Origin of the sequence: Actinomadura terrae, assembly GCF_022751215.1 — a bacterium.
Taxonomy (GTDB): domain Bacteria; phylum Actinomycetota; class Actinomycetes; order Streptosporangiales; family Streptosporangiaceae; genus Spirillospora; species Spirillospora terrae.
On the sequence record NZ_JAICDG010000001.1, the window covers coordinates 2,233,863 to 2,290,401 of the forward strand.

50 protein-coding genes (2 of these 50 only partly in view) are annotated in these 56,539 nt (G+C 71.3%); 18 read left to right on the forward strand and 32 right to left on the reverse strand.

All coding sequences use genetic code 11. The annotated features are described in order from the left end of the window. The 10 genes from K2F47_RS09845 to K2F47_RS09890 all read right to left on the reverse strand — a co-directional run. Positions 1-113, reverse strand: the 5' end (the start) of a protein-coding gene (locus K2F47_RS09845) for a flavin-containing monooxygenase (RefSeq protein WP_242902458.1). 1,384 nt of this gene lie to the left of the window's left edge; 113 of the gene's 1,497 nt are visible here — the first part of the coding sequence; its start codon is at positions 111-113; its stop codon lies beyond the left edge, outside the window. A 24-nt stretch (positions 114-137) separates the two neighbouring features. After that, a complete protein-coding gene (locus tag K2F47_RS09850; RefSeq protein WP_242902459.1) occupies positions 138-1,415 on the reverse strand; it encodes an SDR family oxidoreductase in 1,278 nt (425 codons plus the stop codon). 69 nt (positions 1,416-1,484) lie between these two features. Further along, positions 1,485-2,822, reverse strand: coding sequence for a beta-ketoacyl-[acyl-carrier-protein] synthase family protein (locus tag K2F47_RS09855; RefSeq protein WP_242902460.1), 1,338 nt, complete (start codon positions 2,820-2,822; stop codon positions 1,485-1,487). A gap of 220 nt (positions 2,823-3,042) precedes the next feature. Further along, positions 3,043-3,798, reverse strand: a complete 756-nt coding sequence (locus K2F47_RS09860) for an SDR family oxidoreductase (RefSeq protein ID WP_242902461.1) — start codon at positions 3,796-3,798, stop codon at positions 3,043-3,045. A gap of 259 nt (positions 3,799-4,057) precedes the next feature. Further along, positions 4,058-4,867, reverse strand: a complete 810-nt coding sequence (locus K2F47_RS09865) for an SDR family NAD(P)-dependent oxidoreductase (protein ID WP_242902462.1) — start codon at positions 4,865-4,867, stop codon at positions 4,058-4,060. A gap of 148 nt (positions 4,868-5,015) precedes the next feature. Further along, positions 5,016-5,276, reverse strand: coding sequence for an acyl carrier protein (locus tag K2F47_RS09870; RefSeq protein ID WP_242902463.1), 261 nt, complete (start codon positions 5,274-5,276; stop codon positions 5,016-5,018). Between the two features lie 108 nt (positions 5,277-5,384). Continuing rightward, complete coding sequence (locus tag K2F47_RS09875) at positions 5,385-6,350, reverse strand: ACP S-malonyltransferase (protein ID WP_272496465.1); 966 nt, start codon at positions 6,348-6,350, stop codon at positions 5,385-5,387. Between the two features lie 277 nt (positions 6,351-6,627). After that, the gene (locus K2F47_RS09880; RefSeq protein WP_242902465.1) at positions 6,628-6,855 is read right to left on the reverse strand and encodes a hypothetical protein; all 228 of its coding nucleotides are present in this window, start codon (positions 6,853-6,855) and stop codon (positions 6,628-6,630) included. Between the two features lie 438 nt (positions 6,856-7,293). Next, positions 7,294-8,583, reverse strand: coding sequence for an NsdA family TPR-like regulatory protein (locus K2F47_RS09885; RefSeq protein WP_242902466.1), 1,290 nt, complete (start codon positions 8,581-8,583; stop codon positions 7,294-7,296). A 403-nt stretch (positions 8,584-8,986) separates the two neighbouring features. Next, the gene (locus K2F47_RS09890; protein WP_242902467.1) at positions 8,987-9,943 is read right to left on the reverse strand and encodes a hypothetical protein; all 957 of its coding nucleotides are present in this window, start codon (positions 9,941-9,943) and stop codon (positions 8,987-8,989) included. Positions 9,944-10,131: 188 nt separating this feature from the next. Here K2F47_RS09890 and aac(6') point away from each other — a divergent pair, with 188 nt between their 5' ends. Then, complete coding sequence (gene aac(6') / locus K2F47_RS09895; RefSeq protein WP_242902468.1) at positions 10,132-10,608, forward strand: aminoglycoside 6'-N-acetyltransferase; 477 nt, start codon at positions 10,132-10,134, stop codon at positions 10,606-10,608. A gap of 262 nt (positions 10,609-10,870) precedes the next feature. Continuing rightward, on the forward strand, positions 10,871-11,083 hold the full coding sequence (locus tag K2F47_RS09900; protein ID WP_242902469.1) for a helix-turn-helix domain-containing protein: 213 nt from the start codon (positions 10,871-10,873) through the stop codon (positions 11,081-11,083). A 71-nt stretch (positions 11,084-11,154) separates the two neighbouring features. On the opposite strand, the gene K2F47_RS09905 is transcribed toward K2F47_RS09900, so the two are convergent. From K2F47_RS09905 to K2F47_RS09920, 4 genes are all read right to left on the reverse strand, one after another. Beyond that, positions 11,155-12,486: a DUF2786 domain-containing protein gene (locus tag K2F47_RS09905; protein WP_242902470.1), complete on the reverse strand. Its 1,332-nt coding sequence runs from the start codon at positions 12,484-12,486 to the stop codon at positions 11,155-11,157. A gap of 179 nt (positions 12,487-12,665) precedes the next feature. Continuing rightward, complete coding sequence (locus tag K2F47_RS09910; RefSeq protein ID WP_242902471.1) at positions 12,666-12,938, reverse strand: hypothetical protein; 273 nt, start codon at positions 12,936-12,938, stop codon at positions 12,666-12,668. Positions 12,939-13,233: 295 nt separating this feature from the next. Then, entirely contained in the window at positions 13,234-14,331 is a 1,098-nt protein-coding gene (locus K2F47_RS09915) for a winged helix DNA-binding domain-containing protein (protein WP_242902472.1), read from the reverse strand. Positions 14,332-14,610: 279 nt separating this feature from the next. Next, positions 14,611-15,537: a LysR family transcriptional regulator gene (locus tag K2F47_RS09920; RefSeq protein WP_242902473.1), complete on the reverse strand. Its 927-nt coding sequence runs from the start codon at positions 15,535-15,537 to the stop codon at positions 14,611-14,613. A 153-nt stretch (positions 15,538-15,690) separates the two neighbouring features. On the opposite strand from K2F47_RS09920, the gene K2F47_RS09925 reads away from it, so the two are divergent. The 4 genes from K2F47_RS09925 (at position 15,691) to K2F47_RS09940 (ending at position 22,373) form a co-directional block, all read left to right on the forward strand. Further along, a complete protein-coding gene (locus K2F47_RS09925; RefSeq protein WP_242902474.1) occupies positions 15,691-17,205 on the forward strand; it encodes an MFS transporter in 1,515 nt (504 codons plus the stop codon). 146 nt (positions 17,206-17,351) lie between these two features. Next, on the forward strand, positions 17,352-18,116 hold the full coding sequence (locus K2F47_RS09930; protein ID WP_242902475.1) for a siderophore-interacting protein: 765 nt from the start codon (positions 17,352-17,354) through the stop codon (positions 18,114-18,116). A gap of 136 nt (positions 18,117-18,252) precedes the next feature. Next, positions 18,253-18,702 (forward strand): hypothetical protein, encoded by a 450-nt coding sequence (locus K2F47_RS09935; protein ID WP_242902476.1) that lies wholly within the window; start codon positions 18,253-18,255, stop codon positions 18,700-18,702. Between the two features lie 3,044 nt (positions 18,703-21,746). Beyond that, positions 21,747-22,373, forward strand: coding sequence for an RlpA-like double-psi beta-barrel domain-containing protein (locus tag K2F47_RS09940; RefSeq protein WP_242902477.1), 627 nt, complete (start codon positions 21,747-21,749; stop codon positions 22,371-22,373). A gap of 85 nt (positions 22,374-22,458) precedes the next feature. Here K2F47_RS09940 and K2F47_RS09945 read toward each other — a convergent pair whose 3' ends face one another. From K2F47_RS09945 to K2F47_RS09955, 3 genes are all read right to left on the reverse strand, one after another. After that, positions 22,459-23,256, reverse strand: a complete 798-nt coding sequence (locus tag K2F47_RS09945) for an IclR family transcriptional regulator (RefSeq protein WP_242902478.1) — start codon at positions 23,254-23,256, stop codon at positions 22,459-22,461. Positions 23,257-23,318: 62 nt separating this feature from the next. Next, complete coding sequence (locus K2F47_RS09950) at positions 23,319-24,956, reverse strand: thiamine pyrophosphate-binding protein (protein ID WP_242902479.1); 1,638 nt, start codon at positions 24,954-24,956, stop codon at positions 23,319-23,321. A gap of 127 nt (positions 24,957-25,083) precedes the next feature. Beyond that, entirely contained in the window at positions 25,084-25,839 is a 756-nt protein-coding gene (locus K2F47_RS09955; RefSeq protein ID WP_242902480.1) for an SDR family NAD(P)-dependent oxidoreductase, read from the reverse strand. Between the two features lie 104 nt (positions 25,840-25,943). Between K2F47_RS09955 and K2F47_RS09960 the strand changes: the two genes are divergently transcribed. From K2F47_RS09960 to K2F47_RS09970, 3 genes are read left to right on the forward strand one after another with little or no spacing between them, the layout of a single operon-like run. After that, on the forward strand, positions 25,944-27,044 hold the full coding sequence (locus tag K2F47_RS09960; RefSeq protein ID WP_242902481.1) for an ABC transporter permease: 1,101 nt from the start codon (positions 25,944-25,946) through the stop codon (positions 27,042-27,044). Further along, complete coding sequence (locus tag K2F47_RS09965; protein WP_242902482.1) at positions 27,041-28,114, forward strand: sugar ABC transporter substrate-binding protein; 1,074 nt, start codon at positions 27,041-27,043, stop codon at positions 28,112-28,114. The genes K2F47_RS09960 and K2F47_RS09965 overlap by 4 nt, the downstream gene beginning before the upstream one ends. A gap of 1 nt (position 28,115) precedes the next feature. Further along, positions 28,116-29,606, forward strand: a complete 1,491-nt coding sequence (locus tag K2F47_RS09970) for a sugar ABC transporter ATP-binding protein (protein ID WP_242902483.1) — start codon at positions 28,116-28,118, stop codon at positions 29,604-29,606. Between the two features lie 168 nt (positions 29,607-29,774). Here K2F47_RS09970 and K2F47_RS09975 read toward each other — a convergent pair whose 3' ends face one another. Beyond that, positions 29,775-30,737 (reverse strand): TIGR03621 family F420-dependent LLM class oxidoreductase, encoded by a 963-nt coding sequence (locus K2F47_RS09975; RefSeq protein ID WP_242902484.1) that lies wholly within the window; start codon positions 30,735-30,737, stop codon positions 29,775-29,777. Between the two features lie 173 nt (positions 30,738-30,910). Here K2F47_RS09975 and K2F47_RS09980 point away from each other — a divergent pair, with 173 nt between their 5' ends. Both K2F47_RS09980 and mctP read left to right on the forward strand, forming a co-directional pair. Beyond that, positions 30,911-31,141: a DUF3311 domain-containing protein gene (locus tag K2F47_RS09980; protein ID WP_242902485.1), complete on the forward strand. Its 231-nt coding sequence runs from the start codon at positions 30,911-30,913 to the stop codon at positions 31,139-31,141. Then, entirely contained in the window at positions 31,138-32,772 is a 1,635-nt protein-coding gene (mctP, locus tag K2F47_RS09985; protein WP_242902486.1) for a monocarboxylate uptake permease MctP, read from the forward strand. Before K2F47_RS09980 ends, mctP begins: the two co-directional genes overlap by 4 nt. A 117-nt stretch (positions 32,773-32,889) precedes the next feature. On the opposite strand, the gene K2F47_RS09990 is transcribed toward mctP, so the two are convergent. The 8 genes from K2F47_RS09990 to K2F47_RS10025 form a co-directional block, all read right to left on the reverse strand. Continuing rightward, positions 32,890-33,522: a LysE family translocator gene (locus K2F47_RS09990; RefSeq protein ID WP_242902487.1), complete on the reverse strand. Its 633-nt coding sequence runs from the start codon at positions 33,520-33,522 to the stop codon at positions 32,890-32,892. After that, positions 33,519-34,838, reverse strand: coding sequence for an ATP-grasp domain-containing protein (locus tag K2F47_RS09995; RefSeq protein WP_242902488.1), 1,320 nt, complete (start codon positions 34,836-34,838; stop codon positions 33,519-33,521). Before K2F47_RS09995 ends, K2F47_RS09990 begins: the two co-directional genes overlap by 4 nt. Continuing rightward, positions 34,825-37,107, reverse strand: a complete 2,283-nt coding sequence (locus tag K2F47_RS10000) for an MFS transporter (protein WP_242902489.1) — start codon at positions 37,105-37,107, stop codon at positions 34,825-34,827. Before K2F47_RS10000 ends, K2F47_RS09995 begins: the two co-directional genes overlap by 14 nt. After that, the gene (locus K2F47_RS10005) at positions 37,104-37,469 is read right to left on the reverse strand and encodes a Rieske 2Fe-2S domain-containing protein (protein ID WP_242902490.1); all 366 of its coding nucleotides are present in this window, start codon (positions 37,467-37,469) and stop codon (positions 37,104-37,106) included. The genes K2F47_RS10000 and K2F47_RS10005 overlap by 4 nt, the downstream gene beginning before the upstream one ends. Beyond that, positions 37,457-38,875, reverse strand: a complete 1,419-nt coding sequence (locus K2F47_RS10010) for an iron-containing redox enzyme family protein (RefSeq protein ID WP_242902491.1) — start codon at positions 38,873-38,875, stop codon at positions 37,457-37,459. The genes K2F47_RS10005 and K2F47_RS10010 overlap by 13 nt, the downstream gene beginning before the upstream one ends. Further along, on the reverse strand, positions 38,872-39,873 hold the full coding sequence (locus K2F47_RS10015; RefSeq protein ID WP_242902492.1) for a class I SAM-dependent methyltransferase: 1,002 nt from the start codon (positions 39,871-39,873) through the stop codon (positions 38,872-38,874). The genes K2F47_RS10010 and K2F47_RS10015 overlap by 4 nt, the downstream gene beginning before the upstream one ends. A 444-nt stretch (positions 39,874-40,317) precedes the next feature. Further along, positions 40,318-40,824 (reverse strand): GNAT family N-acetyltransferase, encoded by a 507-nt coding sequence (locus tag K2F47_RS10020; protein WP_242902493.1) that lies wholly within the window; start codon positions 40,822-40,824, stop codon positions 40,318-40,320. A gap of 85 nt (positions 40,825-40,909) precedes the next feature. After that, complete coding sequence (locus K2F47_RS10025; protein ID WP_308198387.1) at positions 40,910-41,971, reverse strand: phosphotransferase family protein; 1,062 nt, start codon at positions 41,969-41,971, stop codon at positions 40,910-40,912. 199 nt (positions 41,972-42,170) lie between these two features. Here K2F47_RS10025 and K2F47_RS10030 point away from each other — a divergent pair, with 199 nt between their 5' ends. From K2F47_RS10030 to K2F47_RS10040, 3 genes are all read left to right on the forward strand, one after another. After that, positions 42,171-42,533, forward strand: a complete 363-nt coding sequence (locus K2F47_RS10030; protein ID WP_242902494.1) for a VOC family protein — start codon at positions 42,171-42,173, stop codon at positions 42,531-42,533. 181 nt (positions 42,534-42,714) lie between these two features. Further along, positions 42,715-44,151, forward strand: coding sequence for a hypothetical protein (locus K2F47_RS10035; protein WP_242902495.1), 1,437 nt, complete (start codon positions 42,715-42,717; stop codon positions 44,149-44,151). Continuing rightward, positions 44,148-45,308, forward strand: a complete 1,161-nt coding sequence (locus tag K2F47_RS10040; protein WP_242902496.1) for an ARPP-2 domain-containing protein — start codon at positions 44,148-44,150, stop codon at positions 45,306-45,308. Before K2F47_RS10035 ends, K2F47_RS10040 begins: the two co-directional genes overlap by 4 nt. Here the strand turns inward: K2F47_RS10040 and K2F47_RS10045 are convergent. Together K2F47_RS10045 and K2F47_RS10050 are read right to left on the reverse strand one after the other, a co-directional pair. After that, positions 45,301-46,113 (reverse strand): PIG-L family deacetylase, encoded by an 813-nt coding sequence (locus K2F47_RS10045; protein ID WP_242902497.1) that lies wholly within the window; start codon positions 46,111-46,113, stop codon positions 45,301-45,303. The two genes, K2F47_RS10040 and K2F47_RS10045, sit on opposite strands and share 8 nt — an antisense overlap. Before the next feature lie 63 nt (positions 46,114-46,176). After that, positions 46,177-47,040 carry a class II glutamine amidotransferase gene (locus tag K2F47_RS10050; RefSeq protein WP_242902498.1) on the reverse strand — a complete coding sequence of 288 codons (864 nt, stop codon included), beginning with the start codon at positions 47,038-47,040 and terminating at the stop codon, positions 46,177-46,179. 96 nt (positions 47,041-47,136) lie between these two features. On the opposite strand from K2F47_RS10050, the gene K2F47_RS10055 reads away from it, so the two are divergent. After that, on the forward strand, positions 47,137-47,637 hold the full coding sequence (locus K2F47_RS10055; protein WP_242902499.1) for an HAD domain-containing protein: 501 nt from the start codon (positions 47,137-47,139) through the stop codon (positions 47,635-47,637). Positions 47,638-47,667: 30 nt separating this feature from the next. Here K2F47_RS10055 and K2F47_RS10060 read toward each other — a convergent pair whose 3' ends face one another. Beyond that, positions 47,668-48,306 carry an HNH endonuclease family protein gene (locus K2F47_RS10060; RefSeq protein WP_242902500.1) on the reverse strand — a complete coding sequence of 213 codons (639 nt, stop codon included), beginning with the start codon at positions 48,304-48,306 and terminating at the stop codon, positions 47,668-47,670. 185 nt (positions 48,307-48,491) lie between these two features. Between K2F47_RS10060 and K2F47_RS10065 the strand changes: the two genes are divergently transcribed. From K2F47_RS10065 to gltX, 3 genes are all read left to right on the forward strand, one after another. Further along, complete coding sequence (locus K2F47_RS10065) at positions 48,492-49,556, forward strand: methyltransferase (protein ID WP_242902501.1); 1,065 nt, start codon at positions 48,492-48,494, stop codon at positions 49,554-49,556. A 14-nt stretch (positions 49,557-49,570) separates the two neighbouring features. Beyond that, positions 49,571-50,149 carry a TIGR03086 family metal-binding protein gene (locus tag K2F47_RS10070; protein WP_242902502.1) on the forward strand — a complete coding sequence of 193 codons (579 nt, stop codon included), beginning with the start codon at positions 49,571-49,573 and terminating at the stop codon, positions 50,147-50,149. An 86-nt stretch (positions 50,150-50,235) separates the two neighbouring features. Then, complete coding sequence (gene gltX, locus K2F47_RS10075; RefSeq protein WP_272496466.1) at positions 50,236-51,633, forward strand: glutamate--tRNA ligase; 1,398 nt, start codon at positions 50,236-50,238, stop codon at positions 51,631-51,633. Here the strand turns inward: gltX and K2F47_RS10080 are convergent. The 3 genes from K2F47_RS10080 to K2F47_RS10090 form a co-directional block, all read right to left on the reverse strand. Then, the gene (locus K2F47_RS10080; protein ID WP_242902503.1) at positions 51,630-52,472 is read right to left on the reverse strand and encodes an urease accessory protein UreH domain-containing protein; all 843 of its coding nucleotides are present in this window, start codon (positions 52,470-52,472) and stop codon (positions 51,630-51,632) included. The two genes, gltX and K2F47_RS10080, sit on opposite strands and share 4 nt — an antisense overlap. A gap of 442 nt (positions 52,473-52,914) precedes the next feature. After that, positions 52,915-53,580 carry a response regulator gene (locus K2F47_RS10085; RefSeq protein WP_242902504.1) on the reverse strand — a complete coding sequence of 222 codons (666 nt, stop codon included), beginning with the start codon at positions 53,578-53,580 and terminating at the stop codon, positions 52,915-52,917. Positions 53,581-53,663: 83 nt separating this feature from the next. Beyond that, a protein-coding gene (locus K2F47_RS10090; protein WP_242902505.1) for a hybrid sensor histidine kinase/response regulator crosses the window boundary here: on the reverse strand, positions 53,664-56,539 show its 3' portion. 1,363 nt of this gene lie beyond the right edge of the window; only the last 2,876 of its 4,239 coding nucleotides appear in the window; its start codon lies beyond the right edge, outside the window; its stop codon occupies positions 53,664-53,666.

The following is a 56,539-nucleotide window of genomic DNA, read 5'->3' on the forward strand; positions in this document are numbered from 1 at the left end:
GCCATACAGATGCCGGATATGCCGGCACCGATGATCAGCACCGAGGGCATTCTCCGGCGGCGGGTTTCGTCGACCGTCTCGCGCATGTGCGGTCGGGTCGTGTGTGTCGGCATGGGCGGCCTCCTCGGGCCGTGAAATCATGATTGGTCGCGTGACTTCTCGGAAATCTGCTCGGTGGAGCAGACGGCTCCGGTGCGGCGTCGGCCGTGCAATTCCTTCGGATTCGACTGGGATGTTTCGCTGCCGAGGGTGTCGTGCGTGATTCTGGTAAGGGTGTCGTGGTCCAGGCTGGTGGGAGCGACTCCGGCCGCGGCCAGTCGCTGGAGCCCGCCGACGTGGATGGGCGGGAAGAAGGCGCCGGTCAGCAGTGGCCAAATGTCGGGCATGGCGGCCAGCCTGCGTGCGGGCCCGCGGGAGCGGTGAGCCGCGAGGCGCTCCAGCCATTGCTCGGGCGCGAGGCTGGCGATGGGATGGCCCGTGGATCTGAGCGCGCGTGCGAGATCTTCTAGGGCAAGCGGGCTCGGGTCGATGACGTGGTGGACTGACGGTGCGGCCGCAAATGGCTCTGCCGGCAGCTGAACCGACAATTCGGTGATGGCCCTGCTGGCGTACCCGACGGTGCAGCCGACCATTTCGCCGCCCTCCGGGACGGCGCCCACCTGTGTGAGCGCGCGCACGTAGGTCGCGAACAGTTGGGCCGCCGCCGACGGCGGCACGGGGGAATCGGGGTCGGGCGCCAAGACCGCGACGCGGTAGATGGCGGTGGGCAGCCCCCGTTCGGCCGCCTGGTAGAGGAGGTGTTCGGCGACCGACTTGCTTCTGGCGTAGCCGCCGGGACCGGCATAGGCGATGGCCGGTCTCGTCGTCTCGTCGATGGCCTGGACACCGCATCCGGCAGCGGCGACGAAGATCGCGAACGAGGACGTGTGGTGGAGGAATTTGAGGCGTCGGTGGGTTGCGAAGCGGAGCATTTGAGTTACTCCGACCACGTTCGGAACGCGGATGACGCGGTACGGGTCGCCCAGATCGATCGATGCGCCGCAGTGGTAGACGGATTCGACGCGTGAGGCGAGTTCGTCGTAGACGTCCGGGTCCAGTCCGAGGCGTTGTCGTGTGAAGTCGCCGGGCACCGTGACCAGCCGGGAAATGTCGAGGTCCGGGCCTTGAGGATCGTGGGCTGCTTCGAGGCGCTCCACGAGTCGGGCATGTGGACGGGCGCCTCGGACGAGGCAGTAGACCGTGGCGGACGTGCGTTCCAGAAGCGTCCTGCACATTCGGCCGCCGAGATAGCCGGTGGCCCCGGTCAACAGCACTTCTTGGGGGACACGCGGGGTGGGAGGGGGGGCGGTGGAGTCCGGGACCCGGATCTCCTCGTCGAGGACCATGTCGTGCGCCAACAGGTCATCACTGTTCATGACTGTTCCTCAGTGGTCGTCTGCCATCTCCGCCGAGGACCACAGCCGGATCGGCGGGATCGACTGCGGCTAGTCCTGGGGCGGCGGGGCGAGGACGATGCTGGCGTTCTGCCCGCCCAGGCCGAAGGAGTTGGACAGCGCCGGCCCCGGGGCGACGCGGCGCGGCTCACCGGCGACGACGTCGATCCCGTGGCAGTCCGCGCCGAGCCGTTCGTGACCGGCGGTGGGGGGGACGAGGCCGTCGCGGGCCGAGAGCGCGGCGACGGCGGCCTCGGCCGCTCCCGAGGCCGCGACCAGGTGCCCGAACACGCCCTTGCACGAGGTGACCGGTGGCTGCCGGTCCGCGAAGACCGCCCGCAGCGCGGCCGCTTCGGCGGCGTCCCCGAGCGGGGTGCCGGTCGCATGGCAGTTGACCTGTCGGATGTCGTCGGGGACGAGCCCGGCGTCGCTGATCGCCGCCATCATGAGTTGTGAGGTCCAGCGCCCCTGCGGTTGCGGAGCCGTGATGTGGTGGGCGTCGCATCCGCTGGCGTAGCCGATCACCTCGCCGTACATGTGGGCGCCGCGGGCGAGCGCCCGGTCCCTCTCCTCCAGGACGAGGTACGCGGCCCCTTCGCCCATGATGTAGCCGTCGCGGTCGGCGTCGAAGGGACGGCAGGCGTGCGCGGGGTCGTCATTGCGTGTGGACAGACCGCCCGAGTGTCCGAACGCCCCGATGATCACGAGGGTGACGCCGCCGGAGTCGCAGGCGCCGGCGAGGATCACATCGGCCGTGCCGTCCTGGACGTAGCGGGCCCCCATGCCGATCGCGTCGCTTCCCGAGGCGCACGCGGTGGCTATCGTGATGTTGGGCCCCCGCCAGGCCAGTTCCTGGGAAATGAGGGCACCGGGCGCGTTGAAGAGGATCTTCGGAACGCTCATCGGTGAGATCGCGGCTCCGCCCTTGGTGTGCGCGACCAGGGCCTGGTCGCAGATCGACTGCATTCCCCCCAGTGCCACGCCCGAGACGATCCCGGCACGGCCGTGGTCGGCGGAGGGCTGCCCGGCGTCGGCGACGGCGTCCATCGCGGCGGCGAAACCGAGCTGTGCGGTCCGGTCGGTGCGCCGCAGTTCCTTGCCGGACATGTAGCGGCCGGGATCGAAGTCGTCCACCTGGCAAGCGATCTTGCTGGGCAGACCCGTGGTGTCGAATCGGGTCGCCGGTGCGGCGGTCGGCATGCCGGCGAAGATCGTCTTGGTGAAGGTCTTCAGGTCGCAACCGGCAGGTGTCTTCACACCGAGCCCGGTGATGACCACGCGGCGGCGCCGGTCCGCCCGGCCCGGCTCGGAGGCTCCCCTCTCGCTGGACGTCCGCTCGTGGTCTGAGGCGTGGTTCCGGTTGTCCTGCATGCTCTCTTTGTCGGTCATGGCTCTCGGTCTCCTGAGTCCGACCCCGGTTCGCCGCCTGGAGTTGCTGGTGCGATCGGGATCTGCTGGCTGTCAGGCATTGATGTCGGTAGCGCCTCGTCCACCGGTGTGATCGGCCGCGTGAGCGACCGGACCCGAGCCGACGTCGGCGCTGAGGGCGCGGGCTGTGCGGCCGGCGTTGAACGACAGGTCGATCCCCCTTTCGTCGGTGGGCCTCGGATCACGTCCGGGCGGACAACCCCGCGTCGACGCCGATCGTGGTTCCGGTGACATAGGAGGCGGCTTCCGAGGCCAGGAACGTGATCAGCGCCGCGACCTCACCCGGGCTGCCGAACCTGCGCAAGAGCGTGCTGTCGGCCAATCGGGCGCGCTGCCGCTCCGTCAGATGGGCGATGATCTCGGTGTCGACCGGACCGGGAGTGATCAGATTGCAGGTGGCCCCGTGCGTTCCGAGCTCGGCCGCCGCCGCCCTGACCAGTCCGACCAGGCCGGACTTGGAGGCGGCGTAGTTGGCCTGGCCGGGCACGGCAGCGGTGGCGCCTGCGGAACCCGCCACGATGATCCGGCCCCACCGGGCCTGGATCATCGGGCGCGCCGCTCGGCGGATGCAGTGGAAGACGCCGCTCAGATTGACCGAAAGGCAGGCGTGCCAATCCGCGTCGGTCATCTCCACCAGCAGGCGATCGCGCAGCACCCCCGCGCAACACACCAGAATCTGCGCGGGCCCCAGTTGTTGTTCCACGCGCTCGAAGAGCGTGTCGACCTGAGACGGGTCGGCGACGTCGCAGCGGATCGTGATGCACCGCGCGGACGGCGTGCCCGAGGCATCGACCGCCTCGGCGGTCTCGGCCGCCGCCGCGTCGTCGGCGTGGTAGCAGATCGCCACGTCGTTCCCAGCGGCGGCGAGATCGACGGCGGTGCGCGCGCCGATGCCCTTCGACCCGCCGGTGATCACCGCGACTTTGCGCTGCCGCATCACAGCACCTCCACTCCGTTGGTGAGCGGGACATGGTCGTGGGCCCCAGGTGGCCTCCTGACGCACGTCGCGATCTTGGAATCGGATCCCGGCATCGCATGCGGCACAAGCGTCCGCTCCACGGATCGCCGAGCCGACGCGGCAGTCCCAAGCGGGACTCCCTGCCGATAGGACACACCGCCTTCGCTGGCAGTCCCCCTGACCTGGCCGGTACCAGTGGCGTCGCCTCGGGGCGGGGATTGGGGGACAATTCGGGCGCTCACGGTTGCACCGGCTGTTGCCGAGGCTGGAGATGAAAGGGGATGCCCGGGGCCGCGATCGTCAGGCCGCCGTCAGCCAGGACGGTCTGCCCATTGATCCAACTGGCCTCCGGCGAGGCCAGGAACATCACCAGGTTGGCGATCTCGGCCGGGCCGCCCAACCGTCCGAGCGGGGTGCAGGCGATGACCGCCGACGCGAGCTGGTCGAAGCCGGGCAGGCCGCGGACGGCCTCGGAGTCGATCGGTCCCATGGAGGCCGCGTTGACTCGGATGCCGAGCTCACTGAAGTCCACCGCGAGGTAGCGGGTCAGGGATTCCACCGCGGCCTTGATCGGGCCGACCGCCGAGTACCACGGCAGCGCGAACATCGCGCCGAACGAAGAAAGGTTCACGATCGCACTGCCGGGGGGCATGAGACGGGCCGCCTCCTGAGAACACCTCAGCGGTCCCAAGAGATTGGTGCCGATCACCCGGTTCATTTGCTTGTCCTTGACGGTGCCCATGGCGGTCACGACACCGGTGGCGGCATTGTTGACCAGGATGTCCAGCCGTCCATGGCGCTCCCGGACGGCCTCGAACATGTCGGTGACCGCCTGCGGATGGGAGACGTTCGCACGAATCCGCTCGGCCGAACCGCCGTCGGCGATGATCTGCTTGCACGTCGCCTGGGCGCGCGCTGTGTCGCGGCAGTAGTTGACGACGACGTGGGCGCCGCTGGCACCCAGATCAGCTGCGATATATGCGCCGACGCCGTGACCGCCGCCCGTCACCAGAGCGACCTTTTCTGTGAAGTCGTAGGCAATGCTCATGGTTGACCACACCCATCATCGGATCGAAGCGACGCGGGGACGGCGAGACCGGCGGGAGGGCGAGTCGTCACACCCGCCTCGCTGCCGGTCATCGGCAGGCGTCCTGCGTGGTTGCAATTGCTGCGGAAGCGCACTGGTCCGATTTCCGTCATGTCGCGCCCTCGGCGTTCTTGGCGGCCAGGTCGGTGACGTCGCCGACGGTGCTGACCTCCTTGAGATCGGCCTTGTCGACGCCCATGCCGTGCTCGCTCAACGCGCTCGCCATCTCGGCGAAGTCCAACGAGTCGGCCCCCAGGTCCTTCAACCGGGTGGATTCGGTGACCTGCTCTGCTGGAACCGACAATGTCGTCGCCACGATCGTGCACACCGTGCGGTGAACCTCGGATCGCCGCGTGTTCTCAGTACTCATGACGCTCCCTTCTCATATCTTCGGTGGCCGGTTTTCCAGCCGCTGACAGACCGGCCCTCCCGTCATGTCGATCAGCGCCCGCACGCGCGAGTACCGCGCTTGGGCTCATTACCGCCCCGCCCGGGTCAGCTCGCCGGAATCGACCAGGTGGGTGACCTCGGCCAGGTCCTCAGGGCAACCCATGTTCAGCAGCCTGATACCGGAAAGAGTGCGCTTGGCAAGGCCGGTCAGCGTCCTGCCGTATCCGACCTCGACAAGGGCGGAGATGTCGTGGTCCGCCAAACGGAACTGGTTTTGCCGCCATCGCACCGGCCGTACCAGGTCATTGGCCACCAGGCTCGACCATGGCGCCCTCGTTCCGGCCGGATAGCTCACGGCGTTGTGCACCACTGCCAACCGCTGCGGAGCGAACACCACGGTGCCCAGCAGATCAGCGAAATCATCGACCGCTCCCCGCATCAGCGGACTGTGGAACGCTCCGTCGATCTCCAGGGGGATGACGTCGCGAGCACCCAGGTCGAGCGCGGTGGACATCGCGGATTCCAGTCCTTCCGGTGTTCCGGAAATGACCGTCTGTTGGGGGGTGTTGTCGTTGACCATCCAGCACCGGTGATCGGCGCAAGCGGCCTCGGCCGTCTCCGCCGGTGCGAGCACCGCGGCCATTCTTCCCGGAATAGCACTGGCCTCACGTGCGGTCACCGTGGCCCGGAACGCGGTCACCCGGATCGCGTCGGCCGCGGAGAGCACGTCTGCGGCATGCAGCGCCGACAGCAGCCCCAGCGAGTGACCGGCGACGACCGCGGGAGTGACACACGGTCGCAGAGCCGACCATGCCATCATCGAGGTCAGCACGACCGCCAGATGATTCTCGACGACCCCGTCGGGCGGGGTGTCGGGATCGAGCAGCATCGGCGACAACTCCCGGTGGAGGCTGTCTTCCGCTTCCTCGACCAAAGACCATGCGGGGTGTCTCCGCCAGGGCACTCCCATGGAGGGCCCCTGTGAGCCCTGCCCCGGGAAGACCGCAGCTATCGGGCATCGCGATCGTTTCGCGGTGGAATCAGGTGTTGTCATGTCAGGCCTACCATCAAGGTTGTCATCATTGAGGAGGTGAAAGGGCCCTCGCGCTGGGGCGTGCGCAGCTCAACGGCGAGCCGCGCGGCTGAAACGAGCGAGAGAAGCCTGGCCGTGCTGCCGACCGCCGATCAAAGAGGACGCGCGGGGCCATGCCCTTGGCAGGGCAAATTCCCGATCCCCAAGTCCCTGGCCAGGCTCACAGTCGTACATGGCAGTCGGCGTCGATATTTCAAACCGAACTAGTAGGTAATTCGGTCCGCTCTCGCGTCTCTGATCAATGGTCACGGGTCTCGGCCGCGCGAGCCTCCGCGCCGGTGATGCCGACGTATCCGATGTCGTCGCCCACGATCCGGCCGACGAACTCCTTCCGCCGGCAGCAATCGGTGCCAGTGGTGCAGTGCTCGTCCAGCAGAGCACAGCCCCTCCGGTCGGCTGCCCGTCCGGAGGTGCGGTGCGTCCTGCCCCGCCATGTCAGATTTTTTCTGCCAACGATCTTTCGCATGACGCTTCTCCTGTCGCATCGGATGAAACAACTTCGCCTGGGCTCTTGCCGGTAGTCCGGCAGCCAATCCGGTCCATGCGCACGCGACCGCTAAATCTCTAGATGATCTTTATGTCTCTCATAAAAGGGCAGGTCGGGACGGGAGCCCTCACCTTCGGAGGGCGAACCTGGACTTGGCGATAGACTGGACGACCTGGTTCGCGTCCTCGTGCCTGATCCCGGCATGCCCCCAAGACGGCCGAGAGGTGTCGATCTTCTACGCTGCAATGGCTCAAGCCGGCCGCCCGACATCACCTGTGCGACAGTTCTGCAAACTAACTTTCTTGTTGTAGAGGGCGACCCGACTGCGCAGGTGTGATCCACGCCCGACCAGTCCTCCCTGTCGGATGCGGAATGGCCCTGTTCAGGCGGCGGGGAGATCCCTGTGCGCTCGGCGGATCACTGGAGTGTGCGGGCGACCGCAGCCCTATGGAGCAGGGGTCCGACCACCGGATCCCTTGCATAGGGGCGCAGGCGTGAGTGCAGGTTGTGCAGGGCGGTGCGGGCCCGGCCGCTGTGGAGCATCGGATACAGGTCGAGGAACCTGTTCCAGGTGGCAGAGGCCTCTTCCAGGTGGCCTTCGCGGAGTTGGAGTTCGGCGATGCTGGCCAGCGCGAGAGCGCGGGTGCGTCTTTCGCCTCCGGGGCAGTTGCGCACCGACCTCTGCAAGGCAGCGATCGCGGCCCTGCGGTCGCCAAGATGGCTGTGCACGACTGCCTGATGGTGAGCGAGTGCAGCCGAATGATAGGTGCCGATCGCGCGGGGGACCGTCGGGGAGCGGTTGAGGAGCCTCTCGGCCCTGCCGAGCAGTTCCACCGCCTCGCGCCGGTTCCCCGCGGCTGCGTGGGCGACCGCGGCCTGACCGAGCACGAAGGCTCGGGTGACCTGCGGCAGACGCCGCGTCGCGACGGCGGCCTCGGCCAGGTGCAGGGCAGGTGGGTAGTGACCCAGCAGGTGGGCCTGGGCGCTCATCGCCCGCAGCGCGAGGGCATAGTCCTCGGCGTGGTTGTTCTCAGCCGCGAGGACGAGAGCGGCCCGGTAGTAGCGCTGGGCTGGCCCGTGCAGTTCGTCGTCGAAGTTCAAGAACCCGCACAGATAGGCGATCCGGCAGGCCAGCGACAGCAGATCGCGTCGTGGGCGGCCCCGGGTGGCCGCCTGCAACCAGGGCAGGATGATACGAGCGAAGTACGCCGCCGCGGCCGGGCGTATGGCGGAAGCGCCGTAGGCATTGTCGATCATCGCGAACGTCACCAGCGCCGAATTGGCGGTCACGGTGTCCTGCTGGGTCACCGATAATTGCAACGCGGCGGGACCTGGCGGCGGGAGGGTGCGGATGTCCTCGGAGGCCGGGATCTCCAGAGCGGTCAGGTTGTAGACACGAAGAGCGAGCGCCGCTTCGCGATTCGGGGGCAGCGGAGCGAGCAGGCTCAGCTGTGCTGCGGCGTGCAGGTCCCACCAGCTGGTGGTGGGCCTTTCCTTGTAGCCCAGGTCGCGGACAGTGATCAGTCGCCCGAGCCGACGCGACAGGGCTTCGGCCATCAGTTCGGGCACGGGTGCCTGAGGCCTGGTGCCCGCACACCACTGTGACACCGAGGCGCTTGTGTAATGCAGAGTGATTCCGGCCTCGGCGCCGACCTTGTTGACAGCCGAGGCGAACGCCTTGCCGCTCCACCCCGCCTCGGCGATCAAGGAACGAAGACGGTCGCGGCCCTTCTGCTGCCGCTGCCCGCCCATAGCCCTGCCGCTCGATCCGAATTGGGGACCTCATGGTGAAGGGAACATGTCTCCGTGTCAATGCTTCGATAGAAGCCGCTCGTAGCCCGGCGAGTTGACCCCGCATGTCCACGTCCCGCAACGCCACATGGACCACTTCGCCCCGACCATGTCCCTACACCACATCGCCCGCCACGACGAGCAAGCCCGAACAAGCGCCCCAGGCAACCCAGAAGTTCGCCGGGCGCCCTGGGCGGCGGGCTGCATCAGGGGGGCGGCAGGTGGTGAGGGGATCGCGAGCCTGTGCCGTCTGAGAGTGATTGGAGCGTTGTCGCAAGAGTCCTACTCGGTCAGAGCGGTTTCGTGTGTTGTGGGTGCGTCAGGCGGCTTGGGCGAACGGGGGGTCTGCGGGGGAGCCCAGGACGTTGTGCAGGCTTGACGGGAGGGTGGAGCCCCATAACCAGTCGTTGATGGAGCCGTCGAAGGCCGGTGGTGGGGCGACGGAGAACAGGCGAGGGGTGAGCGGGGTCAGGTGGGCCTGGAAGGGGTTGTGGTGTGGGTGGGGTTCGCGGCGGCTGGAGCCCCAGAAGTCGTTGAAGTCGCTTTCGGTGAGGTGGCGGACGGCACTGATGGTGCGGGTCTGGTCGGCGGGGCCGGTCGCCGGCCAGCCCCAGTGGTCGGTCAGCAGGTGGCGGGCCGTGGTGCGGAGGACGTTGAGGGCGACCAGGTCGTGGGGGCAGGCGACGCCGGTCATCTGGAGTTCGGGGAGGCCGAAGCGGCGGAGGCCGCGGGTGCGCAGGCGGACGCAGGAGCAGGCGTTCACCCCTTCGGGGCCGTGGGCGGGTTCGGGGGCTGTGCAGCGGCCGTTGGCGCGGAACGGGGGCAGGGCGTCGCCGAGCCACTGGTCGGCCAGGACGAAACTCGTCCGCTCGTTGGCGGGTGTCAGGACGTGGCCGGTGACCAGGTCGGCTACCACTCCGCGGGTGGCGTCGGCGAGGGCGTACGCGGCGGCTCGGGCGACCTGGACGCCGCGGGGCTGGTCGGTGACCGGTGCGGCCGAGGTGACGACCGCGAACTCCGTCGCCCGGGGGAACGCCCACTGCGTTCGTCGCTGAGCGGGATGGGCGGCCGTGATCCGCGCGGGGTCCCAGCGGAGGTCCGCGAGGGTTTCGCGGTGGAGGGCCGGCTGCGGGGAGCCGAGCCGTCCGGCCAGGTGGGGACGGAAGGCCACGCTACGGCTGAGGGCGGCGTCGGTGAGGTCGTGCGGAATGTGGTCGGCCGCCACGGCGAAGCGGGACGTCGTGGTCGAGGGGACGGGGAACGTGATGCTGGCCATCGCTGATCCTTCCGTGGCAGGTCTGCGGCAAGCATGCGTCCCCGGGCGGCGGCGTGACACTAGAACGGCATTCTGTGGATAACTCGGCCCGAGCGATGGGGCGGATCGGGAGGTGACGGGCGGGACACCGGGGGAGTCGGCGGAAAATGCTGTGCGCGGTTCAAGGGGCGGCGGCCAGACTTGAGTGCATGAAGATCGAAGGTGAGCGGGTCGTCCTGCGAGCGGTGCAGGACGAGGATGTCGGGGTGCTGGAGGAGATCCTCCGGGAGCCGGAGGTGGCGGCATGGTGGACCCCGGTCGATGAATTCGACGAGATGCTGGCGATCGTGCTGGACGGCCAGGTCGTGGGTGCCATCCAGTACGACGAGGAGGACGACGAGGACTACCGGCACGCGAGCATCGACATCTTCCTGAGCGCCCGGCACCACGGACGTGGCCTGGGCACGGATTCCGTGCGCGCGCTGGCGCGCTGGCTGATCCGGGTTCGCGGACATCACCGGATCACCATCGACCCGGCGGTCGCCAACACGGTGGCGATCCGCTGCTACGCCAAGGTGGGGTTCAAGCCGGTCGGGACCATGCGCGAGTACGAGCGCGACCCCGTGTCGGGGGAGTGGCGTGACGGGCTGCTGATGGACCTTCTGGCGCGTGAGCTCGTCGACTGAGTCCAGATCGCATGGAGGCGAGGGCTTGGTAACGCTCTGGCATCGCCGGGAGCGCCCGGAGGGACCACGCCGAGGGGGCTCGGAGGCCTCCAGTCTAGCTGCGACACGCCGTTGACCACGGAAAAGACCAGCTTCGGCCGAATTCGCGGCGATTCGCACGGCATCGAGAGCGGATTCAGGGGGAATGTGTACGTTGGGTAGATCAATGCAGCTGTGAGCTGCGGGGACGGCCCCGCCGCCCAGCTCGGAACAGGAGGTCTCCGTGACCCGAACGCTGTCGAGGGGCACCCGCGTCACCGGTGCCGAGCGGACGCGGCTCGCCGCGGAGCTCGCCCCGCGCTACGCGGCTGGTGAGAGCATCCGCGATCTGGCCGCCGAGACCGGCCGCTCGTACGGATTCATCTACAACGTCCTGAAGGAAGCGGGTATCCCGTTGCGCGGTCGGGGTGGCAACACCCGCCGCAAGAAGGACTGACCGCTCCCGAGAGAAGAGAAAGCAAGCACATGGCCGGATGTCCCCCTCGCCCCCCGGGGGGACCCCGTGCGCTAGGAACGGCGGAAGGCTCCGGTGACCTCGGAGCGGCCGTTCAGGCTGGCGAGGTCGGCGGCGGCCCGTCCCGCCACCCATCCTTCGTAGTTGGAGACCGAACCCGCCCGGCTCCTGGCCAGGTTGGGGAACATCCTCCCGACGGCCAGTTCGACGGCCTGGTCACGTGCGGCCAGGACGGGAAGCAGATCCTCTCCGTCCGTGCTCGCCGCCGCCCGGCTCGTCGCCTCGTCGGCCGCCTCACGCAGCCGCTCCCCGATGCGGGCCGCATAGGCGTTGAGGAACGCGTGACGGAACGAACGGGTTCGTGACCGCCCGCGCGCGTCCCGCCTGGGGCCCGCGTGGACCATGGCCGCCGTCGCCTGGACCAGCAGTGACGTGAACAGCATCTCCACTGCGGCGAGATCGGCCGGAAAGCCCAGCACGGTCGAGAAACCCAGCTCCCTGTGCCAGACCGCCCGGCATCTGTTGGCGTCCGCCACCACTGTGAGCAGGACGGCCTTGGGCGCGTCGTAGGGATTGTCCACGGCGACGCGCCGTCCGGCGGGCCCGCCCAGGTCGCCGGTCTCCGCAGCCAGCAACGCGTGGTCGATGCTGTGCCGCGCTATGAGCTTCTGGGCGCGGGCGCTGAGTGCCTCCGCCTCCTCTGGGAACTCCGTGGATTCGGCCTTGGCGAGCAGGGCCCGTACCTTGGCGAGCATCCGCTGGTCGACGTCGCGGACACGGTCCCGTATGGGCGCGTCCTGTTGGGGCGTCCCCGGCGGTGGGCCGATGCTCGCGAGGCGGGGCAAGCCCTCCAGCAGGTGGACGAGCTCGACGGCGCAGGTGACGAAGGCCGTGCGGTCCACGCCCTCGCGTGCGCACCAGGCCTCGGGGTGCACGTCGTCGTGCTCCCACCACACCTCGGCGCCGAGGACGGCGAGCTGTTCGCGCCACTGCTCGCCCACCGTCGTGGCGGCGTAGGAGCGCATCTCGGCGGCGATCGCGTCGGTCGCCAGGCGCGCGTGGCGGGCCGTGCGGCGACGCGCGACGTAGCGGACCACGTCGGCCGGCTGCCAGCCCCGCTCCCACGCGGTGGCGACCGACCGCAGCAGGCGCGCGGTCAGGCAGCGGTTGGCGACGCGCGGCCAGTCGGACGGGGCCGCGCGGCCGGCGAGCTCCTCGACGAGGTCGCCGAACATGCTCTCGTCGGCGTGGGGGAGGGCCCGCAGCGCCTCGGCCACCAGCTCCCCGGCCTCCTCGGCGGGGGACGGCGGGTCGCCCTCGAAGCCCGCGGCGTCCCGGAGATCAGCCGCATCATCGGATCGTGGCTTCCACCACGCCTTCCGCACCCGGCACTCCCGTCTTCTCGTGGCTCGTCAGTCGGCCACGACGATCCTGCCACGCGGAGTCCACCGGCGCCGCCGGAGGCGGGAACTCCTGGGCGCGCCCTCGTGGACGGTCCCGGGAATGACGGCGCCCCCGGCCAGGCGGCCGGGGGCGATCTGGTGACGGGCCCTGCGGGCGGGGTCTACTCGGCGTGGTGCCTCTGTTCGCGCATCTCCTCGACGACCACGCTCTGGTAGGCGCGGGAGGTGTCCGGAACGTAGCTGAGCCGTGCCAGGGGTTTGCCGTCCTGGCCCCGGATCTCGAAGTGGTAGCCCTCTCCCGTCTCTCCGACGTGCGCGACGGCCTGGTCGTGCCTGAGCCTGCACATCGTGTCCACTTTCTCGAGCGCGACCTCCAGGCTGCCCGCGTCGCTGATGAGCCGCGCCGGCTCACTCGTCTCCCAGATCTCGAACATCGTCATGTCCTGTCGGCGGTCGGTCGGAGGAACGGGCGGGGCATTCCCTGCGTCGGAGCAAGCTTGCGCCGGTTCGGTGGATCTTTCAATCAGCATAGATATCGGATTGATCACTATTCGAGGTTTTGTGTGTCCGCAGCATCATAACGGTGTGTGACGGGACGGAATCCCGGCCTGGTCAGGATAGGGGGGCGGCCGTGAAGGAGCGAAATCGAGAGTTGCACGGACTGGCGCGGAGATGGTCCTGTGGACCACGCCCGGAACTCGCGGAAACGGAGGACCGCCATGGGTGGGGTCAGTCTTCCGCCACCCTCACCACGGTTTCCGTGGCATCGGGTTCGGCGAAGCGGAGCAGTGAGTGCCCTTCGGTTGCCAGACTCTCGACGGCCTCAGAAGGAAGAGGTTCGAACGGGCGCAGTGTCATTGTGGCGACCTTGCGCTTATACACCATCTCCCAGATACCGCGTGCGAAGCCGTCCCAGAGGAACACGGATCGGACACGGAGGTTCTTGGAGGTGAGAGACGGGCGGTCCGCGTCGGAGATCACCCGCCTGCGGTCGGCGTGCGCGAGAACGAGATTGTCGAACTCCGGCAGGAAGCGTACCGGGGCCGGGACGTCCTCAAGTGGACGCGGGGCATCGGGGAGGTCGAACAGTTCCCGGCCCTTGTCATCAGCGAAGACGCGGAGGCTGGGGCGGAGGCGTTCGAACACCTCACCGAGCGCGGGGAGCCCGGACCAGGCCTGGGCGTCCGCCACCGAGGCCGGGCCGAACGCCGCCAGATACCGCAGCATCAGCTCATCGGTGCCGGGCGCGTCGGTCGGCGGCGCGCCCAGCCAGGCGTCGGCCAGAGCGAATTCCGATGCGCGGGGGAAGGCCCACCTGTCCTGTGTCGGAACCATCACCAGCGGTACGCACATCCGGACCGCATAGCCGAGCGCACGGTCATTGACGTCAGGGAATTCGGCTTGGAGCAGCGCACGCACGTCGTTGAAGGTGCGCGGCTGCTTTTCGAGGAGCGCTCGGGCGGCTGGGACGACCTGCTCCAGATCGAGCCCTTTCGCCCGTTCGCCCAGGACGCGCATGGCCCCGTCCAGCATCGGCTGCATCGCCTTGCGGAACGCTGTGTAATCGGCTGCTGTCACCAAGTGCAGCGTGGCGCGCATCATGGTCGCTCGGACAAGTGTCCGTTCGTGTAGTGCGGCATGCAGGTCGGCCGTCTGGAAGTCGCTTACGCGAGTCCACAGGCCGATGAAAGGCGGCTTGGGTTCCTGCGCCTGCATTCCGCACAGCCGCGCCACCGCCTCGGCGGCCGGCACGGATTCGCGCGCGAGCAGGAGCTGCCGCGCGAGCGTGGCCCGGTTCAACGCCCGGACGCTCAGAGTCTCCGCCATCGTGACCGTCCTCCCGCAGGCCCGGACGTCGCCGGGACACCTCGTTGGCTGCCCGACCCTATCCGCGCCGACCGACGTCGACCCGGGAGCACGACGCCGTGACCCGCGTTGTTGACCAGCGCGTATGCGTTGTGCATGCGGAGTTGCCGGCAACTGTCGGGTGGTTGGGCCACAGCCGGGGGAACTTGCCGTGCCCGCGCCGCAAGGCATCAGACGTATGCACTCGCCGTAGGGGCACTCCTAGATGGCCATGCGATGTCAGCTGTATCGAGTGTCGCCCTATGACGGCGGTGGCATGCCGGGGCCGTCGGCGATGCCCTGCGACACTTCGCGGACGCAGCGCCGCAGCCACGCGTGCGCGGGATCGGCGTCGTACCGCGCGTGCCATCCCATGGCGAGGTGCAGGGGTGGCAGGTCGAAGGGGACGGGCACCCGCACGAGCCCGAGGCGGTCCACCAGGCGCCGGTGCAGGCGCTCCGCAGCGAAACCCATGAGGTCCGTTTCCTGGACGATGAACAGGGCCGTGCTCACCGTGGGGACGGCCCCCGCCAGATGCCGCGCCCGGCCCATGTCCGCTAGCAGTTCGTCCATCGGGCCTTGGAGGCGTCCACGCCGGGTGTTGGTGAGCTGGGGTACGGCGGCCCATTCGTCCAACGTCACCTCACGGCCCAAGAGGGGATGCCCAGGCCGTACCACCGATATGAAGCGATCCTCCAGGAGCGGCTCCGTTCGCGTCTCCGCCGCTCCGGTGATGACCCCGATCTCCAGGTCGACGGTGTCACGCCTGAGGTCGTGGGTGTCGCGCGGGCCTTCCCCCAGGAACCGCAGTGTGAGCCCCGGGGCCTCACGTCCGACCCGCTCCAGCAAGGGGCCCGCCAGGACGGCGACGGTGCCCTCCTCCGCCTGGAGGCTGAAGCTGCCGGAGAGTCCTGCCGGATCGAGGTCCGCGTCCGCCGAGAAGAGCGTCTGCGCGCGCTGGACGAGTTCGTGGACCTCGCCTCGGATGGCGAGCGCGCGCGGCGTCGGCGCCATCGCCCGGCCCGCCCGGACGAGTACGGGATCGCCCAGGGCCTTCCGTATGCGCCCGAGCGTCCGGCTCATCGCCGGGCCCGAACGGTGGAGCCGTTCGGCCGCGCCGTTGACGCTGCCCTCTTCCAGCAGGGCGTCCAGCGCCACAAGCAGGTTCAGGTCCAGTCTGGATTGCACGGGACGCATTCCTCATCTGCAAAAGATGCATTTGAAAGCAAGTCAGTCCGACCTTACGTTGGAGGCACGGAGGCGGCGCGCGCGGCCTGGATATCCCCTCCGCCCCCGTGGATGCGGGTTCCTGCGTCCTCCGAACGACCTCCAAGGAAACCTATGACACTCGATGCTGCCCGCATCACCTCGCCACCTGGACGTGTCCAGGCCTCCGCGCGCGGGATGACGTCCCTGATGTCCGCGTGCGTCGTCCTGGTCGTGGCCACGGTCGCCGCCATCAACCTGGCCATCCCCAAGCTCTCGGCCAGTTCCCTCGCGCCCACGTCCACCGGCCTTCTGTGGGTCGTCGACTCCTACGTCCTGGTGTTCGGCTGCCTGCTGATCCCCGCCGGGGCCCTCGGCGACCGGTACGGGCGCAAGGGCGTCCTGCTCGCGGGCCTCGGCGTCTTCACCGCCGGATGCCTGCTGTCGGCCGCCGCGCCCGGCGTCGGTGTCCTGGTGGCCGGACGGCTCGTCACCGGCGTGGGCGCCGCCCTGATCATGCCTGCGACCCTGTCCCTGCTCCTGCAAGTGACGGAACCTTCACGCAGGCCCCAGGCCATCGCCGCATGGACGGCGGCCACGGGGATCGCGGGGGCCGTGGGGAACCTCGGCGGGGGAGCGGTCCTCCAGTGGCTTCCCTGGCAGGCGCTGTTCCTGTCCAGTGCCCCGCTCGCGGCCGTCCTCGGCGCCCTCGTCGCACGGCTCGGCCCGCGCGGCGACAGGCACCCGGCCGACCTCGACCTGGTCGGCACCGTGCTCCTCACCGCCGCCCTGTTCACGCTGCTGTTCGGGATCATCGAGGGGCCCGAACGCGGCTGGACGTCCGCGCCGGTGCTCGGGGGCTTCTGCTGCGCCGCCGTCCTGCTCGCGGGGTTCACCCTGCATGCGCTGCGCGCCGAACATCCCCTGCTCGACCCCCGTGTGTTCGCGATCGCGCCCCTGCGCAGTGGCGTACTCGGAATCGCCCTGGCGTTCTTCGGGCTCTTCGCGCTGTTCTTCGTCAACGCCCAGTACCTGCAATACGCGAAGGGCTACTCCCCGCTGGTCACCGGTGTGGCGATCGCGCCCCTCGTCGTGGGGATGATCGTGATGTCCAGGCGGAGCGTCGGCCTGGCCCGGCGGTTCGGAGCGCGTCCCGTGGTGACGCTCGGACTGCTGATCCTGGCGGCCGGGCTGGGACTGCTCTCCATGGCGGACGCCTCCACCCCCTACGTGCTCTACGCATCGGACCTGGTCGTCATGTCCCTCGGTATGGGCCTGTGCGTGCCCTCCCTGTCGGTGGGCGTGATGGGGGCGCTCCCGTCGAGCCGGGCGGGGCTCGGTTCCGGCCTGAACGGGGCGGCGCGGGAGATCGGCAGCGCGCTCGGTGTCGCCGTCCTCGGGACGGTCCTCGCCGGCCGGTTCGCGGACGGCCTGCCGCCCGCCCTGTCCGGACACGCGCACTCGGCGGGCGAGGCGCTCGCGGCCGCCGACGCGATGGATGCCGGACCGTCCACGCACGCGCGGGTCGTCGATGCCTTCACCGACGCCATGTCGATGGGGTACCGGCTGGTCGCGGTGGTCGTGTGCGTCGCCGCCGTGATGGTCGCCCTGGGCACGCCGCGCCGCGAACGGCAGCCTCGAACGCCCTGAGGGACGGGCGCCCGAGCGGGCTTTATCCACAGAATCTCGTTCTAGTGCGCCGCCGTGGCCGGGCGCTCGACCATGGGCGGTGACGGGAGGGCGGCCGCCAACCGGAGAACGTGAGTTCAAGATATGTCGCGATCGAGGGAGTGTGCATGAGCGTCGAAACGAGGCCGACCAGGCGCGGCGTCCGCGGGCGGCTGCTCGACCTGATGTTCGTGCGTGGGCGGGTGAGGGAGGTGCGGCGAGCCGAGGGCCGGGGGCGGTGGATCGGCATCCGGATCGGCGATGTGCCGAGCCTGGACTGGACGCCCGGCCAGCAGGTCCGGGTACATGTGGCGGACATCACCACCACCCGCACCTGGCTCAGCGGTGCCGTCCGCCACGCGCTGCGCACCTATTCGGTGTGGGACTACGACGCCTCGGCCGCGGAGCTGGAGCTCTACGTCCTCGACCACGAGGGGGACGGGCCGGGCGCGCGCTGGGCGAGGGCCCTCGAGCCCGGCCAGGCCGTCGTGTTCGGCAAGCCCGAGGGCAGGTTCACCCTGCGGCCCGCCGCCTACCACCTGTTCGTGGGCGAGGAGACCGCCTCCGTCCCGTTCGGGGCCATGCTGCGCGCCGCCCGCGACCCCGTCCACGGCGTGATCGAGGTCGCGCGGCCCGGGGATCGGCTTCCTCTGCCAGAGGCCGAGAGGCTGACGTGGCGGTACCGGGGAGACGCTTCAGCGGCCTCGTCGGCGAGTCTGGTGGCGGCCGTGCGCGGGCTGGAACTGCCCGCCGAACCGGGGATCGCCTACGTGGCGGGAGAGGCGCGCACGGTGCAGAGCGTCCGTGCCCACCTGGTCGACGAGCGGGGCTGGCCGCGCCGATCCGTGCTGGTCAAGCCGTTCTGGACGCCCGGCAAGCGAGGGATGGAGTGATCGTTAACGAGCGTCGATGACGGGGGTTACGGCAAGATTATTCATGGAAATGCACGTGCATCAGCTCTTGCACCTGCACGGCATTCCTAGCAGGATTGCCCCGGACCCCCCGCACGTGAACTCCCCGGAGATCGCGATGACCGCACACTTGAACGACAGCGACCGACAGGCGCTGCGGCTGGCCCAGGATCTCCGCGAGGAGATGAGGGCGGCCCTGCCGCAACAGGCAACCGCGCCTTCGGTCTCCCCCTTCGTCGACCAGGCCGGGACGCCCAGCGTCCTGCTCCGGATGGACGCCGACACCGCCCGCGCGCTCATGGCCGTCCTGGCCGAGCGGCGCGTCGAGCGGGCCGCCGCGCCCCCCGTGGAGCCGCGCCGCGCCGACGGCTCCCACGTGCCGCCCCCGCCGCACCCACAGTCGCCGCCGACGGCCCAGGCCGCCGGTGCGACAGGGCCGATGGTGGCCGCGGTCTCCCCGTTCGGAGCACCGGCGTACGCGGAACCGCCGTTCGCGGAGCCGCCTCCCAGCGGCCCGACGTTCACCGGCCCCACCCCCTTGGTGCCGTCGGTATACCCGACCTACTAACCGGTCCGGGGCCTCGTGGCCTCGATCGCCCCGTACCTGTGTTGAGCGGTATGCCCGACCTATGGATCGTGCGGGTGGTGGTCTTCGCGGCCGTGGTCGTCCAGCGCGTTCGTTGAGCGGTGTGCGAGATTTGCTGGCGGGTCCGGTGCGGTCCTCGTGACCTCGGGCGTCCTGCACCTGTGTTCGGTGCATGCCCGCCCTGCTGATAAGTCGGGCGTGGTCCTAGTGGCCTTAGCGTGCTGTGTTTGCCTGGGTGGTATGCCCGGCTTGCTAGTCGGTGCAGGTGCTGGTTTTCGTGACGGTTGTCGTCGAGCGCTTGCGTTGAGCGGTATGCCCGGTCTGGTGCGGTCTCGCGGCCTCGGGCGTCCCGGGCCTGCGTTCGGTGGCATGCCCGGGTCTACTGATGGGTCCGGAGGCGTGGTCGTAGTGGCCTTGGACGCCTTGTGTGGGCGTGGAGCGGTGTGCCTGACCTTCCGGCGGTCTGGTGCGCTCCTGGGGCCTTACGCGTCCTGTGTTTGCCTTGGGCGGTATGCCCGGCCTGCTGGTCGGTGCGGGTGGTGGTCTTCGTGACCGTGGTCGTCCAGCGCTTGCGTGGGCGGTAAGCGCGATCTGCTGGCGGGTCCGGTGCGTTTCTCGTGATCTCAACCGTCCTGGCCTGGGGTCGGTGGCATGCCCGTCCTGCTGGTGGGGCGGGGAGCCTGGTGGCCTCAGGCGGTTGTGCTGACGTTGAGCGGTATGCCTGGCCTGCTGGCGGTCCGGTGCCGTCCTCGTGACTCTGGTCGTCCTGTGCCTGCGTTGAGCGGTACGCCTGGCTTGCTGATGGGTCCGGGTGTGGTCCTTGGTCGTTCTGCGCTTGCGTTCGGTGGTGGGCTCGACCTACTGGCCGGCCCGGGTTGTTGGGTAAAGCTGCCCGCAGGACACACCTGGGGCGGATGAAGGCCAGGAACTGCGCGGACGACGGGACCATGAGGCCGGTTGCGGGTCCATTCTTTGTTGACGCTGGCGGTCAGGCGCCCACCGCGTTGTTGACCGGTGGCGATGGGACCTCGGGGGCGGTCCTCGCGCCGCTGTGCCGTCCAACAGCGCGAGCCCGTTCACTGGCGGCGCTCACGACCTGACCTTGGAGTCGGCCGTTGCGCGGCTGTGCGCGTGAAGCGTGCCCTCCTGCTCCCAGTCCCAGCGCTAGCGAAGCTTGCTCAATGCGACCGTTCGAGGTGTTCAGGGGCGGGAGGTGGGTCGTGAAGTCGGCCGCTACTGGCCCGTATGTCCTGGGGATTGATGCAGTGTGATCGGTTCCTGCGCGTGCCTGTGCGCGGCTGAACATCTGGCACGCGGGCGGGGCCGGTGCCTCGTCCCGATGCGTAGTGGGACGGGTTTCGTGCGTGGGTGGGTGGCTGCGCGGGGCCTCTTGGACTGAGCGTTGCGGATCAGGGCGCCCGGCGGGTGGGCTTGGTGGGTGGTGCCCGGGCTTCTCGGCCAGGTTGCGGGGCGGGAAGGCTCCGGCGGAGGGGGTGAGGTGGGGATCGCATAGCGGTGGCTCTTGGCCAGGTGTTGCGGAGCGGGGCGTTCTGGGCGGATCGGCGTGGTGGGCGGTGGTGCGGGCGGTTCGAAACCGGTAAGGCGTTGCCCGTGGGAGCTGTGTGGCGGATGGATGTGGGGAGCGGGCCGCTGCCTCTTGCGAGTTGGGATGTTCCGGTGGACGGGTCTCGTACCTGACTGTCCATGTGATGCCACACCGCCCCGGCGACACACTGACGACCTTCTAGCCTCGTCCTGCCTGGATAGGCGTGAACGCCCCTGAGCAGGTGAATGTTCCTCCTGCGGCCTGCTCGTCACACCCTGTGAGACAGCGCCTGGCGGGCGATCAATGAGCCTCGATGGCGCAGGGGGCTGGGGGACTTCAACCATGATCAGCTGGGCGATCCCCGTTCCTGAGGACCGTGCCCTCCGTCACATGGATGCGTGGCCCACAGGGGTGGCGCTCTGTAGGCCAGCCGGAGGTGGGCGGTCGGGCGGCAACGGTGATCTCGGCCTGCGCGGCCGTCACCGTGGTTAGCGCGAGAGGGAAGGTCAGGCGCGGGGCGAGGGCGGGCCGGATGCTATGTGCCGTGGAGCCGTCCAACCCTTGATCAGGGCACTGGTCCGCGTGGCTGGGCGGGTGGGTGTGACGCGTGCTGTGATCACTACCGGTGTGTGTCTGGGGTGCGAAGCCCTGTTTGGACGGCCACGCGCCGACTTCAGGGGGATACGGGGCGGATGGGTCTCTGGGGGGCGCCGGGGCGTGCTTGCGGCCAGATCGATGGTCGAGCGCCGGAATGGCTGTGGGGTGGGAGTTTCGCGTACTGGGGGCGGGGCGCGGTGGCCTGCTTGGTGGTGGGGCGGACGTTGGCGCTGGGCTGTGGGTGGGGGCTAGGTGGTGTCGGTGTTGCTTGTGGTGCGGGTGTTGCTAGTGGTGGGAGGCCGGGGTGGTGGGCGGGCGTTGGCTTTGGTCCGGTCGGGTGGGGGCCGCGTTGGGCTGGAACGCCTATGGGAAAGGCGGTTCGGGCGGTTCGCGAACAAATGATCTACCTTTCCAAAGGTAAAGAAATCGCCCGTTGGTAGAAATCTCGGTAATGCCGTATATAGTCGACGCCAGGTCAGGGTCATGAACCGTTGACCTGGCCAAACGCATAACCGTCGCTTCCCGCCCGCCAGGCGGGATCACTTCGCCGAACCGCGGCCGCACCATGCACGGCCGCATCCGTGTGGGGCCCATGAGCCCCCGGTCGGCATTCTTCCCGCTTCATTCGAAGCCCGCGCCAGCGCGCACGCCCAAGGACGGGGTACGCGCCGTTCTCCGCGCACGCCCAAGGACGGGCGCGTGCCCTTAGGCGCGGGTGCGGTCCGCCATGCCCGCGGACCGTTCACCGCAGATCTTTCTGCGGGCGGGTTCTTCGCGACGGCATCTCCCGAGTCCCGAGTCTCGGACCCGTTCCCCTGCCCGGACCAGCCCCTGTGCTCCGGCGTGCGGAACGGCAGCCCTGTACCCCGAACGAAGGATCTTCATGCAGCAGCGAGCGATCAACGTCGTCCTTACCGGCATCACCGGCGCGGCCATGGCCGGAATGCTGGTGGCCGGCGTGGCAGCAGCCAGCGACGACTCCGCTCCCAGCGGCGACAAGCGTCTGCTGTCGCAGCAGGCCATGAACACCCAGGAGCACAAGACCGCCCACGAGGGCGGGCGGAAGGACTCCAAGTCGACCTCCAAGGACTCCGCCAAGCGGACCAAGAAGTCCTCGAAGGCGCTCCTGGCCGGCAAGACCACCGCGTCCTACTTCTGGGACGACGGCTCCGGCGTGAACGGTGACACCGGCGCGCCGGCGGGCGGCAAGCCCATGCAGAAGGGCCTGTTCGCCAGCCCGAGCTGGCCCCTGCACACCAAGGTCCGCGTGACCTACGACGGCCGCAGCGTGACCGGGTTCGTGGGCGACCGCGGCCCCGGCAGCCCGTCCCACCGGGGCGTCATGCTGGACCTCGACACCTACACCTTCCGCTACCTGCTGGACGGCGAGAAGCCCAGCAGCAAGTACAACGCCGGTACCGGCGAGGGCCACATCAAGGGCGTCAAGTGGGAGGTCCTCAAGTGGGGCTCGGGCGCCGGCAAGCGCGGCGCCCCGCGTCCCCTCGGCTGACCCGCCGAGCACGAACCGGCAGGGCTGCCGGCGCACGAACGGGAATGTCCCGCCGATCACCGCGATCGGCGGGACATTCCCGTTTTCAGCGGCGCGGGAGGAGGGGGAAGGGCGGTGTCGCGGGTTCGCGGGACAGCTCGCGGGACAGCGCCAGCGCCGCCGTGCGGACGGCCGGGGCGAGCCGGTCCAGGTCCAGGCGGCAGACGTTGCCGGTGATGGAGATCGCGGCGATCACGCGGCGGCGGTGGTCCAGGATGGGGGCGGCCACGGCGGACACCCCGGCCTCGGACTCCTCGCGGTTGACGGCGTAGCCGCGGGTGAGCGTCCGGGACAGCTCCCGCTGGAGCAGGCCCGGCATGACGATCGTGTGCGGGGTGTAGTGGACGAGGCCCGCCGCCAGCACCCGCTCCAGCCGGTCGGGCGGGCCGAGGGCGAGGAACAGCTTGCCGGTCGCGGTGCAGTAGGCGGGCAGTCGCCCGCCTACCCGGGACACGATGGGCATCGACCGCCGCCCGCTGACCTTCTCCAGGAACAGGGTGTCGTTCCCGTCCAAGACGGCGAGGTGGATGTTCTCGTGCGTCGCCTCGTAGAGGTCCTCCAGGTAGGGGAGGGCGGCCTCGCGGAGCCCGCGGGGGCGGGGGGCGCGCTGGCCGAGCACGAACAGCCGCATGCTCAGCCGGTAGCCGGACTCGGTCCGCTCGACGCCGCCCCACCGCACCAGCTCGCCGAGCAGCCGGTGCGCGGTGGGCTTGGGCAGCCCGGTCCGCGCGGCGAGCTCGGTGAGGTTCAGCTCCGTGTCGGCGGAGCCGAAGGCGTCCAACAGGCTGAGGCCCCTGGCCAGCACCGACCTGGGCGGCTCCTCGCCGTCGACCCGCGTGTCCATGCTCCGATCGTTCACGTGATCGGGCCTGCCCGCAAGGGGCGGGAACCGGGCGGCGGCCCTCGTCATCGGCCGTGCCCGGTGATGCGCGCCTCGATCAGCAGGGGACGGGTGAGGTCCTTGACGGAGGCGACCGCGTCCCGCAGCGCGTCGGCCGACTCCGGCCGCACCGAGTCGATGTCGAACAGGCGCGCGGCGGCCTGCCAGTCCAGCGCGGGGCCGGTCAGGTCCATGCCGACGTAGCGGCCGTGCTCGGCGGACGCCCCGCCGCTCTGGTCGAGGGTGTCCTTCAACGTGCGGTACTCGCCGTTGTTCATGACGACGAACGCTACCGGCACTTCGTACCGGGCGGCGCTCCAAAGGCCCTGGAGGCCGAACATGGCGCATCCGTCGCCGAGCACCGCGACGACGGGGCGGTCCGGGTCGGCCAGGCGGGTGCCGACGGCCGCGCCGATGCCCCAGCCGAGGCCGCCGCCGACCGTATGGACGTAGGAGCCGGGCCGGTCCTGCCGCAGGACGGCGCGCAGCCGCAGCCCCGTGGTGATCGCCTCCTCGACGACGACCGCGTCGCCGGGGAGCCCGGCCGCGACGGCGTGCGCGGCGGCGCCCGGGTCCATCGGGACGGGGCCGTAGGCGTCGCGGGCGGCGGCCTCCACCTTGGCGCGGGCCTGGTCGGTGGCGGTGCCGATCCGCTGGATCCGCTCCTTCGCGGACGGCACGGCGAGGTGGTCGGCGAGGGCCCGGAGCGTCCCGGCCAGGTCGCCGGTGAGACCCTGCCGGACGGGGAAGTTGCGGCCGATCTCGGCCGGGTCCTCGTCGATCTGGATGATGTCCAGATCGTCGGGGACGGCGGAGCCCGGCGTGTAGTGGTGCGGCATGAACGCGTGGCAGCCCACGATGAGCGCCGCGTCGTGGGCGGCGAGGGTCTCGCGGATCGCCGCGTTGCGGGGCGCCAGCATGCCCGCGTACAGCGGGTGGCCGCCGGGGAAGTCGACGCCGTCGTTCATCGGCTGGTGGTAGACGGTCGCGCCGAGGCCCTCGGCGACGGCGACCAGCGCCTGGACGGCTCCGGCGCGTCCGACGCCGTCGCCCGCGATCACCACCGGACGCTCGGCGGCGGCCAGCACCGCCGCGGCGTCGGCGATGCCCGCCACGGCCGGGCCCGGCGCGGACACGGGGGAGCGGGCCGGGACGTCGACGTCGACGTCCTCCTCCAGCAGGTCCATCGGGACCGAGATCAGCACCGGGCCCGCCGGCGGGCGCGCGGCCAGCGCGAACGCTCGCCGGAGCACGGTCGGCAGGTCGCGGGCGTGCTGGACCTCGAAGGCGAACTTGGTCGCCGCCGACGCCAGCCCGACCAGGTCGCCCGAGAGCATCGGGTCCTGGAGGAGGTGGCGGCGGTCCTGCTGGCCCGCCACGATCACCATCGGGGTCCGGGAGCGCAGCGCGTTCAGCATCCCGATCAGCCCGTTGGCGACGCCCGCCGCCACGTGCAGGCTGACGAACGCCGTACGGCGCGACGCGCGGGCGTACCCGTCGGCCATGGCGACGACGGAGCCCTCCTGGAGCCCGAGGACGTACTCCAGGTCGGGTGCCTCCACCAGGGCGTCCATCAGCGGGAGCTCGGTCGTGCCGGGGTTGCCGAAGATCCGGGTCACGCCCTCGTCCCGGATGATCTCCAGCAGTGCCTCGATCGGCCTCATGGTCTCCTCTTCCTGCCCTTCGTTCCGCTGCTCGCGTGGCGGGGTCCGGCGGTCGCCGGGTCGTCCTGCCGTCGTTGTGCTTGGTGCCGGCCTGCTCGGGGGGGCGGCCTGCCCAGTGTGGGGTCGGTCAGTGCATGGCCGAGCCGCCGTCGACGTTGATCGTCTGGCCGGTGAGGAAGCCGCTGCCCTCGTCGCACACGTACAGGAGCGTGGAGATGAGGTCGGCCGGGTCCCCGACCCTCGGGACGACCTGGAGGTCGCGGACCCGCTCGAATCCGCCGTCCGCGCCGGTGGTGCGGGCGGCGGTCTCGGTGCGGACCAGGCCCGGGGAGATCGCGTTCACGGTGATGCCGTCGCCGCCGACCGCGCTCGCGAGGGCCCGGGTGAACCCGACGAGCCCCGACTTGGACGTGGTGTAGGCGACCAGGTCGGGCGGGCCGAGGAACACCACGGCCGAGACCAGGTTGACGATGCGGCCCCAGCCCGCCGCCTTCAGGTGGGGGAGGGCGGCGCGCGAGACGAGGAAGGGCCCGTCCAGGTTGACCCGCATGATGCGGCGCCAGTCCTCAAGGGTGGTCTTCTCGAACGGCAGCGGCGGGTAGATCCCGGCGTTGTTGACCACGATGTGCAGGCCGCCGAAGCGGGCGGCGGCCTCCTCGACGGCGGACTCGACCTCGTCCGGGTCCGTCACGTCCGCGCGGACCGGGTGGAACCGTCCACCGCCGATCAGTTCCGCCGTGCCCGACATGTCGGCGAGGTCGAGCCCCGCGACCAGGTGCCCGCGTGCGGCGAGGGCGATCGCGAACTCGCGCCCCAGCCCTCCCGCGGCACCGGTCACCAGGGCGACCCGCTGCGCTCCGTTTCCCGACGGCGTCTCACTCATGGACGTCAGGGTGGGGCCGCGCCCGGGAAAGCGACAAGGCGCCGTTTTCACTCACTGAAACGCGCGACTTGTGGTCAAGTGGCGCAGGTCACATGCTCGGCCGCATGTCCGCACCACAGCCGCCGGCCGCGGCGGCCGCAGCAAGCGACCGGGACGGGCCTCCCGCGCCGCGCCGCGCCCGGTTAGGCCGCCCGATCCCCGACGAGGCCGGAGTCGTCGGGGTGCTGGTCCTCCTCGTCCTCGGGGTGGGGCTGTTACAGCCCGACTTCCTCCAGACGGGGAACCTGCTGACCACGGCGCACAACTCGGTCTACGTCGGGCTGATGGCGTGCGGGATGGTGTTCGCGCTCGCGATGCGCGAGGTGGACCTGTCGGTCGGCGGCGTGTACGCGATGGGCGTCGTCGTCGGGGCGCTGCTGATCAGGGACGGCATGAGCACCTGGCTCGCGGTGCTGGTGGTGCTGGCGCTGTCGGCGTTCGTCGGCGCGGTGAACGGCGCGGTCACCACCTACCTGCGGCTGCCGTCGTTCATCGTGACGCTCGCGACGTCCATGCTGCTGCGCGGCGTGGGGCTGGCGCTGGCGGAGGGCAAGCAGATCACCGACCTGCCGCAGGACGACGCGTTCTTCCGCGTGCTGGGCGGCGAGGAGTTCTTGGGCGCACCGAACGCGGTGTGGGTGTTCGGCGTCGCCGTCGTCGCGCTGACCGTGCTGTTCACGCGGACGCGGTTCGGCGCGCGGGTGCGGGCGATCGGCTCCAACCCCGAGGCCGCCGAGTTCGGCGGGCTGCCCGTCACCCGCACCCGCATCGCCGCGCTGGCGCTGTCGGGGCTGATGGCCGGCCTGGCGGCGGTGCTCGCGCTGGCGTTCTTCATCGCGGGGGACCCCACGATCGGCCAGGGCTACGAGCTGACCGCGATCGCCGCGGCCATCATCGGCGGGACGCCGCTGAAGGGCGGCAGCGGCTCGGTCGTCGGCGCGGCGGCGGGCACGCTCATCCTCGGCGCCGTCACCGCGGCGCTGGTGTTCTTCGAGGTCCCGATCAACTGGACGACCTTCGCGACCGGCGGCGTGATCCTCGTCGCCGTCGGCGCCGCGCCGCTCGTGCGCCGCGTCCGTGACCTGCGTGCGGCGCGCGACCCGCGCCCCGCCCGCGATCCCCGCCCGGTCGACGACGACGGGCGCCTTCCTGGGAGGAAATCATGATGCCGCGTCTGCGCGGGCCGCTCGCCGTGGCCGTCGCCCTCACCCTCGGCACCGGCTTAGCTTCCTCCTGTAGCGACGACGACGGCGGGTCGGGCAAGGGCAAGAAGCTCAAGATGGGCATCGCGGTCGCCAACTACAGCCTGAACTTCGCCCGCGAGATGTACGAGGGCGCCACCGAGGCGTCCAGGCGGGCCGGGAACGTCGACTTCAAGGTCGTCGGCCCGCCCAACACCGACGGGCCCGCCGAGCAGCAGCTCTTCCAGAACCTCACCGTCACCCACCCGGACGGGATCGTGCTGGAGAACCTCGACCCGCCGATCTTCACCCGCCCGGCGGCGCAGGCGGTCGGCAAGGGCATCCCGATCGTCGCGCTCGACACCGCGCCGACCGACGGCAGCAAGGTCGACTTCTACGTGGGCAACGACAACTACGAGCTCGGCGCGATGCTGGCCCAGGAGACGGTGAAGAAGCTCGGCGCGGGCGCCAAGGGGACCGTCGTCGTCGGCGTCCCGAACCCGGGCGCGCCCGTGCTGGACAGCCGCGCCAAGGGAATCAAGGACACGCTCGCCAAACAGGCGCCGGGCATCCGCGTCCTCGGGCCGTTCCAGACCTACAGCGACCCGGCGCAGAACTACGGCGCCTGGCAGTCGCAGGTCAACGCCAACCCGGGCGCGCTCGCCTTCCTCGGCGTGGGCGACGCCGACAGCTACAACCTGGCGCGGCTGAAGGAGCAGCGCAACGGCAGGTACCTGACCGCCGGGTTCGACGTCGACCCCAAGACGATCGAGGCGATCAAGAAGGGGACGAACTTCACCGGGATCGACCCCGAGCACTACCTCAAGGGCTACGTCTCCACCGCCGTCCTGATCAAGGCGGTGCGCGACGACGACGGGAAGCTGCCGAAGGGCTGGTTCAAGACGCCCGGCCTCGTGATGAACCAGGGCAACATCGACGAGATCCTCAAGCGGCAGCAGAACGTCCAGAACGCCTATACCTGGTACAAGCCGCAGCTCGACAAGCTGCTCGCCGACACGGGCGCGAGCATCCGGCCGCTCAAGGAGGCGCGCTGACATGCTGGTGGCCTCCGGCCTGGTGAAGCACTACGGTGGGGTCACGGCGCTGGACGGCGTCGGGATCACGCTGGAGGCGGGGGAGGTGCACGCCCTCGTCGGCGAGAACGGCGCGGGCAAGTCCACGCTCGTGAAGATCGTCTCCGGGGTGGTGCGGCCCGGCGGAGGCACGATCGAGCTGGACGGGCGGCCGGTGCGCTTCGCCGACGCCCGGCAGGCCGCCCGGCAGGGCGTCGCGATCGTCTCGCAGGAACTGATGATCTACGACGACCTCACCGTGTTGGAGAACCTGTTCCCCTACGGGGCGCCGCGCCGGGGCGGGCTGGTCAGCGCCAGGGAGATGCGCAGGCTCGCGCAGCCCGTCCTGGACGAGCTGGGCCTGGACCCGGACCCGCGCGTGAAGGCGGGCGAGCTGCCCCTGGCCGACCGGCAACTGCTGGAGATCTGCCGTGCGCTGCTCCAGGACCCGCGCGTGCTGATCCTGGACGAGCCGACCTCGGCGCTGCCCCGCGCCGCCGCCGACCGGCTCGCGGGCGTCACCCGGCGGCTCGCCGAGCGCGGACTCGCCGTCCTGTACATCTCGCACTTCCTGGAGGAGGTCATGCGCGTCGCGACGCGCGTGACCGTCCTGCGCGACGGACGGGTCGTCCTGCCGGGCGCCCCCGTCGCCGACGTCGGGCTCGACTCGCTGGTCACCGCCATGCTCGGGCAGCCCGCCCGTGAGGCCATCCCCCCGGCCGCCGCCCCGCCCCGCCCCGGCGGGGCGGCGGTCTCCCTCACCGGCGTCACGGTGCCGGGCCGGCTGCGGGACGTCTCGGTCGCCGCCGCCGAGGGGGAGATCGTCGGGCTGGCGGGCCTCCAGGGCTCCGGGCACCTCGCCGTGCTGGACGCGGTGTGCGGGCGGGCGCGGCCGTCCGCCGGGACCGTCCGGCTGCCGGACGGCCGGTCGCCCCGCTCGGCGCGGCACGCCGTCACCTCCGGCGTCGCGTACATCACCGGCGACCGCAAGGGGCGCGGGCTGATGCTCGACAAGCCGCTGTGGGAGAACGTCACGTCGGTGAGCTGGCTCGGCCAGGGACGCGGCGGGCCCATGCCCCGGCGGTCGCGGCTGGTCGAGCGGTCGCGCGGCCACCTGGACCGCCTCCGGGTCCGGGGCGAGGTGCGCGCCAGGGCGAGCGACCTGTCGGGCGGGAACCAGCAGAAGGTCGTCCTGGCCAAGTGGCTGGACGCGGCGCCGACCGTCCTCGCGCTGGACGACCCGACCCGCGGTGTGGACGTCGGCGCCCGCTCCGAGCTGCACGACATCGTCCGCGACCTCGCCGCCGGCGGGAAGGTCGTGCTGATCGCCTCCACCGACCTCGCCGAGCTGGTCGAACTGTGCCACCGCGTCCTGGTCTTTCAGCGCGGCCGGGTCGTCGACGAGCTCGCGCGGGGCCGGCTCACCGAGGCAGAGCTCAGCCTGGCCATGAACGCCGGCTTCGCCGCCACATGAGCCGCACCACCACATGAGCGCTATATGTGCCGTGACGTCGCGTGAGCCGTACCGCCGGGTAGCGCGTACCGCCTGATGAAGACGGCGCCGGGGCCGGAGCGTTCCGGCGCGCACGGGTCCCGCGGGCCCACGGGGAGCGGCCCCCGGGGGCTCGCGGGCACGTGGACGTCAGCTGCCGAGCAGGGCGACGACCGGCGCGAAACGTTCCATGTCCGCGTCGGAGACCAGGTAGTAGGTGAAGCCGTACCGGTCGCGGCGCGCGGCCATCTGCTCGGCGATGTGCTCGGGCGGGCCGACGAACTGGGACGGCATGTCCAGCACGAGCCCCGCCGACGACGTCCCCCACCCGCGCAGCACCGCGACCTTCGCGGCGGCGGCGCGGGGGTCGGCGCCGAACGTCGGCGACACGAGCATGCTCAGCTCGACGTCGCGGTCCCCGGCGGCCGCGCGGACCAGGTCCACCTTGCGGGCGATGGTCTCCGGCAGCCGCTCGGAGATCTCGTCGGAGATCGTCCCGTCGGGGAGGGCGCGGGGGAGGATGCCGACGGTGTCGGCGAGCCGTCCGCCGATGCCGAGCATGCGGGGGCTGCCCGCGCCGACCACGATCGGCGGGCGCCGCGCAGGGACGGGGAAGACCGTCAGCCCGTCCACCCGGTAGTGCTCCCCGGCGAAGGCGGTCTTCTCGCCCGCCAGCAGGCTCCGCAGGATCTGGAGAGCCTCCTCCAGGCGCCCGACCCGCGTCCCGGCCGCGTCGAAGGGCATGCCCGCCCGCTCGTACTCCGAGCGGAGCCAGCCCGCGCCGATCCCCAGCTCGAAGCGCCCGCCGGACAGGTGGTCCAGCGTCGCGGCCTCCTTGGCGAGCAGCACCGGGTGCCGGAAGTCGTTGGAGACGACCATCGTGCCGAGCCGCAGCGTCCGCGTCGCCCCGGCGGCGGCCGCCAGCGCGACCATCGGCGCGAGCTGGTCGCCGAACGGCTCGGTCACGAAGTGGTCGCGCAACGTCAGCGTGGCGTATCCGAGCTCCTCGGCGCGGCGCGCCGTGGCGAGCAGCTCGCCCGCCGAGCGGACCGACTCGCCCACGACGCCGAAACGGAAGGGCGGCCGATGGCGGTCCCCGCGGTTTTCGTCCATGCGACGAGCATGCCGCCCGGCCGGAGGGTCGGTCTGGCGGAAATCCGACACCTGGTTCGGGTTCGCCGAACGGGACCGCGGCGGGGGTCTGGTTTCCACCGGCCGAAGATCGGAGTATTTGCCAAGGGCGGATCCGCCCCGGCCGCCCGTTCCCCCGGCCCTGGAGGTAGCACGTGAGTGACACGTCCCCCGCCCGCGTCACGGCTGCGAGGAAGGCGGTGGCCGGGGTCCTGCTCGTCGCCCCGTTCGCCGTGTACCTGGCGGTGCCGAGTTACGCCAAGGAGAGCCCGCGCCTCGCCGGCTTCCCGTTCTTCTACTGGTGGCAGCTCGTGTGGGTGCTGCTCACCGGCCTCTGCGTCGGCGGAGCCCACCTGCTCACCCGGCGGCGGGGCGGTGCGCGATGAACGACGTGGACGGCGTCGAACTCGCCATCTTCGTCTTCGTCTTCGCCGTGGTGACCGTGGTCGGCTTCGCCGCCGCGCGCTGGCGGCGCGGCCAGACGCTCATGCACCTGGACGAGTGGGGCCTCGGCGGACGCAGTTTCGGCACGTTCGTCACCTGGTTCCTGCTGGGCGGCGACCTCTACACCGCCTACACCTTCGTCGCCGTCCCGTCGGCGGTGTTCGCGGGCGGCGCGATGGGCTTCTGGGCCGTCCCCTACGGGGCGCTCGCCTACCCGATCGTGTTCCTGGTCGGGCCGCGCCTGTGGTCGGTCGCGCATCGGCACGGGTACGTCACCGCCGCCGACTTCGTCCGCGGACGGTTCGGGTCGAAGTCGCTCGGGCTCGCCGTGGCGCTCACCGGGATCCTGGCGATGATGCCCTACATCGCCCTCCAGCTCGTCGGCATCCAGGCGGTGCTCACCGTCATGGGCGTCACCGGCTCCGGTTGGGCCAAGGACCTGCCGCTGTTCATCGCGTTCGCGCTGCTGGCCGCCTACACCTACACCTCGGGACTGCGGGCGCCCGCGCTCATCTCGTTCGTCAAGGACGCGCTGAGCTACCTGGTGATCATCACCGCGGTCCTCTACCTCCCGACGAAGCTCGGCGGCTGGGACTCGATCTTCGGGAAGGCCGAGGCGGCGCTGGCCAAGCCCAACCCGGCCACCGGGAAGCCGGCCGGGTCGCTGTTCACCAGCGACATGACGCACTGGGCGTACGGGACGCTGGCGCTCGGCTCGTCGCTGGCGCTGTTCGTCTACCCGCACACCGTGACCGGTGCGCTCGCCGCCGGACGCCGCGACGTCATCCGGCGGAACGCGGCGCTGCTGCCCGCGTACTCGCTGCTGCTCAGCCTGCTCGCGCTGGTCGGCTACATGGCGCTCGCCGACCCGGGCACCGTCGCCGCCGTGAAGCAGGCGGGGAACCCGCAGCTCGCGGTGCCCGAGCTGTTCGACCAGAAGTTCCCGAGCTGGTTCGCCGGGATCGCGTTCGCCGCGATCGGGGTGGGCGCGCTGGTACCCGCCGCGATCATGTCGATCGCCGCGTCCAACCTGTTCACCCGCAACGTCTACGCGACGTTCCTGCGCCCGAACGCCACGCCCGAGGAGGAGACGCGGGTGTCGCAGCTCGTGTCGCTGCTGGTCAAGCTGGGCGCGCTGGTGTTCGTCCTCGGGTTCGACAAGTCGCTGGCGATCAACCTCCAGCTGCTTGGCGGGATCTGGGTCGTGCAGACGTTCCCGGCGGTCGCGGTCGGCCTGTTCACGCGCTGGCCGCACCGCTGGGCGCTGCTCGCGGGCTGGGCCGCCGGCATGGCCTACGGGACGTTCACCGCGTACGGGAGGTCCTCGCCCACGCAGAAGCACTTCGGGTCGCCGCTCGACGACATCCCGTTCGTCGGGCACACCGGCTATATCGCGCTGACCGCGTTCGTGCTGAACATGCTCGTGGTGGTGGCGGTCACGCTGGTGCTGCGGGCGGTGAAGGCGCCCGACGGCCACGACGAGACGAGCCCGGACGACTACACCGCCGACGCGGACTCCGTCCCCGCCGCCCCGGAGGACCCGGGCCACTCCCTCACGGGCCAGCCGGCCTGACCCTGGAGTGCGGTGGGGACCGGTGGAACGGGGCGAGCGGCTCGGTCGCCGTCCGTGCGGCGTAAGGGCGTCACCGACTGCCCCGTCCCACCGGCTTTCGCCAGACTATTCCTCGGGTCAGGGACGGACGCTCAGAGCGAGCCGGATGGCGAAGAGGATGAACGCGGTTCCGGCGACCAGGTCCGCCAGGCGCAGGGTGTGAGGGGTGAGGAGGTGGCGGCCGACGCGGTGCATCACGGTGATCCAGACGAGGAGCCAGGTGAGCCCCATGGCCAGGTAGGCGGTCGCGAGCAGGGCGAGCGAGGGCCCGGTGGCCGCCCCGGGCGGGACGAACTGCGGGAGGAAGGCCGTGAGGAAGAGGCCGACCTTGGGGTTGCTGCCCGTGCACAGCAGCCCCTGGAGGTAGGCGGCGGGGACGGTGGTCGCGCCCGAGGGCGCGGATGCGGCGGGTGGGGAGCGCGAGGAGAGCGAGGCCCGCAGGATCATCTGCCCCCAGAAGGCCAGCACCGCGGCGCCGGCCCATTGCAGCGCCGAGAGCAGGGCGGGTTCCCGTTGGAGCAGGAGGGTCAGGCCGCCGAAGCCGAGCAGCGCCTGGGCCGTGCCCGCGGTGATCATGCCGAGGGCGGCGGCCAGCGCGGGCGGGACGGCGCGGTGCCGCAGGACGAGGCGGCTGATCAGCAGCAGGTCCGGGCCCGGGGTGACGATCACCACCGCCGAGCAGGCGAAGAAGCCCGGCGTCAGCGGGCTCACGGGGGAGGGGCCGGAGCCGGGGCTCCGGCGACGAGGCCGGCCTCGATGCGGCGGACGGCCCGGTAGTCGGCCCAGAGCAGGTCCCGGTCCGGGTGGGTGAAGACGGCGAACCCCAGGTCGAAGCTGCTGAACAGGTCCTTGGTCATTTCGATGTACCGGCCGTCGGCGAAGTGCCGGACGGAGAAATGGTGGGTCGGGAGGCCGTCGATGGCGTCCAGCGCGGCGGCGTTCCGCACGACGCCGGGGCGCTGCGCGATGTGGAAGACCACGAGCATGGGCGACAGCAGCTCATACCCTCGCGGCGGCGGTCCCTGCCCGGTGTACTGGCGGACCGTACGGGCGACCTGGCTGTCGCCGGTGGCCACCTGGCAGAACGCGGGATGGCCGCCGCCGTGCGGGCGGGCGCCGATCTCGATCAGCCGCGGCCCCCGCGCCGTCCGCATGATCTCGATGTGCGCAGGGCCGTGCCGCACGCCGACCGCGTCGAGCACGCCGAGGGCGTAGGGCAGCAGCTCGTCCAGCACGGGCTCGTCGGGGGGCAGCCACTCCATGCTGTCGTACACCGCCATGTACGGGCCGTTGTCGATCTTGCGATACCGGCAGACGTCGGTCACCGTGTGGACGCCGTCGTGGCTGAAGGTGTCGACGACGTACTCGACGCCCTTCACGTACTCCTGGACGACCACCCGGTCGTTGACGAGGCCGAGCCGGTTGGTGCGGCCCGCGAGCGCGTCGAACGCCTTCCGCCGGCCCCGCCCGCCCGGCAGCCGTATGACGCCGTCCGTGCAGACGCTCTTGGGCGGCTTGACGACCAGGTCACGGCCGGCCAGGCCGGACGCCTCGATCCAGGCCTCCATCTCGGCCGGGTCCGCCGTGCAGATCTGCGCGATCACCGGCAGGCCGGCCGCGGCCGCGGCGGCGGCCATCGCGCCCTTGTGGCGGCGGGCGGCGGCGCGCTCGGGCGTGTTGGCGACCTCGGGGACGACCTCGGGCGCGATGGCGTCCGCCAGCTCCACCCCCGACTCGCAGCCCGCGATCACGCACCGGGGCCGGATCTCCCGGAGGCGGGCGATGACCGGTGCGAGGTCGCCGTCGAAGGCGACGATCTCGTCGAAGTCCGCGGGCAGGTAGGACGACGCGTACACGCCGGGCGGCCGGGGTCCGGAGGTCACGGCCACGACCGGCACGCCCGCGTCCCGGAACGCGGGCGCGAACAGCGCGCCCGAGGAGTACGGGTCGACGATCACCGCGGGGCCGGCCGGGTCGCGGTACGAGCCTGCGGGAACGGCGGGGCCGGACGGGTCACGATGCGGCATGGGGGGCACCGCTCCGCTCGGCGAGGCGCGCCGTGGCGGCGCAGAAACGGTCCCAGGCCGCGGCCACGTTGGGGCTCATGGCCCGTGCCCGGAGGGCCGCGTGCACGATGCCCGGCTCGCTGACCTGCTCGACCGGGACGCCCTGCGCGCGCAGCGCCGCCGCGTACCGCTCGCCGTCGACGCTCAGCGAGTCCAGCTCGGCGCCCATGATGTAGGCGGGCGGCAGGTCATGGAACTTGCCGCCGACCAGGGGCGAGACGTACGGATGTGCCTCGTCGCCCGGCGTCGGGCAGTAGCACCGGGTGAAGAACTCCATCTCGCCGCCGCTGAGCAGCGGCACGTCCTCCCCTCCGTGGCGCCACCGGGTGAGGTCCAGCACGGGGTTGATCAGCGCCTGCCCGGCGAGGTCGGGGCCCCGCCGGTCGCGGCACATCATCGAGATCGCCACGGCCATGTTGGCGCCGGAACTGTCCCCGGCGACGACGATGCGGTCCGGGTCCAGCTCGCGGCGCGCGGCGGACGCGGCCAGCGCGCACACGCTCGCGTAGCAGTCCTCCAGCCCGGCGGGGAACGGGTCCTCCGGAGCCACCCGGTAGTCCAGCGCGAACGCCGTCAGCCCCGTCTTGGCGGCAAGCTCTGCGATCACCACGTGGTGGGTGGACAGCGAGCCGAGGACGAAGCCGCCGCCCCGGATGAAGCACACCGCGCCCCGGCCCGACGGCGCGTGCGGGCGGTAGACGCGGACCCGGAGCCGCCGCCCGTCCTCGGCGTCCAGGTCCTCGTCGGTGATCGTGATCCCGGGGGGCAGGTCGTAGGGGAACTCGTCGGTCAGTCCCTCGTAGAGGCGCCGCTGCTCCTCGACCGGCCGCTGGTAGAAGTCCGGCGGCATGACCCGGTTGAAGCGGTCGATGTAGCCGGCGATGCCGGGCGCGTACTCCATGGAGATCCTCCTGGTCGGCTGTGGGGAGGCCGGTGCGACGAGGTGGGCGGGATGGGCGGGGTCGCGCAGGGCCCGCATGATGCCGCGGCGCAGCAGTGGCACCAGGCAGAGCACGGTGCCGGTGCCGCCCACCCAGAGCGCGGCGGGCAGCCCGGAGAGGGCGGTGATCGCCGCCGCGAGCAGGCTGCCGAGCGGCAGCGCCCCCCAGATCGCGAAGCGCTGGACCGCGTTGACGCGGCCCAGCAGGGCATCGGGGGTGACGATCTGCCGCAGCGTCAGCGCGGCCGGGTTGAACAGGCCCTCGCCCGCACCGTGCACGATGCTGCCCGCCACCAGGCCGACCGCCGATCCGAGGGCGCCGGCCATGGGCATCAGCGCGAGTCCGGTGGCGGACACCGCCGCGCCGAGGACCAGCGTCCTCGGCAGTCCGAGACGGTCGGACGCCCGGCGGGAGGCGAGGTTGCCGAGCGGAAGGCCCAGCGCCGCCGAGCCCACGACCAGGCCGATCGCGCCGGGTTCGAGCCGCAGGACGTCGCGGCAGTACAGGACCAGGACGGTCTCCACCACGCTCAGGAACAGCACGTACACCGACCCGCACAGGAACACCGGCTCCAGCAGCGGGTGCCTGGCGACGAAGCTCAGGCCGTGCCGCACGTCCCGGCGCAGCCACCCGCGTCCGCGATCGCGCGCCGCCGCGGGCCGCTCGCGGTGCCTGATCCCGAGCAGCGTCAGGACGGACACAACCAAGGAGCCGCAGTTCAGGGCTACCGCGACTGCGGCGCCCAGCAGCCCGATCAGCGGTCCGGCGAGCATCGGCCCCGCGGTCCTGGCGAGCGACTCCGACAGGAACAGCCGCGCGTTGCCGCGGGCCAGGTCCGCGCGGTCGACGACCAGGCGGGGCAGGTAGGAGGTGTAGGCGACCTGGAAGAACACGACGGCCGAACCGCTTACGAAGACCAGGCCGAGCAGCACGGGGAAGGCCAGGGCGTCCAGCCAGATCAGGCCGGCGACGACCGCGAAGACCACCGCCTGGACGCAGTCGCAGACGATCGCGGTCGTCCTGCGCGGCAGCCGGTCGACCACCGCGCCCGCCGGGAGGGCGAGCAGCAGCCAGGACGCGTAGTGCGCGAACGGGAGCAGCGCCGCCTGCGCCGCACTCGCGCCCAGGGTGGAGACGGCGAGCAGCGGCAGCGCCACGACCATCACCCGGTCGCCGACCAGGCTGACGGACTGGCCGGCCCACAGCAGCCTGAAGTCGTGCCGCGCGCGGGCCTGCGCCGCTTCCGCCGGGGGCCCACCCGCGGTGGCGGTGCTGCCGCTGCCCGTCAAGGCCGACCCGCCGTCGTGCCTGCGGGCGGCGCGGTCCGGAGGTCGCGGGAGAGGGGCCGGTGTTCGAGCGAGTACGGCGTGTCCCCGGCGTCGGGGAGCACCGCCGTCACCTCCTCGCCGCGACGCACCGCCGGGACACCGGTCTTGAGGAGCCTGGACAGTGAGGTCGCGCTGCCGTGCCACGGGCACAGCAGACGGCCGCCGTCGGCCGAGAGGCGCGCCAGGTGAAGCGGGCCGCCCCGGTGCGGGCACCGGGCCGGAAGGACGAACGAGCCGCGGGCCGTACGGGCCCAGACGAACGACCGGTCTCCGACGACCGCGCAGTTGCCGGGGCCCGCCACGGCGAACCTCAGGACAAGCACGACCTGTAGTCCCCGACCGAGTGGATCTCGTACACGCACTCGTCCGACTCGATGATCGCGCCGTGCAGCCGGTTTCCCCTGATGACCGTGCCCTCGCCGGCCCGGAGAATCTGGTGGGCGTCGAATCCGCTGACGAATTTCATGGTGCCCGAAACGATGTGGCACAGTTCGTCGCCGTTGTGGCAATGGGTGTTGGACAGCTCGCCGCGCGGTTCGACCAGATGCGCGATGGGCGCGGTGACCCGCCCGGTGGAGATGGCCTCCCAGCAGGGCGTGTGCAACTCCTTGTTGTGCGGGCCCGCGTCCATCCAGGCGATCTGGTCGGCGAAGTCCCGATCGGCGATGCCGACCACGGCCTGGGCCTCCTCGAACCCCCGGACGATCTCGGGGATCACCGTGTCGCCGCACATGTCGACCACCGGCAGGATGAGCCGCTCCAGCGCCATCCGGCCATGGTGGGTGTCGATGTGCACGTGCTCGGTGAAGTACTCGACGTCGACCTCCTCGCCCAGCACCCGCCGGAGCAGCTCGGCCGCGCGCCGGCAGAAGTCCACGAGGGTGAACTCGGTGTAGTAGAGCGCGCCGAGATAGCGGAAGAACAGCTCGTGGTTCTTTCCGAGGTAGTGGAAGTAATTGTTCATGAGCAGGCTGCTGGTGAGGTAGAACTGCCAGTAGTGATGGATGTCGCTGCGCAGCCCGGCGGATTTCAGCGTCCGTTCGAACAACGTGCTGTGCTTGGTCTCGTGCACCCCGTAGCCGTACTCGTCAATGATCACCTTGAACCATTCGGACTGCGCCTGCCCGTAGTGGCCCATGACGTTGCGGATCATCGGCGACGCCTCGGAGAGGAAGTCGGGGGCGAACTGCACCAGCCACATCCGGGCCGCCCTGGCCGGATCGCTCGACTTCTCGATGGCCTGCTCCGACGCGGTCGGCTCGCCGGTGACGGTCAGCGCTCGCAGAAACGCCTCCAGGGAGGCCTTGTCCCACTTGCCCGACGTTTCGACCTCATCGTCCAGGAAGCCGAACGAGAACCGCTCCAGCGCGGGCCGGATGGCCTCGCCGAGCGCCCGGTTGGACGAACTGTAGAACGCGCGGAAGTCCTCCCATTTCGCCGGGTCCGCGAACCCGCCCTGGGGCAGGAAGACGAGATCGGCCTCGTAGATGCAGGTGAGCAGGCGCTGCGCGGCGAGGTTCTCGTAGTTGAGGAGCTCGCCCTTCGGGAGCACCCGGTCGAAATCCTGGCCGGCCAGCACCTGGGGACGCAGTTGCCGGCGATAGGGATTGTCCTCGTTCAGCCATTCCTCGTTGTCGAGGTAGAGCGGATGGCTCGCATAGCGCAGCACCGCCTCCCTGAGTTCGGCGCCGCCGATTTCGTGAGGTCGGTAGGGCGGGACTCTGCTCATTTGCTCACCTCTGGTGGCGGTGGATCGTGCTCGGCGTAGAGCTTGGTGCCTTCCCAGCGCAATACGACGCTGAGCGTTTCGCCGGCCCGGACCGGCATCGGGTCCCGGAACGAGACGAAGCCCTGCATCCAGTGCGAGCCGGTGTTGTCCGGCGAGTTGCGCAGCACGACTCCTCCGCCGAGGTCCATCTCCCACCACACGAGGACGGCGTGCGCCGTGCCGTCGGCGGCCACCGGCAGCAGCACCCTGCGGGCGCCGTCCTCCAGGGGGTCGCGGGCGAAGTCGAACTCGGCGAGGACGGCGACGCCGCCCAGCATCCGGTGCGGCCAGGTCGCGGTGCGGACCGGGAAGTGCCCGACGGTGGCCGCCACGTTGAACAGGCTGACGTCGAACCCCGAGGCCCGGCCCACCCGGTTGAGGTCGCTGATCGGCTTGCTTTCGATCAGCGCGCCGCGCAGCCGGGCCGACCCCGGGACCAGCCGGCCCTCCGGGGCCAGCAGCTCGGCGCGGGCGTGCCGCATGGCGGGCAGCAGACCCTCGCCGACCAGGCCGCAGTCGACGATCTCGGTGACCACGAGATCCGCCGGTCTGGCCAGGTCGACGCCGGGGCGCAGCAGGAAGGACGGCTTGGGCACCACGGTGATGGTCTCGGACATGCCCTGCTCGGCCACGATGCGCCGGGTGATCTCGGCCAGCAGCGGATCGGCCTCGCAGGTGGTGACCGCCGCGGCGCCGGCCCGTACGGCCATCATCGCCAGCAGACCGGTTCCCGAGCCGATGTCCAGGACGTGCATGCCGGGCCGTACGTTCTTCTCCAGCGCCAGCGCGAAGGCGTCGCACCGCTCGGCGTCGTTGAGCATGGAGAAATGCCAGCGGGGTATCGTGAGCGCCGTCACTTTATTGATCAAGGCGCTGAACGCGGTGGCAGAGGAGGGCGTGTCCTGCAATTCCGCACCCGCGGCCAGCAGTTCTTCTACGCGCTTTGTGCTGCTCTGCACGGCAGCGGTCAGGAACTTCGCATCCGGTAAGGCTGCGCGGCCCCCGTTCACATCGGACGGCTCATCGCTCTCAATTGCGATATTCACAGGAAGGACACCTACCAGCGCAGGAGAACATGGCCTGTCCGGTGGCCGGACCGGCGGGGCGGAGATATACATCCGGTCTGAGTATTTACGGGCTCCACCGGAGCCCCTCAGTTCTAGACCCGAATCATGCTTCCGTGTCAGTGAGCAAGTCAATCTTGCTTCGCGCATAAATAGCCACGAAGCGTGATCTGTCCAGTTGAACGCCGCGACTACTGGCCGACCCAGGACAGCTGTAACCCCCGAATGATCTTTTTGTCGTCAGCTGAATGATTCGCCCAACTCCGACTGAAGATCCTTTTCAGCTGCCAATTGGCGCGTCTTCTGCGTGATCGTCGGGTGCGGGGCCCGGGCGGGGTTTCACGGGGTGACGCGCTGGGCCAGCACCTGGACCGGGGATTCGTTGACCTCGACCGTGCGGACGGGCTCGAAGCCGTGCCGCCGGTAGTAGTCGACCAGGGGTCCGCCCCCGCCGGCGTAGCAGTCGACGCGCATCAGCCCGACGCCCCAGGCGCGCGCCTCGTCGCGGGCCTTGCCGAGCAGCGCGCCGCCCACCCCGCGGCCGGTGGCGTCGCGGGCGGTGAGCAGCAGGTTCACGTACAGCTCCGGCTCGTCGGCCGCGTCGACGTAGGACGGCGGCGCCGACCCGACGGCCAGGACCCCGGCGGGGCGCCCGTCGAGCTCGGCGATCCAGATGTCGTTGGTGCGGGCGATGCCGGTGATCCGCTCCACCTTCCGCGGGTCCGCCGACCAGGGCTCGGTGCCCCACTGGTCCGGCCGTCCGTTCGCCACGAGCCACGCCACGGCCGCGTCGAACATCGCCATGATCGTCGGCACGTCCCCCATGCCGCCCCTGCGGATCTCCATGATGCCTCCTCTGCGCCGCCGATCCTCGCAGAACCATGATCATTGCCGCGCGGCGGGGCAGGGGCGGGGGCGGGGCGGGGCCGGGTCAGGAGGCGATGATGGACTGGGCGCGGCGGAAGAACCCGAGCGTGAGGCCGTGCAGCATGTCGCCGGTGCGCCTCGGCGCCCTCCCCGCGCACGCGCGGGCGTGGGTGCCCTCCAGGACGATGCCGAGCTTGAAGCAGGCGAGCACCGCGTACCAGGGCATGGACGACAGGTCGCGTCCGGCGACGGCGTCGAGCCGTCCGGCGTAGGCGTCGACCAGCTCGCCGGTGCCGGGCAGCCCCCCGGCGGCGCCGAGCGGCCCGGCGAGCGCCGCGGCGTCGTCCCCGGCCGGCCAGGTGGCCAGCAGCCAGCCGAGGTCCAGCAGCGGGTCGCCGATCGTGCACATCTCCCAGTCGACGATCGCGGCGACCTCCGGGCCGTGCGGGGAGTACATGAGGTTGGCCAGGTGGTAGTCGCCGTGCATGATCCCCGGACGCCACGTCGCGGGCCGGTGCGCGTCGAGCCAGGCGGCGACCTCGTCCAGGCCGGGGATGTCGGGGCCGGGGTAGCCGGGCAGCGCGCCGTAGGACGCCAGCTCCGACATCCAGCGGCTCACCTGCCGCTCCAGGAACCCCTCCGGCCTGCCGAAGCCCGCGAGGCCGACGGCGCGGTGGTCCACCGCGCCGAGCGCGGACAGGGCGCGCGCGGCGTTGAGCCCCATCTCGTGCCGGACGGACGCGTCGCCCGCGTGCAGGGCGGGCAGGGTCACCGTCGCGTTGAAGCCCTCGACCGGCGTCATCAGGTAGAACACGGCGCCGCCGAGGACGCTCTCGTCGGCGCAGGCGGCCAGCAGGCGCGGCGCCGGGACGCCCGTGCCCTCCAGGGCCGCCAGCACGCGGGCCTCGCGGCGCAGCACGTCGTTCGTCCGCGCGCGCAGGTGGGCCGGGCCGCGCCGCAGTACGTAGCCGCGGCCGCCGCGCCGGAAGCGGACCAGCGTGTTCTGCGTCCCGCCGGCCAGCGGCACGACGTCCTCGAACGGGCCGCCCGGCAGGCCCTCCCCGTCCATCCACCGCGCCAGGACGGCGAAGTCCACCAGCGCGGGGTCGATCTGCTCAGGCTGCACGTCCGCCCTCCGGCCCTTGTCATGACTGGTCACAGGCTCGCCGCACGCGGCGTCGTTGAAGGTCTACCCCGTGTCCCGGGTCCACGCGGTGCGGACGCGCCCGCGCGTCCGAGAGGTCACATTCGTCCAAGACGGGCGCGTCTCGCCGGGTCCAGGGTGGGAAGGGTCAGCCGAGAAGCGACTCGTCGGGGAGGACGACATGACCAGCGAGACCCGCCGGACCATCTACCCACTGATCAATTGCGCCGATCCCGCCGCGGCGATGGAATTCCTGGAAAAGGCGTTCGGGTTCACGACGCATTCGGTGCACAAGGACGACACCGGAAAGGTCGTCCACGCCGAGATGGTCTACGACACCGGCATGTTCATGTTCGGTACCGGAAAGCCGGGCACGACCGCCGTGTACGTCGCGGTCGACGACCCCGACGCGCACCACGACCGGGCCAAGGCGGCGGGCGCCGAGATCTTCCGGGAACTCGCCGACCAGGACTACGGGTCCCGCGACTACGCGGCCCGCGACCTGGACGGCAACGAATGGTACTTCGGCACCTATCGCCCCTGAGCCGCCCGTCCCTGGGCAGCGTGAAATTCGGGGGCCCCGCGCCGGTTCCTGCGCTACGGTTCGGGAGCCGGCCGCGGGACTCCGGCGCGACTTCCGGAACCCGCTTGTCATGCGATGATTCGCCGCTCGCGCCCTCATTCCCCGGCCGGCGTCCCGACCCCCTCACCGACCGTGGGATGCCATGAGCGAGACGTTCGCGGACCTGATCGCGTGCGAGGACGCGCTGATGTTCGTCAACGCGGCGATCACCTCCACCGGGCAGCGGGAGTTCCGGCATCACGAGGGCGACCAGCGGCTCTCGCTGGACTTCCTGCACGAGTACATGCTCGCCAACTACCGGCGGCTGTACGCGGCGGTGCTCGCCCTGCGGATCAACGACCACAACGCGGCGCTGATCGTCCGGAACCTGCTCGTGCGCGCGGGCGACGTCGACGTGGAGCGCCGCCGCGCGGAGGGCCGCCTCATCGCCCGGCGCCTGGAACTGCTGCCGCAGCAGCGGGTGTACCGCCTGTTCGGCGAGCTGCGCCGACGGGGCGTCAACAACCGGCGGACCCGCGCCATCATGCGGGACTGGCTGGCCGGACGCCGCGACCCCGCGTTCGACGCGGTCAAGTACCGGGGCGGGGTCAAGGCCGCCGTGCGGCACGCGCACCTGCCGCCGGGCGACGAGCACGGCGAACTCGGCGCGTTCCTGTTCGCGCCGGGACGCGTGAAGGCTTACCGGACGCCGATCTTCGAGCTGTGGCGGCGCGCCCACTACGAGCAGGCCGCGATCTACGATCTGCCCTACACGGTCGCGGAGGGCTTCGCCGCCAAGCACGGGATCAGCCGCGAGAAGTTCCTGGAGCGCATCGAGCCGAGGATGACGCGGCTGGAGCGGCTGCGCCTCCAGGAGAACGCGCGGCAGGCCGAGGTGGACGCCGTCCAGGTGGACCTGGGCACGATGCCCCTGACCCGTCTCGCCTCGTACGTGCTGTCGCTGCCGCCGGCCGACCGCGCCGCGCGCCGCGACGAGCTGACCGGGGCCCTGCGCACCGCCGCGCGGCGGGAGGCCGGGGCGGCGCGCGGCTCGTGGGGGAGGGTCGCCGCCGTCCTGGACGACAGCTACTCCGCCACCGGGTCCGGGCACAAGCGCCGCCGCCCGCTGGCGGTCGCGCTCGCCTCGTCGTTCCTGCTGGACGCGCTCGCCGCGCGGTACACGCCGCTGTGGACGTCCGGCCGCACCGACGAGCTGATGCTGCGTCCCTTCGGCCCGACGCCGCTCGGCACCCGGATACTCGACGCGCTCGACACCGCCCCCGACCGCCTGATCATCATCTCCGACGGCTGGGACAACGCGCCGCCCGGGCTCGCGCGCGACGTCCTGCGGATCTGGCGCACGCGCCTGGACCCCGGCCACCGGACGGTGATCACCCACCTCAACCCGGTGTACGACGCGGACGACTTCGACGTGCGGCGGCTGGCGCCGACGGTGCCGACCGCGGGCATCCGCGACGCCGAGGACCTGTTCACGCTGACCGAGCTGGCCCGCTTCGCCGAGGGGCGGGTCGGCCTCGCCGAACTCCAGGCCCACCTCGACGACCGGGTCGCGCGGTTCCTCGGGGAGGAGGCGGCATGAGGTTCGAGGAGCACGGGCTGAGGAGCGGGCCCGCGCAGGTGTGGGGGTCCGTGCGGCTCGTCCCGCTGCTACGCGACGAGCCCGTCCCGCACCTGCGCCTGCACCGCAGGCTCCACCCGGATCCCGTCACGGCCGTCGACGTCGGCGACGGCACCGTGTACACCTCCTACGTCCCGCACGCCTACGTCGCGACGTGGGCCGCGGACGGCGAGGACCAGGCCGCCTCGTACGGGACGCGCCTGTTCGGCCGCCACGGCGATGGTGACTGCGAGCCCGCGCCGCCGCGCATGCCCGTCCGTCCCCTGCGGCGGATGGCGCGGCGGACGGCCCGCGACCGGCTGCGCTTCCTGCCGCTGCACCTCGCCGTCGAGGGCTACCTGGCGCTCCACTTCGGCGGCCCGGAGATCGCGTGGGAGGAGTGGTCGCGGCGGGCGGTCACGCGGGGCCTGTCGCCGCGCTGCGAGGAGGCCTACCTCGGGCTGGAGGTGCGCGGCCTGGACGACGCCCTGCGCGTCTTCGAGATCCACCCCGGCCAGTGCGGCGTCGTGGTGTACGTCGCCGACGCCCTGGCCAGCGTGTTCGTCACCCCGCACCCGGACGACTACCGGGCCCTGCACCCGTCGCTGGTCGAGGACCTGTTCGGCGAGCTGGTCTACGTCTACGGGCTGCTGGCGGCCCCCGCGGGCGAGCTGACGGCGGGCCTCGACGGCGCCGGGATCTCCTCGTCGGCCGACCTGCGCGCCGCCGCGACGCGGGCGCGGAAGGAATGGGCCGGATTCCACGACGAGGTGATGGCCGGGGCGATCGACCACGAGGTGGAATCCGAGCCCGCCCAGTACCTGGACGGCTTCGAGCTGACCCGGTTCCTGCCCGCCTTCGACCCGCGTTCGGAGAACCACATCGGCGAGGCCATCACCGGCGAGGACGGCCGGATCGCCTACCTGAAGACGTTCCGGCTGTCGGACGGGCAGGTCAGGCGCGGCAACCTGCTCAAGCGGCTCGCGCGGCACGACTGGAACCTGGCGGCCGCCGCCGCCTCGCTGGGCATCGGCGAGGACGGCCTGGCGCTGCGCCTCGAACGCTCGGGCTTCGGCTTCCTGCTGCGCCAGGACGTCCTGGACCACTACCGGGCGCAGGCCCGGCGGAAGGTCACCTGAGGCCGGCGAACAGGTCGTCCTCGTGGTCGGGCGCCTCGACGCGCGACCACACCCGGACGAACGTCTCGGACGCGAAGACCGTGGCCTGGACCTGCTCGGGCATCCGCAGCAGGAAGATGTTCTCGCCCTGGCTGGCGTGCGCCTGGAGCGCCTTGACCTTGGCCTCGACATGCGCGGCGACGTCCACGACGCTGGTGATCAGCTCGTCGGGGGTGCCGAAGTCCTCGGGCGGCTCGAAGTCGATCTCGATGCCGGCCTCCTTGACGAACTCGAGCATCCGCTTGATGCCGGAGCGGGGCATGGCCGTGTAGTAGAACTTGCTCGGCACGCCGGACCGCTCCGCCGCCGCGACCGTGATGCGGTGCGCCTGGATGTGGTCGGGGTGCCCGTAGCCGCCGTCCTCGTCGTAGGTGACGACGACCTGGGGCCGGTACCGCTCCATCAGCTCGGCCAGGCGCCCGGCGGACTCCTCCACCGGAACGTTCGCGAACGCCTCCGGGTCGTCGTTGGTGTCCCATCCGACCATCCCCGAGTCGCGGTACCCGAGCAGCTCCACCTCGTCGATGCGCAGGTGCGCCGCCGACTCGCGCAGCTCGTCGAGGCGCCGCCGCGCCACCGCGGCGGCGTCGTGGCCGGGGTCGCCGGGCTTGGCGCCCCCGGTGTCGTCGCCCTGCTCGCCGTTGGTGCAGGTGACCAGGACGGTGCGGATGCCCTCCGCGGCGCAGCGCGCCAGCAGCCCGCCGGTCCCGAGGACCTCGTCGTCGGGGTGGGCGTGCACCGCCATCAGTGTGAGTTCGTGCTCCATCGCTCCGGGACTCCTCGGGCCGCTCGTCCAGCCGTCCACTCTACGTGGTCCGGGTGGGGACGCTCAGGTCTGCGACGAGGACTCGGTCTCGGACAGGTCCGCCACGGTGAGCGGGTGCGCGGGCGCCTCGAACGGGAAGTGCGAGGTCGCGGTGAGGCCGTCCACGACGAGCAGCTCGCCGGGGGCGAGGGCCCGCCAGCCGGGATCCTCGTCCAGCCGCTCGCTGGCGAGGACGCACGCGGGCGTCGACTCCCGGTGCGCGGCCAGCTCCATCCCGCCCTGCTCGCGGCCCGAGTCCAGGCGGCGGGCGGCGCCCGGCTCGCCGGGTCCGGCCAGCTCCGGCGTCAGCACCCAGAGGGAGTGGGTGCCGGGGTAGCGCAGCGCCCACAGCCGCCGCGACTCGGCCAGCAGCAGGTTGAGCGCGAAGACCGGCAGCTCGGCGGCGATGCGCCGGACGGCCGCGACCAGCCCCGCCGTCGTGTCGCCCCGCCGCCGGATCTCCGCGGTGACGTAGGCGCAGACCAGCTCGGAGTCGGTCCGCCCCCGGACGGGTGCGCGCTCCACGTCGGTGAGCCACGACGCGAGCGTGTCCAGGCCGCGCACCACGCCGTTGTGGGCGAACAGCCGGTCGTCCATCACGAACGGGTGCGAGTTGTGGACGTCGGCCCCGCCCGTCGAGGCGTACCGGACGTGGGAGACGAACGTGTGCGACACGACGTGCCGGGCCTCGGCGTTGAAGTCGGCGTCCTCGAACGCGGCGACCGGGGCGCGGTCGCGGACGGGCTCCTCGCCCAGCGAGAACCAGCCGAGGCCCGTGCCGTCGGGCATGCGGCGGCTCTGCGAGCGGAGGCTGTCCGGCGCGTCCAGCAGCCAGAACGTGGCGTGCACCCGAGGGCCGCCGGTGGTCATCCCGAAGAGTCGGCACATGCCGGGACGATGCCCGCTCGGGCGCCGCCCATCCCTTCCGGTCCCCCGGAGCGGGGACCTTCGACGCCGGGGCCGCCGATGACGTACGGTCCCGGTATGGGGTCGCCGGTGATTCTGCTGGACGTGGACGGTGTGCTCAATCCCTTCGAGAGGCCCCACGAGGGGTACGCGCGGCACGCGTGCTCGCCGAACGGGGTCACGTTCCAGCTCTGGCTCTATCCGGGGCACGGTCCCTCCCTGCTGGAGCTGGCCGAGTCCACCGGCGCCGAACTCGTGTGGGCGACCTACTGGTGCGACAACGCCAACGAGTGGATCGCTCCGCGCGTGGGGCTGCCGAGCCTGCCGTTCGTGCCGATCCCGCGCTTCCCCGGCATCGAGGAGGGGCGGACGCTCGGCGCGTGGAAGGCCCGGCACGTCGCCGCGTGGGCGCGGGGGCGCCCGTTCGTCTGGTTCGAGGACGAGCCGGACGCCACCGCCTGCATCGCCGGCGAGCCGGACGTGGCCGACCACCTCCTCGTGGAGGTCGACCCGCTGACCGGTCTCACCGGCGAGCACCTCGACGCCGCCGCGGCCTGGCTGCGGGGCCTCGACCTCTGACCCCGCCGCGCCGGGCGCGCGGCGGCCCGGTCAGCAGGTGCCGAGCATGCCGCTCAGCGCGGTCTTCTCCGCCGAGTCGATCGTGAGGCCGTACCGGTACTTCACGTCGATCCAGGACCTGGCGTACATGCAGCGGAACGAGGACAGCGGCGGCGACCACTTCGCCGGGTCCTTGTCGCCCTTGGCCTGGTTGACGTTGTCGGTGACCGCCCACAGCTGCGAGCTGGTCAGGTCGTTGGCGAACGCCTGGCGGCGCGACGTCGTCCAGGCCGAGGCGCCCGAGCGCCACGCCTCGGCGAGCGGGACCATGTGGTCGATGTCGATGTCGGACGCCTTGGTCCAGGTGGCCCCGTCGTAGGGGCTCTTCCACGTTCCGGAGACGGCGGCGCAGGACGCGTCGGTCTTGACGTCCGTCCCGTCCCGCTTGAGGACGACCTCGCGGGTGTTGCAGGTCCCGGACTGCGTGATCCAGTGCGGGAACTTCTCCCGGCTGTAGCCGGTGAGCGAGCCCTCAGCCTCGACCGTGAGCCCCGCCAGGTGCTGGGACGCCTCACTGGCCCCCGGCGGGGGTGGCGGTGCGGCGAGTGCGGCGGACGCGAACGGTGCCGCCAGCGAGGCGGCCGCGGTGAGAGCGGAGATGGTGACGGCGGTGATTCCCGTGATTTTCACGGATAACTCCGTTTCGATCGGGAGCAGATACCGCCAGTCTTAAATAGTTAGATAAACCAGAAATGTCTATTTGGTTAGCGGACATCACGATCAGGTCACGACATTCCTTTGGAGCGGGTGACATTCGTCCAAGACGGTCCGCGGGAGGACCACCTAGCGTCGGCGGCGGTGAGAGGAGCAGACCGATGACGAGATCACCGCTGATGGACCTGGCCTTCGGCTACATGCCGGCGCAGATCGTCCACGTGACCGCCGAGCTGGGGCTGGCCGACGCCCTGGCGCCCGGCCCGCTGTCGAGCGCGCAGCTGGCGAAGGAGACGGGTGCCCACGCGCCGTCGCTGCTGCGCCTGCTGCGGGCGCTGACCTGCCTCGGCGTCGTCGAGCAGCGCGGGCCCGACCTGTTCGCGCTGACCGCTGACGGGCAGGTGCTGCGCGCGGACGCGCCGGACTCGATCCGCTCGCTGGTCCTGCTGTTCTGCGGGCCGGACGTGTGGCGGACCTGGGGCGACATGGCCGAGACGCTGCGCACCGGCGAGTACGCGTGGCATCGCATGACCGGTATGACGCCATTTGAGTATTTTGCCGCAGACGAGGAATTCTCGGCGATATTCAACCGGGCGATGGCCGAGCACACCCGCGCCGTCGCGCCCGGCCTCGTCGCCGCGCACGACTTCGCCCGCTACGGGACGGTCGCCGACCTCGGCGGCGGCGACGGCTCGCTGCTCGCCGCGATCCTGCGGTCCGCCCCCGGGCTGCGCGGCGTCCTGTACGACCTGCCCGCCGGGCTGGAGGCGTCCGCCGGGCCGCTCGCGGACGTCGCGGACCGCTGCGAGGTCGTGCCCGGCGACTTCTTCGAGTCCGTGCCGGAGGGCGCCGACGCCTACGTCCTCAAGAGCGTCCTGCACGACTGGGACGACGAGAAGGCCGCCGCGATCCTGCGGAGGGTCCGCGCCTCCATGCGGCCGGACGCACGGCTCCTCATCTTGGAGCAGGTCGTCCCGGAGGTGGTCGACGCGGATTCTCGGGGCACGGTGATGAACGACATCAACATGCTCGTCTCGACGGGCGGGCGCGAGCGGACAGATAGGGGAGTGGCGCGCTCTCCTCGCCTCCGCGGGGTTCGCGATGGCCGAGGAGACCGGGCCGATCCCGCCGTCCAACTACCACGTCATCGAGGGGGAGTCCGAGGCGTAGCCGCGTATCGGAGACAGGGCGCGGCGCGGGCCCCTAGGCTTAGTTCGAACATATGAGCGAAGGAGGGTCCATGAGCGTCCGGGAACAGATGCTGCCCGCCGCCGAGGCCGCGGCGCGGATTCTGCGGGAGATCCCCGCGGACCGGCTGGACGACCCGTCCCCCTGCCCCGGCTGGAGCGTGCGCGACGTGGTCAACCACATCATCCTGTGGAACGGGCGGGGCGAGTCGGCCGCGCGCCGCCTGCCCCCGGCCGGGCCGGGGGAGGAGCACGACTTCACCGCCGAGCCCGGCTGGACCGACCGGTTCGCCGAGCAGGCGCGCAGGACCGCCGAGGCGTGGGGCGACCCGGCGGTGTGGGAGGGCAGGACCAGCCTCAGCGGCGCCGTCGAGGGCATGCCCGCGCCGTTCGTCGGCGGGCTCCTGTGCAGCGAACTCGTCCTGCACGGCTGGGACGTCGCCGTCGCCACCGGCCTCGACCCGGGGTTCGCGCCCGAGACCGTCCAGGCCGAGTGGGACTACCTGGTCACGACGGTGGAGCTCGGCCGCGAGTACAAGGTGTTCGGGGAGGAGGTGCCCGTCCCCGGCGACGCGCCGCTGCTCGACCGCGTCGTCGGGCTCTCGGGCCGCGACCCCCGCTGGACGCCCTGAGCCGCGCCGCGCCCGCGCCGCGCCGACGAGGCGGTGAGCGCGCGGGGCCGGACGCGAGCGGGCCCCGCGCGCTCTACCCTTGAGGCATGTCTTCGACCTCTTCGATCCGCGTACGCTTCGCTCCGTCCCCGACCGGCATGTTCCATGTCGGCGGCGCCCGCTCGGCGCTGTTCAACTGGGTGATGGCCGTGCAGTCCGGCGGGACGCTCGTGCTGCGGATCGAGGACACCGACGCCTCGCGCAACAGCCCCGAGTGGACCGAGGGCATCATCCGCGCGCTGGCCTGGCTCGGCATCGACGGCGAGCAGTACGAGGGGCCCTACTTCCAGTCCGCCAACGCCGACCGGCACGCCGAGGCCGTCCAGACGCTGAAGGACCGGGGCCGCGCCTACTACTGCGACTGCTCCCGCGAGGCCGTGGTCGCCCGCACCGGCGACCAGCACAAGGGCTACGACGGATTCTGCCGCGACCGCGGCCTGGAGCCGGGCCCCGGCCGCGCCCTGCGCTTCCGCACGCCCGACGACGGCCAGACCACCGTCGTCGACCTGCTGCGCGGCAAGCCCGTCTTCGAGAACGCCGTCCTGGAGGACTTCGTCATCGCCCGCGCCGACGGGTCGGTGACCTTCCTGCTGGCCAACGTCGTCGACGACATGAGCCAGCACATCACCCACGTCGTGCGCGCCGAGGAGCACCTGTCGAACGCGCCCAAGCAGCAGCTGCTGTGGGAGGCGCTCGGCGCCGAGCCGCCGGTCTGGGCGCACCTGCCGGTGGTCGTGAACGAGAAGCGGCAGAAGCTGTCCAAGCGCCGCGACAAGGTCGCCCTGGAGGACTACCGCGCCGAGGGCTACCTCGCCGAGGCGATGCGCAACTACCTGATGCTGCTCGGCTGGGCGCCGTCGGGCGACCGCGAGATCGTCCCGTGGGACGTGGTGGTCGAGGAGTTCCGCGTCGAGGACGTCAACACCTCGCCCGCGTTCTTCGACGTCAAGAAGCTCCGCGCGATCAACGGCGAGTACATCCGCGCGCTGCCCGCCGAGAAGTTCGCCGCCGAGTGCCTGCCGTTCCTCCAGGACGCCCCCTTCGCCGTGGACGTGTCCGTCTTCGCCGAGCTGGCCCCGCTGGCCCAGACCCGGGTGGCGCTGCTGTCGGAGATCGTCCCGATGATCGACTTCGCGTTCCTGGACGAGCCGCCCGCCGACGAGCAGTCCTGGAACAAGGCCATGAAGGAGCCCGCCGCGCAGATCCTCGCCGCCGCCGAGGAGGCCTACCGCGACGCGCCCTGGAACGCCGAGGAGCTGAAGACCCGGCTGGAGGCGATCGGCGCCGAGCACGGCCTCAAGCTCGGCAAGACGCAGGCGCCCGTCCGCGTCGCCGTCACCGGGCGCACCGTCGGCCTGCCGCTGTTCGAGTCCCTGGAGGTCCTCGGCCGCGACCGCACGCTCGCCCGCATCGCCGCCGCGCGCGCCCGCCTCGCCGCCGGCTAACGGAACGTGATCGCCCCGGGGTAGTGGCCGGACGCGCACACGAAGCGCATCCGGCCCGCCCCCGGGACGCCCAGGTCGATCCGGGTCTCGCCGCGCTCGGGGAGGATCACGTCCGCGCCGCGCTGCGGGATCGTGAACGCCCGCGTGTGCCCGCGGGCGCCGTCGGTCCGCAGCACGAGCACGGTGTGCACGCCCGCCTGCGCGGTGAGGCGCGCGGGCCGGTACCCCCGGTCGAGCGCCCACACGGTCACGAACTGCGTGCCGGAGGGGTCGGTCCGGACGAACCGCGCCGAGTCGGCCGCCGTCGCCGTCCCGCCCCCATCGGGCAGCCAGCCGCCGAGCCGCAGGCCCGACAGCAGCGTCCACCCGGCGACGGCGAGGAGCACGGCGGCCGGCAGGACGGCGACCCGGCCCCGCAGCACCGCGAGCACCCGTCCGACCGTGACCCCGACCGCGCCGAACAGCGGCGCGGTGCCGAGCACGAACCCGCCCAGCACCGCCGCGCCGCCCGCGGCCGACCGGGACGTGACCGCCAGCAGCTCGGCCGACAACGTCAACCCGCACGGCACGAGCACGGTGGCCGCGCCCAGCCCGGCGGCCCGCCGCCACCCCCCGCCGCGCGACGCCTGCGGTGCCCGGCAGTGCCGGTCACGGCGCAGGAGGCGCCGGACGGGGCGGAAGCCCAGCAGGTCGAGCGCGAACAGGACCAGGGACAGCGCCGCCACCGCCAACAGGACGCCCCGCACCCGTGGACCCGGCTGCACGGCGCCGCCCGCCAGCCCCAGCGCCGCCCCGAGCAGCACGTGCGCCCCGAGCTTCGCGGCCAGAAACACCCCCACCACCCGCACGTCGGCACGGGTGCCGGAACCGCTATCGGAACGAACCCCCGAACGGGTGTCGGCACGGGCCCCAGAACGGGTGTCGGCCTGCGCGTCGGCACCGGGGCTGGAACGCGCGTCGACACGGCCCTCGGAACGGGTGGAGGCCCACGTGTCGGCGCGGTTGTCGGAACGAGGCTTGGAACGCGCCTCCGAAGGGGACTCGGCGGCAGAGGACGCACGGTTACCCGTGGAGGGTTCGCTATGGGGGACGCCGGTGACCGCGCCTGTGAGGAGGCCGAGTTGCACGGCGGCGCAGGTCGTTCCTCCGGCGAGCAAGCCAGTTCCGGCGCCGGTGAAGAAGAGCGCGGTGACGTCCATGGGCCTCACCCCCGGAGCAGGACCGTCCCCGCGCGGCGGCACCGCGAAGCGTGACCGGATCGGCAGCTTCCGGTTGCTCCGGCTAGCCCTCCACGTCGCCTTCGAGAGAGGCCCGCAGGGCGGCCAGGCGGCGGTCGAGCTCGTCGAATTCGCCGCGCAGCGCCGCCGGCACCTGCTTGCCGAGGCTCTCCGCCTGCTCCCGCACCGCCGCGAGGGTCTCCGCCGCGTCCCGCACCGGGCCGTCCTCGTGCGGGCCCCGCTCATGCGGGGAGTCGCCGGGGCGCACCTGGAGCAGCGCCGACTGCTCGCGCAGGAGCGCGGCCTGCTCGCGCAGCAGCGCCGTCTGGTCGCGCAGCTGCTTGTTCTTGTTGTGCAGCTCCACGAACACCGACACCTTCGCCCGCAGCACCCACGGGTCGAACGGCTTGGAGATGAAGTCGACCGCGCCCGCCGCGTACCCGCGGAAGGCGTAGTCGGGGTCGCTGTTCACGGCGGTGAGGAAGATGATCGGCAGGTCGCGGGTCTTCTTGCGGCGCTTGATGTCGCGGGCCGTCTCGAACCCGTCCATCCCCGGCATGACGACGTCCAGGAGGATGACGGCGTACTCGTCGGTGAGCAGCGCCTTCAGCGCCTCCTCGCCCGACCGCGCCCGGACCAGATCCTGATCGAGCGAGCTGAGGATGGCCTCCAGCGCGATGAGGTTCTCCTCGCGGTCGTCCACGAGCAGGATCTTCGCCTTGTCGTCCACGCGTCGTCTCTCTCCGCTTCCGGTCAGGCCCGCCGCTCGGGCAGGCGGGCACCCCAGGGCGACCCTACCCACCGCGCCGCACGTCAGCGGACGATGGAGGGTTGCAGCCAGTTCCGCATGACGTCAAGCAGATGATCGACGTCGACCGGCTTCGGCACGTAGTCCGAGGCGCCCGAGTCCAGGCTCTTCTCCCGGTCCCCCTTCATCACCTTCGCGGTGATCACGATGATCGGCAGCTCGGCGAACTGCGGCATCTCCCGGATCGCCGCCGTGGTCGCGTAACCGTCCAGACCGGGCATCATCACGTCCATCAGCACGATCGCGACGTCGGGGTTGCGGTGCAGCACGTCGATGCCGGCCTGCCCGTCCTCGGCGTACAGCACCTCCATCCCGTACCCCTCCAGGACGCTGGTCAGCGCGAACACGTTGCGGACGTCGTCGTCGACGATCAGCACCTTGCGGCCCGACAGCACCGTGTCGAGGAAGTCGGCGGGCGGCCCCTCCATCAGCCCGCTCAGCGGGGGCTCGCCCTCGCCGGGCCGGTCGCCGCCCCGGGACCGCCGGTCGCCGCCCATGCCGTTCTCGTGCCCGACGGCCGCCCCGGCGGCGCCCGCCCCGTCGCCGCCGCCCGCGACCAGCCCGGGCACCACGTCGGACGCGGCGCCCGCCTCGTCCGGCGCCGCCGTGCGGCGCCGCCCGTCGGGCTCGCTGTAGTGCGCCGGCAGGTACAGGGAGAACACGCTGCCGCGCCCCGGCTCGCTCTCGGCGTGGATCTCCCCGCCCAGCAGCCGCGCGATGTTCCGGCTGATCGACAGGCCGAGGCCGGTGCCGCCGTAGCGGCGGCTCGTCGTCCCGTCGCCCTGCTGGAACGGCTCGAAGATCTCCTGGAGCTTGTCGGCGCTGACCCCGATCCCGGTGTCGATCACCCGGAAGGCCATCACGTCGGGGGTGTTCCACAGCGCGGGCAGCGTGAAGTCGATGTCCCCGGCCCGCTCGATCAGCAGCCGCACCTCGCCCTCGGCGGTGAACTTCACCGCGTTGGACAGCAGGTTGCGCAGCACCTGCTGGAGCCGCTGCTCGTCGGTGTTCAGGATCGGCGGGACGTCGGCGGCGACCTCCACCCCGAAGTGCAGGCCCTTGTCGACCGACAGCGGCCGGAACGTCGCCTCCACGTAGTCGACCAGCGCCGACACCGACAGCCGCTGCGGGTGGACCTCCATCTTGCCCGCCTCGACCTTCGCCAGGTCCAGGATGTCGTTGATCAGCTCCAGCAGGTCGGTGCCGGAGTCGTGGATGGTCTGCGCGAACTCCACCTGCTTGTCGGTGAGGTTGCCGCCCTGGTTCTCCGACAGCAGCTTGGCCAGCACGAGCAGGCTGTTCAGCGGCGTCCGCAGCTCGTGCGACATGTTCGCCAGGAACTCCGACTTGTACCGCGAGGAGATCGCGAGCTGCTCGGCGCGCTCCTCCAGCGTCCGCCTGGCCTGCTCGATCTGGAAGTTCTGGATCTCGATCGCGCGGTTCTGCTGGGCCAGCAGCGCCGCCTTCTCCTCCAGTTCGGTGTTGGAGTGGCGAAGCTCACCCTGTTGCCGCTGGAGCTCGTCCGAGCGCTCCTGGAGCTCCTGCGCGAGCCGCTGCGACTCGCCGAGCAGCGCCTCGGTGCGGGTGTTGGCGCGGATCGCGTTCAGCGTGACCCCGATCGTCTCGATCAGCTGGCTGAAGAACGCCAGGTGGACGTCGGTGAACCGGCCGAAGGAGGCCAGCTCGATCGCGCCGAGCACCGCGTCCTCGAACACGATCGGCAACACGATGATGTTGACCGGGGACGCCTCGCCGAGCCCCGAGCCGATCTTGACGTAGTCGGCGGGGGCGTCGGCGATCAGCAGCGTCCGGCGCTCCTGCGCCGCCTGCCCGACCAGGCCCTCGCCCAGCGCGAACCGGACGGCGCCCGACCGGCTCCGCCGCGTCCCGTACCCGGCGATCAGCACCAGCTCGGTCTCCTCGCCGGTGTTCTCGGCGAGGTAGAAAGCGCCGTACTGGGCGCTCGCGGTCGGGGTCAGCTCCCGCATGATCAGCTCGGCGACCTGGAGCAGGTCGCGGTGGCCCTGCATGAGGCCGCCGATCCGCGCCAGGTTGGTCTTGAGCCAGTCCTGCTCCTCGTTGGCGCGGGTCGTCTCGCGCAGCGTCGCGACCATCAGGTTCACGTTGTCCGAGAGCTCGGCGACCTCGCCGCGCGCCTCGACCGTGATCGTCCGGGTCAGGTCGCCGGTGGCGACCGCGCTCGCCACCTCGCCGATCGCGCGGACCTGCGTGGTCAGGTTCCCGGCCAGCTCGTTGACGCTCTCGGTCAGCCGCTTCCAGGTGCCCGACACGCCCTCGACCTCGGCCTGCCCGCCGAGCCGTCCCTCGCTGCCGACCTCGCGCGCCACGCGGGTGACCTCCGAGGCGAACGACGACAGCGTGTCGACCATCTTGTTCAGCGTCGTCTTCAGCTCCAGGATCTCGCCCTGGGCGTTCACGTCGATGCGGCGGGTCAGGTCGCCGTGCGCGACCGCCGTCGCGACCTGCGCGATGTTGCGCACCTGGTAGGTCAGGTTGGACGCCATGCCGTTGACGTTGTCGGTCAGGTCCTTCCACATGCCGCCCGCGCCGGGCACGATCGCCTGGCCGCCGAGCCGCCCCTCTGTGCCGACCTCGCGGGCGACGCGGCTGACCTCGTCCGCGAACGCCGACAGCGTGTCGACCATCGTGTTGAGGGTGTCCTTGAGTTGCAGGATCTCGCCCTGCGCGTCCACCTCGATCTTGCGGGTCAGATCGCCCTGCGCCACCGCCGTCGTGACCGTCGCGATGCCGCGGACCTGCGTGGTCAGGTTGTTGGCCATCGAGTTCACGTTGTTGGTGAGGTCCTTCCAGACCCCGCTCACCCCGGCCACCCGCGCCTGCCCGCCGAGCCGTCCCTCGG

What these genes read in the sequence shown, in the direction of transcription:
- K2F47_RS09850 (WP_242902459.1), bottom strand. Translation starts at nt 1,415, where the DNA reads ATGAACAGTGATGACCTGTTGGCGCACGACATGGTCCTCGACGAGGAG.
- K2F47_RS09855 (WP_242902460.1), bottom strand. Translation starts at nt 2,822, where the DNA reads ATGACCGACAAAGAGAGCATGCAGGACAACCGGAACCACGCCTCAGAC.
- K2F47_RS09860 (WP_242902461.1), bottom strand. Translation starts at nt 3,798, where the DNA reads ATGCGGCAGCGCAAAGTCGCGGTGATCACCGGCGGGTCGAAGGGCATC.
- K2F47_RS09865 (WP_242902462.1), bottom strand. Translation starts at nt 4,867, where the DNA reads ATGAGCATTGCCTACGACTTCACAGAAAAGGTCGCTCTGGTGACGGGC.
- K2F47_RS09870 (WP_242902463.1), bottom strand. Translation starts at nt 5,276, where the DNA reads ATGAGTACTGAGAACACGCGGCGATCCGAGGTTCACCGCACGGTGTGC.
- K2F47_RS09875 (WP_272496465.1), bottom strand. Translation starts at nt 6,350, where the DNA reads ATGACAACACCTGATTCCACCGCGAAACGATCGCGATGCCCGATAGCT.
- K2F47_RS09880 (WP_242902465.1), bottom strand. Translation starts at nt 6,855, where the DNA reads ATGCGAAAGATCGTTGGCAGAAAAAATCTGACATGGCGGGGCAGGACG.
- K2F47_RS09890 (WP_242902467.1), bottom strand. Translation starts at nt 9,943, where the DNA reads ATGGCCAGCATCACGTTCCCCGTCCCCTCGACCACGACGTCCCGCTTC.
- K2F47_RS09910 (WP_242902471.1), bottom strand. Translation starts at nt 12,938, where the DNA reads ATGTTCGAGATCTGGGAGACGAGTGAGCCGGCGCGGCTCATCAGCGAC.
- K2F47_RS09915 (WP_242902472.1), bottom strand. Translation starts at nt 14,331, where the DNA reads ATGGCGGAGACTCTGAGCGTCCGGGCGTTGAACCGGGCCACGCTCGCG.
- K2F47_RS09925 (WP_242902474.1), top strand. Translation starts at nt 15,691, where the DNA reads ATGACACTCGATGCTGCCCGCATCACCTCGCCACCTGGACGTGTCCAG.
- K2F47_RS09930 (WP_242902475.1), top strand. Translation starts at nt 17,352, where the DNA reads ATGAGCGTCGAAACGAGGCCGACCAGGCGCGGCGTCCGCGGGCGGCTG.
- K2F47_RS09935 (WP_242902476.1), top strand. Translation starts at nt 18,253, where the DNA reads ATGACCGCACACTTGAACGACAGCGACCGACAGGCGCTGCGGCTGGCC.
- K2F47_RS09940 (WP_242902477.1), top strand. Translation starts at nt 21,747, where the DNA reads ATGCAGCAGCGAGCGATCAACGTCGTCCTTACCGGCATCACCGGCGCG.
- K2F47_RS09945 (WP_242902478.1), bottom strand. Translation starts at nt 23,256, where the DNA reads ATGGACACGCGGGTCGACGGCGAGGAGCCGCCCAGGTCGGTGCTGGCC.
- K2F47_RS09950 (WP_242902479.1), bottom strand. Translation starts at nt 24,956, where the DNA reads ATGAGGCCGATCGAGGCACTGCTGGAGATCATCCGGGACGAGGGCGTG.
- K2F47_RS09955 (WP_242902480.1), bottom strand. Translation starts at nt 25,839, where the DNA reads ATGAGTGAGACGCCGTCGGGAAACGGAGCGCAGCGGGTCGCCCTGGTG.
- K2F47_RS09960 (WP_242902481.1), top strand. Translation starts at nt 25,944, where the DNA reads ATGTCCGCACCACAGCCGCCGGCCGCGGCGGCCGCAGCAAGCGACCGG.
- K2F47_RS09965 (WP_242902482.1), top strand. Translation starts at nt 27,041, where the DNA reads ATGATGCCGCGTCTGCGCGGGCCGCTCGCCGTGGCCGTCGCCCTCACC.
- K2F47_RS09970 (WP_242902483.1), top strand. Translation starts at nt 28,116, where the DNA reads ATGCTGGTGGCCTCCGGCCTGGTGAAGCACTACGGTGGGGTCACGGCG.
- K2F47_RS09975 (WP_242902484.1), bottom strand. Translation starts at nt 30,737, where the DNA reads ATGGACGAAAACCGCGGGGACCGCCATCGGCCGCCCTTCCGTTTCGGC.
- mctP (WP_242902486.1), top strand. Translation starts at nt 31,138, where the DNA reads ATGAACGACGTGGACGGCGTCGAACTCGCCATCTTCGTCTTCGTCTTC.
- K2F47_RS09995 (WP_242902488.1), bottom strand. Translation starts at nt 34,838, where the DNA reads ATGCCGCATCGTGACCCGTCCGGCCCCGCCGTTCCCGCAGGCTCGTAC.
- K2F47_RS10010 (WP_242902491.1), bottom strand. Translation starts at nt 38,875, where the DNA reads ATGAGCAGAGTCCCGCCCTACCGACCTCACGAAATCGGCGGCGCCGAA.
- K2F47_RS10020 (WP_242902493.1), bottom strand. Translation starts at nt 40,824, where the DNA reads ATGGAGATCCGCAGGGGCGGCATGGGGGACGTGCCGACGATCATGGCG.
- K2F47_RS10030 (WP_242902494.1), top strand. Translation starts at nt 42,171, where the DNA reads ATGACCAGCGAGACCCGCCGGACCATCTACCCACTGATCAATTGCGCC.
- K2F47_RS10035 (WP_242902495.1), top strand. Translation starts at nt 42,715, where the DNA reads ATGAGCGAGACGTTCGCGGACCTGATCGCGTGCGAGGACGCGCTGATG.
- K2F47_RS10040 (WP_242902496.1), top strand. Translation starts at nt 44,148, where the DNA reads ATGAGGTTCGAGGAGCACGGGCTGAGGAGCGGGCCCGCGCAGGTGTGG.
- K2F47_RS10045 (WP_242902497.1), bottom strand. Translation starts at nt 46,113, where the DNA reads ATGGAGCACGAACTCACACTGATGGCGGTGCACGCCCACCCCGACGAC.
- K2F47_RS10050 (WP_242902498.1), bottom strand. Translation starts at nt 47,040, where the DNA reads ATGTGCCGACTCTTCGGGATGACCACCGGCGGCCCTCGGGTGCACGCC.
- K2F47_RS10055 (WP_242902499.1), top strand. Translation starts at nt 47,137, where the DNA reads ATGGGGTCGCCGGTGATTCTGCTGGACGTGGACGGTGTGCTCAATCCC.
- K2F47_RS10065 (WP_242902501.1), top strand. Translation starts at nt 48,492, where the DNA reads ATGACGAGATCACCGCTGATGGACCTGGCCTTCGGCTACATGCCGGCG.
- K2F47_RS10070 (WP_242902502.1), top strand. Translation starts at nt 49,571, where the DNA reads ATGAGCGTCCGGGAACAGATGCTGCCCGCCGCCGAGGCCGCGGCGCGG.
- gltX (WP_272496466.1), top strand. Translation starts at nt 50,236, where the DNA reads ATGTCTTCGACCTCTTCGATCCGCGTACGCTTCGCTCCGTCCCCGACC.